Below are 56137 nucleotides of genomic sequence, written 5' to 3'. Positions count from 1 at the left end.
CCGGTCGCCGCCTGAACGGCAGCCACCGGGTCGCCGGCCGCGGCATCGACCACGGCTTCGGCACCAAGCCTGCGCGCATGGTCCAGCCGGGCGGGCGAGACATCGACCGCCACGGGGCGCAGCCCCATCGCCCGGGCATACTGGATCGCGACATGGCCGAGCCCGCCCGCGCCCACGATCGCCACATGCTCCCCCGCCCGCGCTTCCGATCGCCTGAGGCCGCGCCAGGTGGTGACGCCGGCGCAGAGGATCGGCGCGATCGCCACCAGATCGGCATCGGCGGGCAGGCGGGCGACGAAGGCGGCCTCGGCCAGCATATACTCGGCATAGCCGCCGTCGCGGCTGAAGCCGGTGGCGCCGCCGGCCTTGCAGATGGTTTCCATGCCGGCCAGGCACCAGGCGCAGCGTCCGCAGGCATGGGCCATCCAGGGCACGCCCACCGCCTCGCCGATGGCAAGGTCGGATACGCCCGCCCCAAGCGCCGCGACATGGCCGGTGACCTCGTGACCGGGGATCAGCGGCAGGTTCGGCGGCGTGCCCCAGTCGCCATCGACGATGTGCAGGTCGGAATGGCAGACACCGCAGGCCGCCACGCGGATCAGCACCTCACCCGGTCCGGGTTCCGGGCGTGCGACTTCCATCATCCGCAAGCCCTCGCCCGGCCGTTCGACCACTGCCGCCTGCATGCGCGCCATGTCTGCCATCTCCTCGTCGTCGTCCGTCAGTGCCGGCCGGACAGGGTTCCGGCCACCTGCCAGCAGAGCGCAGGCGCATGCGCCCTGTAAAACAGGAAACGCGCCGCATCTGATATCGGCAAAGCCGATGGCAGCCGGAACCGTCCGTCAGAGGCGAGGCCGGTGCGTTCGGCTTTTCCGATAGCGCAATCCGGGATTTTGAATTGGTCATGCCGCCCCCGCCGGCCGCAGGCTGATCGAGGGACGGGTCTGGGGAGGCCTGTCGGCCTGCGCGGGAGGCATTCGCAGAACCATGATCACCATCACGGCCATCATCACCGTCACACCCGGCGCCGAGGCGCTTGCCGAGGCAGAGCTGCTCAAGGTGGCGGCGCATGTCCGGGCCAACGAGCCCGAGACGGTCGACTTCTTCATCAGCCGGTCGCGGGACAATCCCTGCCGGTTCACGACCTATGAACGCTTCACCGATGTCGCGGCCATGGATCGCCATAACGGCTCGGACGCGGTGGCGGTGTTCTTTGCCGCGGTCTCGCCGCATTTCGACGGGCCGGTGATCCTGGAAACCTGCACAGAACTCTCGGCGAAGTGAGGCGGTCCGCATGCCCTTTGATCTGAAGACCGCCGGATACTGGACGGCGCTCGCCGGCCGGCTCAAACCCGATACCGGCCTGTTCATCGATGGCGAATTCGTCGAGGCCCGGGGCGGTGCCCGCTTCGCCACGATCAATCCGGCGACCGACGCGGTTCTGGCCGAAATCGCCCGTGGCGGTGCCGCCGATATCGACCGGGCGGTCGCCTCGGCCCGGCGGGCCTTCCGCACCGCGCCCTGGGCGCGTATCCCGCCGCGCGCCCGCATGGAGGTGCTCTATCGCTTCGCCGACCTGATCGAGGCGCATGCCGAGGCATTTGCAGTGCTGGATGCCCAGGATATGGGCAAACCGATTGCCGAGATGCTGACCATCGATGTGCCGGGCAGCCTCGCCTGCTTCCGCTTCATGGCCGAAGCCGCGGATAAGATCACCGGATCTACCACTTCAACGGGAGAACAGGCGCTCCATTACATCCTGCGGCAGCCGCTGGGGGTGGTGGGCTGCATCGTGCCCTGGAATTATCCGCTGATGATGGCGGCGTGGAAGATCGCGCCTGCCCTTGCCGCAGGCAATGCGGTGGTGCTGAAGCCTGCGGAACAGTCACCGCTGAGCGCCCTGCTGCTCGGCCGGCTGTTCGTCGAGGCCGGCGGCCCGGCCGGCATTCTGAACGTGGTGCCGGGCTTCGGCGAAGAGGCCGGCCAGGCGCTCGCCCGTCATATGGATGTCGACAAGATCGCCTTCACCGGCTCGGGCGAGGTCGGCGGGCTGATGATGGAATATGCCGGCCGGTCCAACCTCAAGCATGTCTCGACCGAATGCGGCGGCAAGTCGCCCCATGTGATCATGGCCGATGCGCCCGATCTTGAGACCGCGGTAAATACGGCGGTGGCGGGCATTTACGGCAATCAGGGGGAGGTGTGCAGCGCGGGCTCGCGGATCCTGGTCGAACGGGCGATCCTGCCCGATGTCCTGGATGCCTTCGCCGCCCGCACCTGGGCGACGGTCCGGGTCGGCGACCCGCTCGACCCCGCCACCACGCTGGGGCCGCTGGTCACCCGCAGCCATCAGCGCCGGGTGCTGGACTATATCGATGCCGGCCGGGCGGAAGGGGCGCGCCTTGCCTTCGGTGGCGTGGTGCCGCCGGGGGGCGAGGGCGGGGCTTACGTCGCACCGACCCTGTTCACGGACGTGGACAATGGCATGCGGATTGCATCTGAAGAGATCTTCGGTCCGGTGGGGGCGGTGATCCCCTTCGACGGGCTGGACGAGGCATTGCGCATCGCCAACGACACGGTCTATGGCCTCGCGGCGGGGCTCTGGACCCGGGATCTCACCAAGGCCCATCGCTTCGCGGCGGGGGTGGAGTGCGGCATGGTCTGGATCAACGGCTACATGAACGGCGACATGACCCAGCCCTGGGGCGGGTGGAAACAGACCGGCAACGGCCGCGACAAATGTTTCGAGGCGGTCCTTGCCCATACGCAGACCAAGAGCGTCTGGGTGACGCTCGGCTGACCCCTGCCACCCCGGGGAGAACCACCCTGGGAAACCGGGCCGGAAAGGCGACCATCGCGCCATGGACCTGTCCTTCCGTCATATCCGATATTTCGTCGCCGCCGCGGAAGCCGGTTCGGTGACGGGGGCGGCCGCCCTGGTCGGCGTGTCGCAGTCGGCGGTGACCGAGGCCATCAAGTCGATCGAACACCAGCTGGGGGTGCCGCTGCTGCAGCGGCACCCCCGCGGCGTTTCGCTGACCCATGAAGGGCACCAGTTCCTGCGCCATGCCCATGCGATGATCGAGGCGCTGACGGCGGCCGGGCGCACGCTTTCGGCGGCGGGGCGCAAGCTGACCGGCCGGCTGGGGCTGGGTGTGTCGCCCATGGTGGCGGGCTATTTCCTGGCCGATCTGCTGGCGCGCTTCCGGCGCACCTTTCCAGGGGTCGAGGTGATGCCCTCGGAAGACCGGCGGCCGTTCATCGAACAGCTGCTGATCAATGGCGAGCTGGACGTCGCCATCCTGATCGTCTCGGAAATCGAGGAGAAGGCCGCGCTGGCGCATGAGGTGCTGGCCCGGTCGCAGAACCGGCTGTGGCTGCCGCCCAATCACCGTTTCCTGAAGCGCGACCGGGTGACGCTGTTCGATGTCTGCCAGGAACCGCTGATCGTTCTGGGTGCCGATGATTACGGCGATGCGCTGACCAGGATCTTCCGCAAGGCCGGGCTCAGCCCCCGGGTGCTGTTCGAGACCGGATCGGTCGAGGCGGTGCGCAGCATGGTCGCCACCGGCGCCGGCATCGCCATCGCCCCCGATCTCGCCTATCGGCCCTGGTCGCTGGAGGGCGATCGGCTGGAGGTGCGCGCGATCGCCGATCCGCTGCCGGCGCTGGATGTGGGTGTGGTCTGGCGGCGCGGACTGGAACGGGTGCCGGCGGTGGAGCATTTCCTGCAATCCTGCCGCCAGGGCCAGAGGCCGGGCCATCGCGCCGGGGAGGTGACCGCATGACGCCGATCGAGAGCGATTGCAGCACCGCCTTGCTGATTGCAGGCCGCCTTGTCGCGGGCGAGGGCGCCGGGCGGGTGGTGATCGACCCGGCGACGGGTGCCGGCATCGCAACGCTTCGCGACGCCTCGCTGGTTCAGGTCGACGAGGCGGTGGCGGCGGCAGAGCGGGCCGCACCCGGCTGGGCGGCGCTGACCCCCGGCGAGCGGGCACGCGCCCTGCTGGCGCTGGCCGATGCCATCGACCGCCACACCCCCCGCCTTGCCGGGATCGAGGCGCGCAATTGCGGCAAGCCGCTTTCGGCGTCGCGCGATGGCGAGCTGCCGCGGGCGGCGGATGTCTTCCGCTTCTTCGCCGGGGCCGCCCGCACCCGCACCGACATGGCCGCCGATGCCTATCTGCCCGGCCGGACCAGCATCCTGCTGCGCGAGCCGCTGGGCGTGGTGGCGGCGATCATCCCCTGGAACTATCCGCTGATGATCGCGGCCTGGAAGCTGGCCCCGGCGCTGGCGGCGGGCAATACTGTCGTCCTGAAACCGGGGGAGGAGGCGCCGCTCTCGGTGCTGGCGCTGGCGGCGCTGGCGGCCGACCTGCTGCCGCCCGGCGTGCTCAACGTGGTGGCAGGCTCGGGCGAGGTGGTGGGCCAGGCCCTGGTTCGTCATCCGGGCGTGGCGCTGGTCACCGTCACCGGCGATCTGGTCACCGGCCGCAAGGTGCTGGACGGGGCGGCCTTCGGCGTGAAGCGCAGCCTGCTGGAACTGGGCGGCAACGCCCCGGTGATCGTGGCCGAGGATGCCGATCTCGACCGGCTGGTGGCCGGCATCCGCCGCGCGGGCTTCTACAATGCCGGCCAGGACTGCACTGCCGCGGCCCGCCTGTTCGTGGCACCCGGCATCCATGACCGGCTGGTGGCCCGGCTGGCCGAGGTGGTGGCGGCGATCCGCGTCGGATCACCCTTCGACCCGGCGACCGAGATGGGGCCGCTGATTTCCGCGCGTCAGCGCGACCGGGTGGCGAGCTATGTAGAACGCGCCCGTGCCGCCGGCACGGCCGAGGTCGTGGCCGGCGGCCGGGTGGTGCCGGGCAATGGCTGCTTTTACGAGCCGACCCTGATCGTCAACGCCAGCCCCCAGGACGAGATCGTGGCGCGCGAGGTGTTCGGGCCGGTGGTGACCGTCACCCGCTGCGCCGATGTCGAGGAGGCGATGCGCTTTGCCAACCGGTCGGAACACGGCCTGGCGGCGTCGGTCTGGACCCGCGATATCGGCCGGGCCATGCGGCTTGGCCGTGGGCTTGCCTATGGCTGCGTCTGGATCAACGACCACATGGTGTTCCCGGCCGAAATGCCCCATGGCGGGCGCCGCCGCTCGGGCTTCGGCTATGACATGTCGGTCCATGCGCTCGACCAGTATTCGGTGGCCAAGCACATTCTGCTGAACGAGGGCGGGACGGAATGATGCGGTCAGGTGCGGGTCAGATCGTCCAGCATGCGGCAGAGCCGGTTGAGTTCGGCCGTGCCCATCGCCGCCTCGATCCGCTGCTGCTGGCGGGCGACGGCCGGCGCGATCCGCTGCCACAGCTCCTCGCCGCGCGGGGCCATGAAGATCAGCACCCGTCGCCGGTCGTCCGGATCGGGGGCGCGAAAGACCAGGGATTGCGAGACCAGCCGGTCGATCATCTTGGTCATGGTCGGCGGGTCGACCAGCACCGCATCGGCCAGTTCCGACATCGGCCGGCCCTGGTCGTCGGCCAGCAGGCCCAGCACGCGCGCCGTCGAGACCGGGATCTTTTCGGGGCGCAACGCCTCTTCCAGATCGCGCTCCAGATGGCGGGCGACGCGGGCGGCGATGTAGGCCACGTTATGTTCGATGGACGTCGGCACGAAGAATCTGCACCCTCTTTCCGGCGCGTGTCGGGTGGGACCACGGGGGAACGCGCGCGATCATTTATCCGACGTCGACATGTCTGTGCAAGTGACCGCGGCGCTTTGCGCGTTTCGGACGAGAACGACAGGGGATAGGGGGGCGGTCCGGCGACCGGAAAACCGAACAAGAGTCGCCGCCGCTTCAGGGCCTGACTGCCAATCGAGGGAGACCCGCCGATGAACATCGGACTGCTGATTCAGCTCCAAGGTCCCGCCGGCATCTGGGGACCGTCCTGCGAGACCAGTGCCCGGCTGGCGGTGCACGAGATCAATTCGGCCGGTGGTATCGCCGGGCATGAGATCGCGCTCGAAGTGCTGGATGCCGGCCTGCCGCCGGACCAGGTGGCGGCAAGGGTATCGAAGGCGGTGGCCGAGCGGCGCATCGACGCGGTGGTGGCGATGCACCCCAGCGACCTGCGCGCGCGGATCGCCGCCTCCATCGCCGGCCGCGTGCCCTATGTCTACACCCCGCAATACGAGGGCGGTGAACGCCATCCCGGCGTCTACACCATCGGCGAGACCAGCCGTGAACTGCTGCCGCCGGCCATGGGCTGGGTGGCGGAGCATGAACGGGTGCAGCGCTGGTTCATTCTGGGCAACGACTATGTCTGGCCCAGGCGCTCGGCGGCGCTGGTCAAGGCGCTGGCGGCGCGGACGGGGGCACGGCTGGTGGGGGAGCGCTATGTCCCCTGGCTCTATTCCGAGCGGTCCGATTTCTCGGAAGAGCTGGCCGCGATCCGCGCAAGCGGCGCCGATGGCGTGCTGGTGATGCTGCTGGGCGAGGATGCGATCATGTTCCACCGCGCCTTCGGCGAGGCGGGCATGGCCGGCCGGGCGGCGCGGCTGTGCCTGGCCTTCGACGAGAACCTGCTCTATGCGGTGGGGGAAGAGAACACCGAACGGCTCTACAGCGTCTCGGCCTATTTCGCCAATCTCGACACCCGCGCCAACAACCGCTTCCTGGACCGCTATCTGGCGCTCTTCGGGACGCGATCCCCCGTGCCCAACATGCTGGGGCAGTCGTGTTACGAGGGCGTGCACTTCCTGAAGAGCCTGATCGATGCCGTGCCCCGCGGTCACGGCCCGTTCAAGCGGCGCGACCGGTTCCACCTGGCGCATCTGTCGGCACGCAGCGAGGACAGCCTTGAAATGCCGAGTCATGTCCATATCGCCACCGTGCAAGGTATTGACTTCAAACATGTCGCATCGTTCTGAGACCAGAGGCCGGCGCCGGACGCGAACCCGCAAGGGCTTCCCCGCCCGGCCGGCGCTGCCGGTCCTGGTCTGATCATCCACCATTTTTGCAGCGCGTCATATAGTTGACTTTTCAATAAGGGCGTTTTCAAATGCCTGTCAGGGAATCGTCGAGGAACCCGGGGAGCGCGTTCCGAAAGACGGCCATTGGCAGGGAGCAGCCGACACATGTCCAACGACCGGACAAACTTCACCCGCAGGAGCTTTCTCCGCAGCACCGCACTCGCCACCGGCGGCCTGATCGCGGCGCCGATGATCATGCGCCACGCCGCGCTCGGCTCGGAGGATCCGATCCTGATCGGCAGCCTGCACGATCAGTCGGGGCCGGTGGGCACCTCGGGCGTGCCGATGGTGCGGGCGCTGGAGCTGGGGATCGAAGAAGTGAACGCGGCCGGCGGCGTGCTCGGCCGGCCGCTCAAGCTGGTGCATTACGACACCCAGTCGAACATCCAGCTCTATACCCAGTATGCCCAGCAGATCGCGCTCAAAGACAAGGTGGCGGTGATCCATGGCGGCATCACCTCGGCCTCACGCGAAGCCATCCGGCCGATCTTCGATCGCTACAAGACGCTCTATTTCTACAACACGCTCTACGAGGGCGGCGTCTGCGACCGCAACATCTTCTGCACCGGCACCACCCCGGCCCAGACGGTGGAAAAGCTGGTGCCCTATTCGCTGGAGCGCTGGGGCAAGAAGGTCTACATCATTGCCGCCGACTACAATTACGGCCAGATCACGGCCAAGTGGATGGAAAAGTACACCCGCGACAATGGCGGCGAGGTGCTGGCCATCGACTTCTTCCCGCTCGACGTGACCAATTTCGGCTCGACGATCAGCAAGATCCAGCAGGCCAAACCGGATGTGGTGTTCTCGGCCCTGGTCGGCGGCAACCACACCGCCTTTTATCGCCAGTGGGCGGCGGCCGGCCTCAAGGGCTCGATCCCGATTTCGTCCACCACCTTCGGCCTGGTCAACGAACTGGCGGCGCTGGAGCCGTCGGAAAGCAACGGCATCGTCTCGGGCTATGGCTATTACGAAGAGCTGAAGACCGATGCGAGCGTGAAATTCGTCTCGGCGCTGAAAGAGAAGTTCCCGGGCATCCCCTATATCTCGGAACTGGCGGCCGGCACCTATGAAGGCTTCCATCTCTGGGTGAAGGCGGCGCAGCAGGCGAAGTCGATCGACCGCATGAAGGTGATCGAGGCGCTGGAAACCGGGCTCAGCTTCGACGGCCCCACCGGCAAGGTCACGCTGGACAAGGCGACCCATCATTCGGTGCGCAATGCCTTCCTCGCCGAAGCGAAGGACAAGCTCTGGGATGTGGTGGCGAGCTATCCCGACCAGAAGCCTTCGGATACCGCCGCGGTCTGCGACCTGGTCAAGAATCCGAACGACAACAAGCAGTATGTGATCTCGCTCTGACCCGGGGGACAGGCTCATGGATCTCGCAGCCGTCCTGACCCTGGATGTGCTGAACGGCGTGGCCTCGCTGATCCTGCTCTGCACCGGCCTCGCCGTCATCTTCGGGATGATGAAGATCATCAACCTCGCCCATGGCGAATTCCTGATGCTGGGCGCCTATGCGACCGTGGTCGCGGTGGAGGCCGGCATCAACATCTGGATCGCCATGCTCGTGATCTCGCCGGTCTTCGTCGGGCTGGTCGGGCTGGTGGTGGAACGGACCTTCATCCGCCTGCTCTATGGCCGGCTGGTGGATTCAATGCTCGCCACCTGGGGCCTGAGCCTGTTCCTCGTCGGCCTGATCACCACGATCTTCGGCAACACGATCAAAAGCGTGCCCTCGCCTTTGGGCGGCTTCACCATCGGCGCCTATCGCAGCAGCCTCTACACCGTCTTCCTGGTGGTGGTGGCGATCGCCCTGCTCGGCGGGCTCTGGGTGCTGATGCGCCGCACCCGCTTCGGTCTCATTGCGCGTGCCACGATGCAGAACCCCGACATGGCCGCAGCCATGGGGGTCAGTCCGCCCCGGGTCTATATGGCGACCTTCGGCCTCGGCGCCGCGATCACCGGCCTTGCCGGCGGGCTGCTGGCGCCGGTGGCGGGCGTACTGCCGACAATGGGCGCTGCCTATATCGCCAAGGCCTTCATCACCGTGGTCGCGGGCGGTACCTCGATCATCGCCGGCGGGGCCACCGCCTCGGGACTGTTCGGCTTCATCAACCAGACCGCGTCGTATCTCACCACCCCGGTGATCGGCGAAGTCTTTCTGTTCGTCGCCGCCATCATCCTGATCCGCCTGCTGCCCCAGGGCATCTCCGGGCGCTTCTTCAGGGGGAGCCTCTGATCCATGGGCCTCGACATCCGGACCCTCTCCAGAACCGGCCAGACCATCGGCGTGGTCATCGCCGCCCTGCTGATCGTGTTCATGCCGGCGATGGTCGAACTGTTCGATCTGATGCAGTACACGATCTTCGTGGTGATGGGTGTGCTGGCGCTCAGCCTCGGCTTCATCTGGGGCTTCGGCGGCATCCTCTCCTTCGGCCAGACCGCCTTTTTCGGCCTGGGCGCCTATACTTTCGCGGTGACCGCGATCAACACCGACGGCAGCTGGGCCGCGGTCGGGCTGGCGGTGCTGGTGCCGGCGGTGTTCGCCGCCGTGCTCGGCTATTTCATGTTCTACGGCCGGATCAGCGACGTCTATCTGGGCGTCATCACCCTGACCGTCACCCTGATCCTGTTCAACGTGGTCAACAGCACCGCCGGCGACGCCTATACCATCGGCACTGCGGCGCTCGGCGGCTTCAACGGCATCCCGGCGGTCCCCGGGCTGTCGATGCCCGGCGATCCCGATTTCTTCTTCGGACCGGAAGAGAACTGGTATCTCTCCGCCGGCTGCCTGCTGCTGGTCTATCTGGCGCTGAAGGGGCTGCTGCGCACCCATTTCGGCCGGGTGGTGGTGGCCGTGCGCGAGAACGAGACCCGGGCGGCGCTGCTCGGCTACGACCCGCGGATCTATAAGCTGATGGTCTTCGTGGTCGGCGGTGCGGTGGCGGGGCTGGCCGGCGGGCTGTTCACCAATTGGGGCGCCTTCGTCAGCCCCACCGTGTTCAGCCTCTCGACGGCGGCCCAGATCATCATCTGGGTGACCATCGGCGGCCTCGGCACCCTGGTCGGCCCGGTGCTCGGCTGCTTCATCATGCAGTATCTGGTGATGCAGATCGGCACCCAGCAGACCTTCAACGCCGATCTGGTGATGGGGGCCATCCTGCTCGGCTTCGTGATGGCGATCCCGATGGGGCTGGTGCCGCTGATGCGCCTGGGGCTGGTCGGGCTGGTGATGCGGCTGCTGCCCGGCAAGGCCCGTGCATCCGACGCCACCCACACCGAAACCACGGCTGTCGAGGGGGCGAAGTGACATGACCATCCAGGAAACCACCCCGTCCGACGGCATCCTGCTCCAGACCCGCGACCTCACCATGCGCTTCGGCGGCGTGGTCGCGGTGTCGGAGGTGGATTTCACCCTGCGCGAGCTGGAACTGCGCTGCCTGATCGGCCCCAACGGCGCCGGCAAGAGCACCTTCTTCAAGATGCTGACCGGCCAGCTCAAGCCCTCGACCGGCCAGATCGCCTTTCGCGGGGCGCCGATCGCCGGCGACGAGCCTCATGCCATCGCCCGGCGCGGCATCGGCATCAAGACCCAGGTGCCCAATGTCTTCGACGGGCTCTCGGTGCGTGAACATGTCTGGCTGGCTGCCCGCCGTCAGCATCTGGACCGCAAGGCCCGCGATGTGGCCGACGAGGTGCTGGCGCGGATCCGCATGACCGGTCTGGCCGATGCCCAGGTGGGCCGGCTCTCCCATGGTCAGCGGCAATGGGTGGAGATCGGTATGGTGATCGCGGGCGATCCCGAGCTGATCCTGCTCGACGAGCCCGCCGCCGGCATGACCCATGACGAGGTGCTGCGCACCGCCGAAATCATCCGCGACATCAACCGGACCAAGGCGCTGATCGTGGTGGAACACGATATGCAGTTCATCCGGATGATCGCCAAGACCGTCACCGTCTTCAATCAGGGCAAGGTGCTGGTCGAGGCGGGGGTCGATCAGGTTCTGGCGGATCAGCGGGTGCGTGACGTCTATCTCGGCAAGAAGGTGCACTGACATGACCGCATTGCTGGAGGTGCAGGGGCTGAAATCCGGCTATGGCCGGATCCCGATCCTGATGGGCGTCGATTTCGCCCTGGGCGCCGGGGAATTCCTCGGCATCCTTGGCCATAACGGCATGGGCAAGACCACGCTGATCCGCACGCTGATGGGCTATCTGCCGGCGACCGCCGGGAGGATCACCCTCGACGGCCGCGACGTCACCACCGCGAAGCCGGCGGCCAAGGCTGCGGCAGGTCTGGGCTATGTGCCGCAGGGCCGCCAGATCTTCCCGGATCTGTCGGTCTACGAAAACCTGCGCATGGGCCAGGCCGGCAAGCCGCGGGAAAGTTGCGAGGTCATCGACCGCGTGCTGGCCATGTTCCCGCGGCTGACCCGGCTGCTCGACCGGCGCGGTGGTGCCCTCTCTGGCGGCGAACAGCAGCTGCTGGCGCTGGCCCGCTGCCTGTGCACCGAACCGCGCATGATCCTGCTCGACGAACCGACCGAGGGCATCCAGCCCAACATCCTGGACGAGATCGTCGAGACCCTGCACGAGCTGCGTCGCCAGACCGGGATCGCGATGATCCTGGTCGAACAGAATCTCGAATTCCTGACCGCCCTCTCGGACCGGCTGCTGATCATCCAGAAAGGGGTGATCACCGACGAGGTCTCGCCGGAGCTGATGGCGGATCCGGAGCGCATCGCCGATTTCGTCGGCATGCACGCCTGACCGACAGGAGACCTCGGACCACCAGTCCCCTGACACTCACGGCCCCCGCCCGATTTTCCCCAAGAGACGACCGGGCCAGAACCCGGGGAGCACGCAGACCGCCGGCGCGAGAACAGGGACTCTGCGCCGGGCCGCTCCCCCTTTGTCTTTCGCTTCACGTTCAAGGACAACGGAGACCAAGATGTCCGTCACCCGCCCGAATACCGACCAGCTGATCGACCTCGCCGCCGATCTCGGCATGACGCTCTCCGCCGACGAGGCGGCCGAGTATCTCACCCTGATGGCCGGCAATTTCGCCGCATATGACGCGCTCGACGCGATGCCCGACAACATCCCGGTCGTGAAATACCCCCGCACCCCCGGCTATCGCCCGGAAGGTGCTGAGAACAAATACGGCGCCTGGTATGTGAAGTCCGAGGTGAAGGGCGCCGCCACCGGCAAGCTCGCCGGCAAGACCGTGGTGCTGAAGGACAATGTGGCGCTGGCCGGCGTGCCGATGATGAACGGCGCCTCGACGCTGGAAGGCTATATCCCGGCGCTGGATGCGACCATCGTCACCCGCATGCTGGACGAAGGCGCCACCATCGTCGGCAAGGCGACCTGCGAGTATTTCTGCCTGTCGGGCGGCAGCCACACCTCGTCGCCGGCGCCGGTGCACAACCCCTATAAGATGGGTCATATTGCCGGTGGCTCGTCTTCTGGTAGCGCTGCCCTGGTCGCCTGCGGCGAGGTCGACATGGCGATCGGCGGCGATCAGGGCGGCTCGATCCGCATGCCGTCCGCCCTGTGCGGCCTCTATGGCATGAAGCCGACCCATGGTCTGGTGCCCTATACCGGCGTGATGCCGATCGAGGCGACCATCGACCATACCGGCCCGATGACCTCGTCGGTGGCCGACAACGCCCTGATGCTGGAGGTGATCGCCGGCGCCGACGGGCTGGATCCGCGCCAGTATGCGCCGGTGACCGCGCCCTATACCGAGGCGCTGGGCAAGGGCGTCCAGGGCATGAAGATCGCCATCCTGAAGGAAGGCTTCGAGGTCGCGAACGGCGATCCGGCGGTCTACGAGAAGGTCCGCGCCGCCGCGAAGAAGCTGGAAGAGGCGGGCGCCGTGCTCACCGAAATCTCGATCCCCGAGCATCACACTGCGGCGGTGATCTGGGGGCCGATCGCGCTGGAAGGTCTGCAGTGGCAGATGATGGCCGGCAACGGCATGGGCATGAACTGGAAGGGGCTCTACAATGTCGGCCTGCTGGACGCCCATGCCGGCTGGCGCCAGCGTGCCGACGAGCTGTCGCCCTCGCTGAAGATCTCGATGTTCGTGGGCGAGTACTTCATCCAGAAGTATAATGGCCGCTTCTACGCCAAGGCGCAGAACATCGCCCGCAAGGTGAAGGCCGCCTATGACGCCGCCTTCGCCGAATACGACCTGCTGCTGATGCCGACCTGCCCGATCGTGGCACCGGCCATTCCGGGCCCCGATGCCTCGCTGACCGAGATCATCACCACCGCCTTCTCGGTGCTGGGCAACACCCAGCAGTTCGACGTGACCGGCCATCCGGCCATGACGGTGCCCTGCGGCCTGATCGACGGCCTGCCGGTCGGCATGATGCTGGTCGGTCAGGACTATGCCGAGAGCACCATCTACGCCGCCGCGGCCGCTTTCGAGGCTGCGGGCGACTGGAAGACCTTCTGATCAGACCAGGCCTGTGCATCTGCACCAGAACCCGGAACGGGCAGACGTGATCGGGCAGGGCAGGGGCCGGTCCTTCGGGGCCGGCCCCCGCCTTTTCAGGATCCGCCGCGCCGCGCCGCCGGCGGCGGCAGGTGGATCGCCTGCGGCACGGTATATTCCAGCAGCCCTTCCATGCCGTTCTCGACGCCGAAACCGCTCTGCTTATGGCCGGCAAAGGGCGTGTCGGGGCGGATGTTGAGGTTCTGGTTGATCCAGACGGTGCCGGTTTCAAGCCGTTCGGCGATGGCGATCGCCGCGGCCTCGTCGGCCGACCAGACCGCGCCGGCCAGGCCATAGGGGCTGTCATTGGCGCGCGCCACCACCTCGTCGACATCCGAGAAGCGCATCATCGGCAGCACCGGGCCGAAGGCCTCTTCCTGCACCACGCGCGATGTCTCGGGCGGGTTGTCGACGATGGTCACCGGGATGAAATACCCCGATGCGGGCACGTCTGCGCCCTGAAGCAGGGTCAGCCCGTTCCGCCGGGCGTCGTCCAGCAGCTCCATCACCCGGTCGAACTGGCGCCGGTTCTGGATCGGCCCCAGAACCGTGCCCTGTTCGGTGCCGTCACCCACCTTCACCGATCGGGCGATCGCAACCAGCCGCTCGCGCAGCGCGTCGTAGATGTCTTCATGGACATAGAGCCGCTTGGTCGCGACACAGATCTGGGCGGTGTTGAAGAAGGCGCCGAAAAAGATCTTCTGAGCGACCGCGTCGACATCGACATCGGGCATCACGATCGCGGCATCATTGCCGCCCAGTTCCAGGGTCACGCGCTTCAGATCGGCGGCGGCACTGGCCAGCACCGCCTTGCCGGTGGCGGTGGATCCCGTGAACGAGATCTTGGCGAAGCCCGGATGCGCAGTCATCCAGGGGCCCAGCCGGTCGCCGCCGCTGATCACGTTCAGCACGCCGGCCGGCAACACGTCGCGCAGCAACTCGCCGATCCTGAGCGTGCAGAGCGGGGTGAAGGGCGACGGCTTCAGCACCATGGTGTTGCCGGCCACCAGCGCGGGGCCAAGCTTCCACATCGCCAGGCTGACCGGAAAATTCCAGGGTGCGATCGCGCAGATCACGCCCAGCGGCACATGGCGGGTATGGATGCGCTGGCCGTCCGGCCTTTCGGTCAGATGCTCGGGCGGGCTCATGCCGGCCACTACGTCCAGCCAGTCGGCGGCACCGGTGATTTCCTGCCGGGCGGCCTTCAGGGGCCGGCCCTGTTCGGCCGTGAACAGCCGTGCCAGCGCGTCGGCATGGTCGCGCAGCACCCCCGCCACGCGCCGCACGGCCGCCTGACGCTCGCCGAGGGGCGTGCGGCGCCAGCCTTCCCAGGCGCGCCGGGCCGTCCCCACCGCGTCGTCCAGCTGTTCGCGGGTGCAGTCAGGGGCGGTCGCAAACGCCTCGCCGGTTGCCGGGTTGATCACCTCGATCACCTGGGGCGAGGTCACGCCGCGACCGTTGATGGTCATGGTCGGGCTCGGCTGATGGTCCGACATCTCTGGGCCGTCCTTCCTGTCCGGTCTGTGTGGCTCTGGTCTCCTCGATAACGTCGTAGTATACGAACGTATACAAAGCAATATGCGATCTTTTGCCGCCGCATTTTGCGGAATTTGGCCATATGTCGGGCACTCGGCCGGATGAAAATCCGCATTGATCAGCTGTGATCGTATGTTAGTTTACGTACGTAAACAAAAATCGGGAGGATGCATGTATACGCAAGGGCGGCCCTACAGGCGCAAGGACGGCATTCCCCATGGCTTCGACGCCATCGTTATCGGGTCCGGTATGGGCGGGCTGGGTGTCGCCTCGGTCCTGGCGCAGCAGGGAATGCGCATGCTGGTGCTGGAGCAGAACGCCGTCATCGGCGGCCTGACCCAGAGCTATGACCGGGCCGGCTATCGCTGGACGGTGGGCATGCACTATATCGGCGACGTCGCATCGCCCCGGACGCTGACCTGGAAGATGTTCGACTATGCGGCCCGGGGCGGAATCCGCTGGGCGCATCTGCCCCCGATCTACAACCGGATGAACATTGCCGGGCGCGAATACCGCATCCCGGCCGGTGTCGAGGCCTATCGCGCGGCCCTCCACGGCTGGTTTCCGCAGGAACGCGCCGCGATCGACCGCTATCTGGAACTTCTGGCCGCGGCCTCGAAATCCTCAGGCCCCTTCTTCGCCCTCAAGGCGTTTCCGGCCGACCGGCCCATGCCGGCACTGGAGGCGATGACCGCACCCTTCCGCGATTTCGCCCGCCGCACCACCCGCGAGGTGATCGCCGATCTGACCTCCGATCCGGAACTGACCGCGGTGCTCACGGCCAATTGGGGCGATTACGGGATAGAGCCGGCGCGGAGTTCCTTCGCCATGCATGCCATGCTGGCCAGGCACTATATGAACGGCGCCAGCTATCCCCATGGCGGCGGCCGGGCCTTTGCGGATGCGATCGTGCCGGTGATCGAGGCGGCGGGCGGGCTGGTCCTGCACGGTGCCGAGGTGGCGCGGATCCTGGTCGAGGACGGCCGGGCGACCGGTGTCGTGATGGCATCGGGCGAAGAGGTGCGCGCCGGGGTCGTGATCAGCGGCGCCGGCCTGCGCAACACCTTCGGCCGGCTGATGGCGCCCGAGGCGCGTGCGTCGGCCGGGCTGGACCGGATGCGCGAGAGCGTGACCTATACCAATACCGTGGTCGGGCTGCATATCGGGCTGGAGGGGGATGCGGCGACGCTGGGCCTGGAGCCTGCGAATATCTGGGCACATCCGGGGACCGATTTCGACGCCAACCTGGCGGCGCATCGTGCCGATTTCGACGCGCCGTTTCCGTTTCACTTCATCACCTTCGCCTCGGCGAAGGACCCGACCTGGAACGAGACGTTCCCGAACCGGTCGACGATCGAGATGCACGCCCTGACCGACTACCGGCATTTCGCCCGCTGGCAGGGCACGCGGTGGATGAAGCGCGGGGCCGATTACGAGACGATGAAGGCCAGGGTGCAGGAACGCCTGCTGGCCGATCTCTATCGTCTGGTACCGGCGACCCGCGGAGCCGTGCGCTATGTGGAGGTCTCGACCCCGCTGACTTACGAGACCTTCGTGCGGCAGCAATATGGCGATTTCCTCGGGGTGGAAAGCTCACCGCAGCGTTATGAGCAGGACTGGCTGCGCGCGCACACTCCTGTGCCCGGCCTGTATCTGACTGGACAGGACGTCACCAGCGACGGCATCATCGGCGCATTGTTCGGCGGGGTGCTGTGTGCCTCTGCCGTCACTGGCAGGGACATGGTCGATGAGATCAGGAAGGCGCCGGCTTTCGCAGCGCATGTTTCATGACTGAGGGCGGGGTTCCGTCGGACACGCGCAGCCGGATCCTCGCCATTGCCGTCGATGCCTTCCTGGAGATGGGCGCCGCATCGATTTCCCTGCGGGACATCGCCAAACGTGCCGGCCTGTCGCCCATGGCGATCTACCGCCATTTCGCCGACAAGGAAGCCCTGATGCGTGCCCTGATCGAAGAGGGCTTCCGGATCTATGAAGGGTATCTTGCGATCGAGCGGCAGGAGACGGACCCGGTCCGCCATCTGGAAGCGTTGGCGGCCCGGGTCTTCGACTTCGCGATCGAAAAGCGTGCCTGTTTCGAATTGATGTTCCTGTCCTCCGGCACGCTGAGCGGGCTGAAGGACCGGCGCCCGATCGAGGGGATCCATCTGCCCACCTACGACGTGGCCCGAGATGCCGTCCGGGAATGCGTCGATGCCGGCCGGTTTGCCGCCGGCAATCTGCGGCACATGACCACCGACCTGCTGGCCTACTGCATCGGGTTCGGCGCGTTCTACGTGTCGGGCGCGATCACCTCTGATCCGGTGGTTGCCCGCCGGCAGTTCGCAGACGGGTTCAGGCGGATGGTCACCTTGATGTCAAAACCAGACCAGACCCATGGAGGAGATGCCCCGTGACCGCCTATGTCGTGATGATCCGCGAGAAGATGCGCGACGAAGACGCCTTCAAGGACTATGCCGCCGGCGCCCGCGCCGCGCGCGGCGACCACCCCATCACCCCGCTTGCCTTCTACGGCCCGCATCAGGTGTTGGAAGGGGCGGCGGCGGAAGGCGTGGTGATCCTGTCCTTCCCCGACATGGATGCCGCCCGCGCCTGGTATGACAGCCCGGCCTATGCCGAGGCGCGCGCCCATCGCTATCGGGCGGCGGATTATCGCGTGCTGCTGGTCGAAGGTGTCTGACCGGGCGCTGGCTGCACCCGCACACGACATGCAGATCGGGGGCGCCGGAGGGGAAATTCTCCGGCGTCTTCCATTTGTACCTGGCGCTATGTCTTGTTCCCGGCGCTATGTCTGGGGTGCGCTGCGCTTGCAGAAATGCTCCAGAAGTTCCGCGAAATTCCGTGGGGTGGGATCTTCCATCAGAACGTCGAAGGTGCGCCGAAGCTCTTCCTCCTGCCGGTCGAGCATCGGGCGCAGCGTCTTCAGAAGGGCGCTTCCCTTCTGTGTCAGCAGCACACGGACCCGGCGGCGATCGGCCGGGTCGGCCGCCCGGTAGACGAGGCTGTCCGAGATCATGCGATCGATGACCTTGGTCAGGGTGGATGCATCGATCAGGATCGTCCTCGCGATCTCCGACATGGTGAGGCCTTCGGCGGCGCCGTCGGAGGCCAGTGTCTGGAGCACCCGGAGCTGGTCGACCGGAAGCTTCAACGGACGCAGGTTTTCTTCGAGCTCGCGTTCGAGCTGCCGGTTCAGGTTGGCGACCAGAAAGCCGATGGTCGTTTGGAGACTTTCGCCAGGCATCACGATTTCCTTGTCGTTTCCCGGGCGGGGCCGGAAGACGGTGTATTCATATCAGACTCCTCAGAACCGGGCGACGACATCGAAGGACAACCCGTCTGCCGCCGCGATATAGACCGGCAGGCGCTGCGAGAGCATGCCGGTGGCGGTGTCGAACCGGGCGGATCGATATTCGACCCCCTGCGGCGGCAGGCTCAGCAGGCGGCGGGGGTCGGCGGACCGGCACCGGCCGATGAGGCCGAGCGCGAAGCTGACGCCTTCATAGCAGGATTGCCCATAGGCGTTGGGGATCGGCGCCAGGCTTCCGAAGGACGACCAGTAGCGTTCCATGAACGCGGTATTGGGCGCGGTCCGGGCCGCGGCGAAATAGCAGGCCCCGGCGAACAGCCCTTCCATGGCTGCGGGTGAGAGGCTGGTGAGGATGGTTTCGTCGGTGGCGATGGCGCATCTCGGGATCCTGCCGGCAAGACCGGACTCGCCATAGATCCGGTAGAAGGGGATGCCCTGATCCCCGACCAGAAAGCAGAGAACGACGTCGGGATCCGCCTTGCGGATGTCTTCAACCGCGCGCCGGTCCCAGTCTTCCGGCGCATCCAGCGGCCGGGACAGCATGCCGACCACGGTGCCGCCCGCCGCCGCGATCATCCGGCCGGTCATCGGCATGGTCCGTTGCGGCCAGCGATAATCGCTGCCGATCATCAGGAACCGACGCGCGTGAAAGCGCTGTTCGATCCAGGCAAGCATGGGCGGGATCAGGCGGTCGTCGGTGGCGCTGAGCGCAATGGTCGGCTCCGGCGCGTCCATTTCATAGTTCGGCGTGTAGATGAAGGGGACGCGGCCGGCGATGGCGAACGAGATCCGCCGCCTGGCATTGGACGCCACCATGGCCACGATCACCGAGACACGGTCGACCTCGATCAGGTCGCGGGCGATCCGCGCCGCCATGACCGGGTCCCAGCCGGCGTCCCGCACCACCAGGTTGACTTCCTGACCATTGACGCCACCGGCAGCGTTTGTCTCGGCAGCACTCAGGATGGCGCCGTTCAGGCAGGATGGCGCCCAGATGCCGGTCGGGCCGCTTTGCGAGATCAGCAATCCGATATTGACTTTGGACATGGTCACCGGCCCCCGCTGATTTGTTTTCAGCATAGAAACCACCTGAATCATCTTCAAGGCTCCCGGTCAGTGATTGGTCTGTCGGCTCGCCTGTACGGGGTGCTGCGGGCGGGGAACGATTCCTCTGCGGCCCACCCCACATGTTCAGGGGTGATCCACCGACATACAGATATATTTCCTTTGCAATAATGTCATCTGACAATTATGAATAAGACAGCATCCGGCGCGGCAGCCGGGGCCATGATCCCGGGAAGGCGCGCGGGGGAAGAGCGCGTCCTGAGTGGATGACATGCGCGCGGATGCTCTCCATAAAAAACAGGAGGCGGACGATGCACATCGAACCGGGCATCGTGGATGGCGCAAAGGCCATCCTGGGGTACGCGACGGCGGCCGGGGCAGGGCTGGCGACGCTCAAATTCGGCTATGACGAGGCCCGTCGCCGGGGCGGCGCCTCGCTCCTCGCCCGCAGCGGCATCGCGGCGGCCGTCGTGCTTGGTCTTTTCCAGTTGCTGCCGCATCCGGCGGTCGGCGTGTCGGAGGTTCATCTGATCCTCGGCTCCACGCTGTTTCTGATGTTCGGCCTCGCCCCCGCGGCCATCGGCCTGGCATCGGGGCTGCTGCTGCAGGGGCTGATCTTCGCGCCATTCGATCTGCCGCAATACGGCATGAACGTGACGACGCTTCTGGTGCCGCTCTTTGCGCTGTCCTGGACCGCGCGGCGCCTGATCGCCCCGGGCACGCCCTATGTCGACCTCTCCTATCGTCAGGTGCTGGCGCTTTCGGCCACCTACCAGGCCGGCATCGTCTCGTGGGTGGCGTTCTGGGTGTTTTACGGCCAGGGCGTCGAGCTTTCGGTTCTCCAGTCGGTTTCGGCATTCGGGGCGGCCTATCTGGCGGTCATCCTGGCCGAACCCCTGATCGATCTGGGTGTCCTTGCACTCGCGAAGTCGCTCCGCAACGGCATGCTGCTGGAGCGCCGCCTCCACGCGCCGGCCTGATGGTTCCGGGACCGGTCCCGCAGCAGGGAGATAAGCCATGAACGGTATTCACGACCTCGGCGGCATCGACGGGATGGGGCCGGTCGGCCCCACCGCCTGGGAGCCGCCCTATCATGCCGACTGGGAGAAGGCGGCCTGGGCGCTGTTCCCCTTCGCGGCCCGGGCCGGGATGTTCGGCCTGGACGAATTCCGCAAGCATCTGGAGGGGATGCACCCGCTCCACTACCTGACCGCCTTCTACTACGAGCATTGGGTGGATGCGGTGGAGCGGATCGGCTGCGAGAAGGGCCGCTGGACCCGCGAGGAGCTGGACAAGCGGACGGCCTATTATCTTCAGTATCCGGATGCGCCATTGCCGCCGAATGATGATCTGGCCCTCGTCGACTTCGCCGACCAGGCCGTGAAGAACGGCTTCCCGGCCGCCCGGCCGATCGACGCGGCGCCGAAATTCCGGATCGGTGACAAAGTCGTCGTCGATGCCTCGGTGCCGCGCCATCACCATCGCCGGCCCCGCTATGCCATGGGGCGTGTCGGCGAGATCGTGATGCATCACGGCGCCCATGTCTTTCCCGACACCACCGCTGCCGGCATGGGGGAGACGGCCGAACATCTCTACACCGTCCGCTTCGCCCAGTCTGAGCTCTATGGGGCGGCGCATGCAGATCCCAATGCATGCCAGCATGTCGACATGTGGGAGCCCTATATCACTCTGGCGCCGTCCTGAAGGGAGACTGACAGATGACCCGAGTCAATCTCGTCTACACGCCCCGCACCGAAGAAGAGATCGCGGCCCGCGTCAAGGCGATCGAGGCCATTCTGATCGAGGGCGGTCTGATGTCCGAGGCGGGTGTGGACCGCTTCGCCGCCGTTTATGAGAACGAGGTCGGCCCCCGGCTCGGCGCCGGGGTGGTGGCCAGGGCCTGGACCGATCCCGATTTCAAGGCCCGCCTGCTGGCGGATGCGAGTGCCGCCTGTCGTGAACTGGGGATCGGCGGCCTGCAGGGCGAACACATGATCGTCGTCGAGAACACCGACACGGTTCACAACGTCGTCGTCTGCTCGCTCTGCTCCTGCTATCCCTGGCCCGTGCTCGGCCTGCCGCCGAACTGGTTCAAGTCGATGCCCTATCGGGCCCGCATCATCCGCGAGCCGCGCCTCTGTCTGAAAGAGGATTTCCGGATCGACATCCCACAGGAGACCGAGATCCGGGTGTGGGATTCGAATTCCGAAATCCGCTACTGGGTGCTGCCGCAGCGCCCGGCCGGCACCGAAGGGATGGAGGCCGATGCGCTTGCCGCCCTGGTCACCCGGGATTCGATGATCGGCACCGGCTTCCCCCGGGCGGCCTGACAGACCGGCAAGGATATCGCAGATGATGCCTGTATCGACAAGTTGCAGCACCGATCTGGCCGTTCTGCTTGAACGGCGCGAGGGGCAGGTGCCCTTCGACAAGCCCTGGGAATTGCGGGCCTTCGCCATCGCCGTTGCCGCCTGCGAGGCGGGCGAATTCGCCTGGGGCGAATTTCAGGAAGCGCTGACCGATGCCATCCGCAATTGGGAGGCGGCCAATCCGGGGTTCGGGCCGGACCAGTGGAACTATTACGAGCACTTCGTGACGGCGCTGGAAGTGGTCCTCGCGCAGCATCGGCGGCTTGCCGCCGATGGGCTGGATGACCGGGCGCGGCACATTCTCGCGACGCCACCGCACAAGCACCATGTCGCCCGCTACGATCCGATCACCATCGATCGGGCCGGTATCTGACGCCAGGTACAAGAGTTGAGATGACGCGCCGGGGACCGGATGCCGTTCCGCCCCCGGCGCTTCACCTTGCCCTGGCGGTACTCTATTCTCGGGAGAGTACGTCTCGCAGAGAGGTGCACCTGCCGCGAGGAGATGCCGCTCCATGACCGCCCCTGTCGAGGCTCCCATCCATCTCGACCCGGCGCCGATGCGCCCGCTCGACCCCGCCGATATCCCGTCGCTGGCCCGGCTCTGGCACCAGGGCTGGCGCGACGGGCATCTGGCGGCGGTATCGGCGGGGCTCGCCCGGGCGCGGCGCCTGGAGAGCTTTGTGGCCCGGCTTGAGGCGGCGCCCGCAGGCGAGGTGCAGGTGACCGGGCCGGAGGGATCCCCTTCAGGCTTCTTCTGGCTGAAGGGGGCCTGTCTCGACCAGTTCTATGTCGATCCCGCCCTGCGTGGCCGGGGGCTGGCGGCGCCGCTGATGGCCGCTGCCGAAGCCCGGCTTGCCGCTGCCGGCGTCGGGATCGCCTGGCTCGTCTGCGTGGTCGGCAATGACCGGGCTGCGCGCTTCTACGAGAAGGCGGGATGGCAGCGCACCGCCACCACGCCCGTGCAGCTTCAGACCGCCGACGGCCCGTTCGAGATCGTGGTCTGGCGCTACGAGAAGCGGTTGCTGCCTCAGACGGCCGGCGGGTCGAGCCGCGCGAAGGCTTCCTGGCGCTGATAGGGGAAGTGCGGATAGGGCGCATCCCGGGTGCCGGCGGCGTCGAGCCGGGCGATCTGATCCGCCGTCAGCCGCCAGCCCACGGCGCCCAGATTGTCGCGCAGCTGCGCCTCGTTGCGCGCACCGATGATCACCGAGGTGACGGTCGGGCGGCCGAGCAGCCAGTTGATCGCAATCTGCGGCACCGTCCGCCCGGTCTCGGCCGCGATGTCGTCCAGAACATCGGTGACGCGGTAGAGCAGGGCCTCGTCGACCGGCGGTGCGAAAGCGGCGGTGTCGTGCAGCCGGCTGCCGGCGGGGATCGGCCGGTTGCGGCCGATGCGGCCGGTCAGCCGGCCCCAGCCCAGCGGGCTCCAGACCAGGGCGCCGACCTTCTGGTCCAGCCCCAGCTTCATCAGCTCCCATTCGTAATCGCGGCCGATCAGGGAATAGTAGACCTGATGGGCGACGAAGCGGTTGCGGCCGGTGCGGTCGGCGGCCGCCAGCGCCTTCATCAGGGCCCAGCCGGGATAGTTCGAGACGCCGGCATGGCGCAGCTTGCCCATGCGGATCAGATCATCGAGCGTTGCCACGACCTCTTCCACCGGGGTCGCCGCATCATGGGCGTGGAGCTGCAGGATATCGATCCGGTCGGTCCCGAGCCGGCGGAGCGCCGCGTCCACGCCCCGGATCAGCCGGTCACGGCCGACACCGGCATCGTTGCCGCCGGGCCCCGTGGGCAGGCCCATCTTGGTCGACAGGATCACCTGGTCGCGCCGGCCGCGAATCGCCTGGCCCAGCACCTCTTCCGAAGCGCCGTCGGAATAGATGTCGGCACTGTCGAACAGGGTGACGCCGGCTTCCAGGCAGATATCGATCATGCGCCGGGCCTCTGCGGCATCGGTGTTGCCCCAGGCGCCGAACAGCGGCCCCGCGCCGCCGAAGGTGCCGGTGCCGAGCCCCAGAACCGGCAGTTTCAGGCCCGAGGCACCGAGCTGACGATGCTCCATTGATCCGTCCTTTCATCAGGGTGGCTGTTCCACCCCGCCAGATGGGCCTGGAACCGGAGAGCCGGTACCGCCTGCCCGGGCACATCATCTGTTCCTCCGGTTCCAGACCCAGTCACTTCCGGAATCGGCCGCGCCGGCATGGCCGCCATGCCTTGACCGTGGTCGGGTGCTGTGCCATCTTCAATTCAAACGAACGTATGAATTATATCAGTCCAGGTCCGGCAGACAGAAAGAACAACAATATGCAGTTCGACCATCCGCCCCATGTCGAGGCGTTGCGCCAGCGGCTGACGGATTTCATGGACCACTACATCCTGCCGGCCCATGGGGCTGTGACGCGCACCTTTCTGGAGGGAGGCCACCCGACGGAGGTGATCGAGCGGCTGAAGGCGCGGGCCTGGGAGGCCGGGTTGTGGAACCTGTTCCTGCCGTCGCTTGCCGACGACCAGCCGGGGGTCAGGCTGTCGAACGCCGAATACGCGCCGCTGGCCGAGATCATGGGCCGGGTGCCCTGGGCGTCGGAGGTGTTCAACTGCGCCGCCCCCGACAGCGGCAACATGGAACTGCTCCAGCTGTTCGGCACGGCGGCGCAGAAGGCGCGCTGGCTGGATCCGCTGCTCCTGGGAGAGATCCGGTCGGTGTTCTGCATGTCGGAGCCGGATGCGCCGTCCTCCGACCCCACCTCGCTGGCGACCACCATCCGCCGGGATGGTGACGACTATGTGGTCGAGGGGCGGAAATGGTTCATCACCGGCACCCGCCATCCGCATCTGACGTTTGCCATCGTTTTCGGTGTCTCGGATCCCGAGGGGCTGGTGGAGCGCCACCGGCGGCATTCCTTCGTGATCGTGCCGATCGACGCGCCGGGCGTGAAGATCGTGCGCGACATCACGCTGATGGGCGCGCATGCGGCCGACGGCCATGGCGAGATCGTGTTCCGCAATGTCCGGGTGCCGGCCGACAACCTGATCGGGGCCGAAGGGGAGGCGTTCGCCATCGCCCAGGCCCGGCTGGGGCCGGGACGGGTGCACCATGCCATGCGGTCCATCGGGCAGTGTGAACTGGCCCTGGAACTGATGACCGAGCGGGCGCTGGAACGGCGGATCGGCGGCGCGCCGCTGGCCGATCGCGCCAATATCCGCGAATGGATCGCCGAAAGCCGGATCGAGATCGATCAGTGCCGGCTGCTGGTGATGCAGGCGGCCTGGCTGATGGACGTGAAGGGCAATGCCGCGGCGCGCACGGCGGTCTCTGCGATCAAGGTCGCAAGCGCGCGGCTGCAGACCCGGGTGCTGGACCGGGCGATGCAGGTCTTCGGGGCCGCGGGCCTGTCGCCCGACACCCCGCTCGCGGGGCTCTGGACCTGGGGCCGGGCACTCAGGGTGCTGGACGGGCCCGACGAGGTGCATCTGCAGACGGTGGCGAAGGCTGAGCTGAAGGCGGCGCGGGCGGCGATCGGGCGGAACACCCGCCACTTCACCGGACCGGTCGGAATCTGATCCGGGCGGGGCCTCGCCTGATCACATCAGCCAGCCAAGGGCGGGCGGGCCGTCTTCAGCCATCAGCGGCGGCCGGCCGGAGGTGACCGGCCCGTCGCGTTCGACGCGTACCCTGAGCAGCAGCCGCCGCAGCAGGCGGCGCAGCACCGGCCGGTCGTCGTCGCCGCCAAGCTCCACCCGTTCCGCGCACCAGCAGAGCGCCAGCCGTTTCAGCCGGGCCGCATCCATCCAGGGATCCCCCGGCCGGGCGGCGATGATGGTGGGGAAGGGCAGCGGGCCGCGGGGCAGGGGGCCGTGATCTTCAAGCCCGGGGCGCTGCTCGACATCGGCCGGGGCCAGCAGCAGCAGGCCACCCACGGCTTCCGCGACCGGACGGTCTGCCAGATGCAGCGCCAGGGCCGCGCCCAGATTATGGCCGCAGACGACCACACCCGGGGTGGTGGTTACGGCCCGGCAGACCCTTGAGAGCATGTCTTCATGCGTGCCGCTGAGGCGGAGTACCCGGGCATCGCCCTCTTCCGCAGCCAGATGGCGGATCAGGCGCCCCGAGCTGCTGGCATGGGGGCCGGCATCCAGGATCAATGTCCGGACGCCGCGCAGTCCGGCATCATCGGTCATCGCGCGATCCTCCCCCCGGGGCCGGTCGGCCCGATCCGGTCTGCCGCATCATCAGGGGTGCGGCAAGACGGAAGAGGATAGCCTAGCGCGACCCGCGGCCGCTGACAAACAATCAGTCGATAAGGCTGTTGGATCAATCCAGAAGGGCGGTCAGAAAACCCGTCAGATCCGCGGCCACGCGGCTGACGGGCTCCCCCGTGGCGGGAATGCGGACCACGGCCAGCCCGTCCCGCCGGTCGAAGGCGTAGCAGGCGCCGCTGCCGTCGGTGGCGAAGATCGCATGGCGGCGGCCATCCTCGCGCCCGTAGACCTCGTCGAAGTCGAGCGTGCCGCAGAATATTGTCAGCCCGTCGACCGGTAGCGGCCCCGCCCCCGCCTCGCTCAGGAAGCGCAGATAATCGGCCGGCAGGTCGTCGCGGCAAAGGGTGAGGAGTTCTTCGGCCGTCAGGCGCAGCAGCCCGTCCAGGCGGCCGTCATCGCGCCAGCGGGCGATGTGCTCCTCGATCGCGGGCAGCAGCGGCGGGACGATGGCGGGCGGCACGAAACCGGCCCGGAAGGTGGTGTCGACTTCCTGCATCCTGGACATCCATGATCTGGGAGGCCCCGCGAAGATCGCAGGGCTGCGACAGATGGATGCTAGTCTGCCTGCGCATCATCGACCGATGTTCTTCCGGTGTCATAGATGCGACGAAGGACGTATCCAATGATACGTCCTTCGTGTTCCCGAATGACGGGTGGTCACCGGCGGGTCGACTTGGGGGGATGCGAAACCGGTCAGTAACCGGCCTTTTCTTCCACGTCGTAACCTTTTTTCGCGATCAGCATGGTGCGGTCGAATTCGCAGACCACCTTGCCGTGCTGGTTCATGCCCCGCGTGCGCACGGTGACGATGCCGGCATTGGGGCGCGACTTGCTCTCGCGCTTGTCCAGCACCTCGGATTCCGCCTCCAGCGTGTCGCCGGCGAAGACCGGATGGGTCAGCTTGATCTCTTTCCAGCCCAGATTGGCGATCGCCTTCTGGCTGACATCGGTGACGCTCATGCCGACCAGCAGGGCGACGGTGAAGGGCGAGCACACGATGCACTGGCCGAATTCGGAGTGTTTGGCGAACTCCTCGTCGAAATGCATCGGATGGGTGTTCATGGTCAGCAGGGTGAACCAGATGTTGTCGTTCTGGGTGATGGTCCGCTTCGGGCGGTGCTCGTAGATGTCACCGACGCTGAAATCCTCGAAATAGCGGCCGAAGCTCTCGCGATAGCGGTTCTCGCCGACGGCCACGTGGGTCTGCACCATGGGGGAGGTCTCCCGTTCTTGTCTCTGGGGGTCAGGCTGGTCTGGTAGGAAAGGCGGATCAGGCGGCGAGCAGGCCGGCGGCCCGGGCGCGCGACAGCACCCGGCGCTGGGCCGCGACCACCGGCTTTTCGATCAGCTTGCCGTCGAGCACCGCGACGCCGCCGGCCGAGGCGTCGAAGGCCTCGATCACCCGGCACGCCCAGGCGATCTCGGCTTCGGCCGGGGTGAAGGCGGCATTGACCACCGCAACATTGGCGGGGTGCAGCGCGGCCTTGCCGGTGAAGCCCAGCGCGCGGGCGCGGGCTGCGTCTTCGGCCACGGCATCCGGGTTGCGGAAATCCAGCGCCGGCACGTCGATCAGATCGATGCCGGCGCCGCGTGCGGCCTGAACCAGCCGAGCGCGGGCATAAGCCATCGGCTCGGCCGCCACCTGGGTGCCGAGTTCGGCTGCAAGATCGGCGCCGCCGAACATCATCAGGTCGAGCCGCGGCGTGGCGCCGGCGATGGCATGTGCCGCCTCGATCCCGCGCACGCTTTCGACCAGGGCCGCAAGCTTCAGCGCGCTGCCGGCTTCGGTCAGCACCGCATCGGCGATGCGCAGCTCGTCCGCGCTTTCCACCTTCGGCAGCATCACCATGCCGGCGGCGATGCCGGCATCGGCCAGGGCCGACAGGTCACGCAGCCCGGCGATGGTCTTCAGCCCGTTGATGCGCAGGATCCGTTCGGGCCCGCCGGTGCCGTCACCTGCGGCGGCGCGCAGGAAGTCGAAGCCGGCCGGGCGGGCGGCCTGTTTCAGCTCGGGTGCGACCGCGTCTTCCAGGTCGACACAGACCAGGTCGGCGCCCGAGGCCAGGGCCTTGGCGAAAATTTCCGGGCGCGTCGCGGGGGCGAACAGCAGGCTGCGGCGTGCGGATTGGGACAAGGACGGTCTCCGGCGGCAGGGGTGATCGGCTGAATGGTCGTCGCAGATCACATATTTGTCCAGACAAACTTTCCGTGTAGCATAGCCGGGACGACGTGCCGCGCAAGGGGCGTCATGAGGTGTCCCGATCGGGCACCGTCGGGGAGAGAGGAGCGGAGATGTTCGAGCAGGAGGGACGCCGGCTGAAATTCGGCGTGATGGTGCCGTCGACCAACACGGTGGTTCAGACGGAATTCGCGCGCATGCGGCCGGGCGGGGTGAGCAACCATGTGTCGCGCATCCACATCCCCGACCGGCCGCTGACCACCGAGGCCGATTTCGCCGCGCTGATGGACCAGGTGCAGGCGGAGCTGATGGCAGCGGTCGACCGGGTGATGACCTGCCGGCCCCATGCGCTGATCATGGGCATGTCGGCCGAAACCTTCTGGGACGGCCCCGAGGCCTCGGCGCGGCTGGCGGCAGAGCTGGCGGCCAGGTCGGGAGGGATCGATGTGACGCTCGCCTCGGACGCCTTCGGCCCTGCCATCCGCGCCCATGGCGACATCCGCCGTCTGGCGGTGCTGACCCCCTATCAGAAGGCCGGGGAGGACAAGGTCATCCGCTTCTTCGAAGGGCTGGGCTTCGAGGTCGTCGCCGTGGGCGGCGTGCAGGCACCGGGGCCGGTCGAAATGGCCGATCTGTCACCGCGGGTCATCCGCGACGCGCTGATCCGCCTGAACGATCCCGCCGTGGAGGCGATCGTCCAGCTGGGCACCAATCTGCCGATGGCGCGGCTGGCGGCCGTGGCCGAATTCTGGCTCGACAAGCCGGTGATCGCGGTCAACACCGCGCTCTACTGGCATGCGCTGCGCCGGGCCGGGATCATGGACCGGGTGGAGGGTTTCGGCACGCTGCTGGCGGCGCATTGAGCTGCCGGGAGAGAGCATTGAGCGGGCAGGCTGGAAGCGGATGGCCGGGACCTTCCGCTTCCATGGCGGCGATCAGGGCTGGCGCGGATCGATCGGCGTCAGCCGGCCCAGTGCCGCGGCACGCTCGAAGGCGGCGGCCGCCTGCAGCAGCGCATGTTCGCCGCGGGGGCGGCCGACGATCTGCACGCCGACCGGCAGGCCTTCGGCGGTGAAGCCGCAGGGCACCGATATGGCCGGGCAGCCGGTCAAGGTGATGGCGAAGGTGATCGCGATCCAGTCGATATAGCGTTCGAAGACATGGCCCTCGTGCTCGCGGACCGTGGTCCATTCGACCGGGAACGGCGGCACCACGGTCGAGGGGCAGATCAGCAGGTCATAGGTTTCGAAAAAGGCGGCGACCCGGGCATAGAGGGCCGAGCGCTCACGTTCCGCGGTGGCGATCGCATCGGCGTCGTGCTTGCGGGCGGTTTCGACACTCCACAGGATTTCGGGTGTCAGCAGTTCGCGGTGGCTTTCGATCAACTTGCCCATGCCGGCGATATGGCCGGTGCCGCGGATGGTGTGGAAAATCTCGATCGCGCCGGCAAAATCCGGGCAGCCTTCGTCGACATCGGCGCCCATGCCTTCGAAGATCCGACCTGCATTGCGAATCAGCCCGGCAATCTCGCCGTCGCAGCGGGTGATGCCGAGATCGGTGGACACGCCCACCCGCAGCCGTGCCGGATCCTGGTCGAGACCGGTCTGATAGCTTGGCACCGCCGGGGGGAAGGATAGCGGATCGCCCGGCTGATGGCCGACCATGGCATCCAGCATCAGGGCCACATCGGCGACGCTGCGCGCCATGGGGCCGTTCACCGGCAGAAGCGTGGAGGAATAGGTGGCGGGGCCGCGCGGCACCAGGCCGGGGCCGGGTCGCAGCCCCACCACTCCGCAGAAGGCGGCAGGCGCGCGGATGCTGGCGCCGAGATCCGAACCGGTGGCAAGCCAGACCTCGCCGGTCGCGAGTGCCGCCGCCGAGCCGCCCGAGGAGCCTGCGGTGGAAAGCGCCGTGTTCCAGGGATTGCGGGTATAGCCGAAAAGCTGGCTGTAGGTGGTGGCATTGAAGCCGAATTCGGGCGAGGTCGCCTTGGCCACCGGCAGGGCGCCGTTGGCCAGCAGGTTGCGAACCTCGTAGCTGGAACTGGTCGCGATCCTGTCCTTGAAGATCGGCGAGCCGCCCATGGTGGTGCGAACGCCTTCGACATCGCTCAGATCCTTGACCGCGATTGGCAGGCCGGCCAGCCAGCCGGCCTCGCGCCGGGCGGTCAGAGGGTTGAGTGACGCGGCCGCGTCCCGCGCCTGATCGAAACAGCGGATCGGCAGGGCGTTGATCGCGCCGTCGACGGCCCGGGTCCGGGCCTCGGCGGCGTCGATCAGGTCGAGGGGGGTGATTTCGCCCCGGCGCAGCAGGCGGACCGCTTCAACCGCGGAGAGGGCGACGAGATCCTGGGACAAGGGGATATCTCCATCCAGGGACATGCAAGAGGCAGGGATAGGGGAACGGGCGGCTCGGGTGCGGGCCGTCAGCGGCCGGCGCTGCGGCGATAGTCGGGCCAGAACTCCGTGCCCTCGCGGGCGAGGCCGCCGCCAATGGCGATCGGCGTGCCGTCGGCCCGCCAGCAGGCAGCACCGGTCATCCTGCCGTCCGCCTCGAAACTGATCGCGCACATGCCGCCGGCCACATGCCCGACCGGACGGACGTCGTGGCCCATGGCGGCCAACCGGTTGCGCACGGTTTCGGGGATGGCGGTCTCGATCTCGGCGTCCTGGCCCTGAGTCCAGACCCGCGGCGCTTCAACCGCTTCCTGAAGCGTCATGCCATGGTCGATCAGGTTGACCACCGCCTGCATGGCCGAACCGTAGAGCCTGGGGCCGCCGGGCAGGCCCAGCGCATGCACCGGCCGGCCGTCGCGACACAGGATCAGCGGCGCCTGGGTGCTGGTGATCCGCTTGCCCGGCTCCAGCGACAGGGCGTGGCCCGGATGCGGATCGAACAGATACATATAGTTGTTGGGGATGATGCCGGTGCCGGGGATGATCAGCCGGGCACCGAACAGGCTGTTGATGGTCTGGGTGGAGGTGACGATGTTGCCGTCGCCATCGGCAATGGTGACATGGGTGGTGTTGGCGCTTTCGGTCGAAATCACCCGGGGCGGGAAGACATTGGCCCGGTCGGCCAGGATTTCGGGCCGGCGCAGATCAGCATAGGCCTTGGATATCAGCCGCTCGACCGGCACGTCGACATAGGCCGGATCGGCGGTGGAGGCGCGGCGGTCGGAGGCCGCGATCTTCAGCACCTCCAGCAGAAGATGAATTCCGTCCGCCGTGCCGAAGCCGGTGCCGGCGACGTCGAAGCCTTCCAGAAGGTTCAGCATCTGCACGATGTGTACGCCACCCGAACAGGGCGGCGGGGTGCCGACGATTTCCCAGCCGCGATAACTGCCCCTCACCGGTACCCGCTCCACCGTCCGGTAATCGATCAGATCGGTTGTGCGCAGGAACGAGCCGGCGCGGGTCAGTTCTTCGCCGACATGCGCACCCAGCCCGCCGCCATGCAAGGCCATGGCGCCTTCCCGCGCGATCAGCCGCAGCGTATCGGCATAGGCGCCCTGGCGGACCAGATCGCCCGGCTTCAACGGCCGGCCGCCGGGAGCGAAGATCGCGGAGATTTCCGGATCCCGGACCAGATCCGCGGCCGTGCCCTCGATGCAGTTGCAGAGATAGGGCGTGGCGCGGAAGCCGCGATCGGCGTGGCGGATCGCCGCCTCGGTGACGGTTGCAAGATCCAGCCTGCCGAAGCGTTCAAGCGCCTCGCACCAGGCCTTCAGATTGCCGGGCACCGCCACCGCGCTCGCCCCCACGGCATTGGCGCGGCCTTCGGTTTCCATATAGTCGGGCCAGCTGTCGGAAACGGGGGTGTAGCTGTCGGGCGCGGCGCCGGCCGGTGCACGCGCCAGGCCGTCGATCACCGCCTCGCGGCCGTCGGCCAGCCGGATCAGCGCCGTGCCGCCACCGAAGATGCCCACCATCATCGGTTCGACCACCGACAGGGTGAACAGGGCGGCAATGGTCGCATCGACCGCATTGCCGCCGCCGGCCAGAATCTCCACCGCCGCGGCCGATGCCAGCGGGTGGTTGGTGACCACCATACCCCGGTGCCCGTGGGCGGGGGTCTTCTCGCAGGTGAACCGGGTACCGGCGGTCTGTTGCCAGCCGCCGTCCTGACGGGTCCTGTCCATCGCTCTGCCTCCTTGCCGGCGCCCTCTGGTTTCTGCACAGCATCAGGCTGCGGTGGGCGTCTGCGGCCGGACATCACGATAGCATGCCGGATTCTGACCGGGTCATTTGGACTTGAACATCATTCCCCCAGGAAACGTTATGAATGTCCGGCTTATGAAAGGCCGCCGGGAAGCAGACTGCCCGACTGTTCCCGGCAGATGCGTTCCAGGGCGTCCAGGGCGGCGAGCGTTGCCGGACTCTTCACCCGGCCGGCCCGGGTGATGGTGCCGATGCTGCGCACGGCCGGCGGGTCGATCACCGGGCGGATGATCACCCCATCGAGGTTCAGGCTGCCCAATGCCAGCTCGGGCAGGATGGTGAAGCCGATGCCGGCCTGCACCAGGCTGACCGCCGTAGTCATGTAGGTCACCTCGCTGACCACGTTCAGCGCCAGCCCGCTTTCCCGCGCGGCGCGGTCGACATGATGGTGCAGGCTGGTGTTGTCGACGAAGCAGACATAGGGGCGGGTGATCAGCTGCCGCCAGCCGAGTGCGGCTGCGCCCTCCGCCAACGCGTCGCCGGCCGGGAACAGCCCCACCAGCCGGTCCTGGACCATGGGCGTGAACCGCAGCTCCTCGTCGGCACCCAGGCTGATGCCGAAGCCGAAATCGGCCTCGCCGGTCGTAACGCTCTGGATCAGGGGGGCGGCCAGGCGCTCAAGGATCGAGACCGACAGCCCCGGATGATCGCGCGCCAGCATCTGCACCACTTTGGGCACGAAGGTCGATGCGGTGGAGGGCAGCACCGCGATCGTGACCTTACCGCGCCGCCGCAGACGCAGATCCTCCAGATCGCGGCATGCATTGTCGAGATCGGCCAGGATCTTGTCGACCCTGAGGGCGAATTCCTGCCCCGCCGGGGTCAGCGCCAGCCGCCGGGTGGTGCGATCGAACAGCTTCATGCCGACCTCCTCCTCCAGCTGGCGGATGATCAGCGAATAGCCCGGCTGGGTGAGGTTGATGGTCCGCGCCGCTTCCGAGAAGGAACCGGCCCGGGCCCCGGCGGCGAAGGCGCGCAGCTGTCGCAGATTCAAATTCATACCGATATCCGTATGAATGATGTCATTTTCCAAATTTAGCGCTCAAGAAACGCCATGGTACAAGGATTTATTGCCCCGGACCGGTGGAGGAGGCCGGCCGAAGACGGCAATGACGAGGCGGCCAATAATATCGCCCGACAAAAAACATCCCCCGGGTGGCTCATCGACGGAATGCACAGGGAGTCCGTATCATGAAAATCAACGCCGGATTGACCGGAGTCCTGGCAGGACTTGGCCTGCTGGGGTCTCTCGGTGCGCCGCTTCAGGTATCGGCGCAGGAGACGACCACACTGAAGGTGGTGGGCCATGCGGCCCTGAAGATGCTGGACCCGATCACCACCACCGCCTACATCACCCGCAATCACGGCTATTTCATCTACGATACGCTGTTTGCCGTGGATGCGAATTTCGAGCCGCAGCCGCAGATGGTGAAAGAGTGGTCGGTCAGCGATGACGGCATGACCTATACCTTCACCCTGCGCGACGGGCTGGCCTTTCACGATGGCGCGCCGGTCACCGCCGAGGATGCCGTCGCCTCCGTCCGCCGCTGGGCCGCCCGCGACCTGACCGGCATCCGGATGATGAAGGCGGCGAAGGAATTCGTGGCGGTGGACGACCGGACCTTCCGTCTGGTTCTGGCCGAACCTTTCGGCGCCGTCATCGACGCACTCGCCAAGCCGAGTTCACTGGTGCCGTTCATCATGCCGAAGCGCATCGCGGAAACCTCGCCCACCGAGCAGATCCGCGATTACATCGGCTCCGGCCCGTTCCGTTTCGTCGTCGACGAATTCCAGCCGGGGGTCAAGGCGGTCTATGTGCGGAACGAGGCCTATGTTCCGCGAGACGAGCCGGCATCGGGCCTGGCCGGCGGCAAGATCGCCAGGGTCGATCGGGTCGAGTATCTGAGCTTCCCCGATCAGCAGACCGCAGCCAATGCCCTGACCAAGGGCGAGGTCGACATCCTTGAGAACATCTATGCCGATACCGTCGGGCAGCTGACCGGTGTCGATGGTGTCGAGGTGCAGAAGCTGAAGTCGAGCAATGTGCCGACCATGCGGCTGAACTGGCTGCAGCCGCCCTTCGACAATGTGAAGGTGCGCCAGGCCGTGCTTCATGCGGTCTCGCAGACCGATTTCATGGATGCGCAGATCGGCGATCCCGACCTCTACACCATCTGCGGCGCCATGTTCGGTTGCGGCACACCCCTCGCCACCGAAGACGGCGCCATACAGACCGCCGTCACGCCGGATTACGCAGGCGCGAAGGCGTTGCTGAAGGAAGCCGGCTACAAGGGCGAGAAGGTCGTCGTTCTGCACCCGACCGACCTCGCCTCGCTGTCGGCGGTGGCACCGATGACGGTGCAGGCCCTGCGCCAGATCGGCATGACCGTCGAGATGCAGTCGATGGACTGGGCGACCTTCCTGCAGCGCCGCAACAAGAAGGATCCGGTGGATCAGGGCGGCTGGAGCGTCGCCTATGGCAGCTGGAACATGCTCGACCTGACCTCGCCGCTGTCCAACCTGAATCTCGACACCCGCGGGCCCGACGGCTATGTCGGCTGGTCGGCGGACGAGACGCTGGCCGGGCTCAAGGACGCGTTCGCGGCCGCATCGGATCCGGCCGAGAAGAAGCGCCTTGCCGCCGCCATCCAGGCGCGGGCCTACGAGCTGGTCTTCTACATCCCGCTCGGCACCTATGCCAATGTCTCGGCACACCGGACAGGCGTCGATCCGCTGATCGACTCGCCCGTTCAGGTGTACTGGGGCATCGCCAAGCACTGAGCGGAGAGCATCGATGCTGCGCCTGATCGCACTCCGGCTCGCCATGTCGGTGCCGGTGGTTCTGGTGGTGGTGACACTGGTCTTCCTCCTGGTGAGGCTGACCGGCGACCCCGCCACCGTGCTCGCCGGCGACCTGGCGAGCCCCGAGGTCATCGCCGCGATCACGGCGCAGCTCGGCCTCGACAAATCCCTGCCACACCAGTACGGCATCTGGATTTTCGACCTGCTGCGCGGCGATTTCGGGGTCTCGATCGCCTCGCATCAGAGCGTGATCGGCGAGATCGTCGGCCGGCTGGAGCCGACCCTGGTTCTGGCGACCGCCTCGATCATCGTCACGGTCGCGCTCGCGGTCCCCATGGGCGTGATCGCCGCCCGCCGTCACAATTCGTGGGCCGACCGCCTGCTGATGCTGTTCTCGGTGCTGGGCTTCTCGATCCCGGGCTTCGTGCTCGCCTATATCTTCATCCTGTGCTTCTCGCTCTGGCTCGACCTGCTGCCGGTGCAGGGCTATGTCAGCCCCTTCGACGACCCTTGGGGCAGCCTGCGCCATCTGGTGCTGCCGACCCTGACGCTGTCGGTGTTCTTCATGTCGCTGATCGCCCGGGTCGCCCGCGCCAGCATTCTTGAAATCCTGAGCGAGGATTTCGTCCGCACCGCCCGCGCCAAGGGTGTACCCGAGCGGGTGATCCTGTGGAAGCATGCCCTGCGCAATGCGGCGATCCCGATCGTCACCGTGATCGGCATCGGCATCGGCATGCTGATCAGCGGCGTGGTGGTGACCGAAAGCGTGTTCAACCTGCCGGGTGTCGGCCGGCTGACCATCGATGCGATCCTGGCCCGCGACTACCCCGTCGTGCAGGGGGTGATCATCTTCTTCTCGCTGGCCTATGTCTCGATCAACCTGTTGATCGACATCGCCTATATCCTGATCGATCCCCGGATCCGCTACTGACCGGATGGCCGCCATGTCCCTTGCCCTGTCTCCGACCGCCCGGCGCGTGCTCGCCAGCCGGCCGGTTCTTCTGGGCCTTGCCATCGTCGCCCTGATGGTCCTGGCCGCGATCCTCGCCCCGCATCTCACCGGTTTCGATCCCACGATCATGAAACCGCGTTTCCGGCTGAAGGCGCCGGATGCGACCTACTGGTTCGGCACCGATGCGCTTGGCCGCGATCTCTTTTCCCGTGTGCTTCATGGTGGCCGGGTGTCGCTGTTCCTGGGGCTGGTGGTCTGCGTCGTCGCCGTCGGTATCGGCACCGTGCTGGGCCTGCTGGCCGGCGCCACCCGTCTGCTCGATGCGGTGCTGATGCGGATCATGGACGGCATCATGGCCATCCCCTCCATCCTGCTTGCGGTGGCGATGGTCTCGCTGTTCGGCGCCAGCTTCGTGTCGGTGGTGATCGCGATCGCCTTTCCCGACATTCCGCGGGTGGTGCGTCTGGTGCGCAGCGTGGTGCTGAGCGTGCGCGAGGAACCCTATGTCGAGGCCGCGCTCGGCCTCGGCGTGCCGCGCTGGCTGGTTCTGCTGCGCCATGTGCTGCCCAATTGCGTGGCGCCGCTGACCGTGCAGGCAACCTACATCTTCGCCTCCGCCATTCTGGTCGAAGCCGTGCTGGGCTTCCTGGGTGTCGGCTATCCGCCCGACGTGCCGACCTGGGGCAACATCCTGGCCGAAGGGCGCAACCACTTCCAGCAGGCGCCCTGGACCATCTTCTTCGCCGGCGGGTTTCTGGCGGTGACGGTGCTGTCGGTCAACATCCTGGGCGATGGTCTGCGTGACCAGCTCGACCCCAAGCTCGCCGGCCGGAGGAGCTGATCCCATGACCATCGCCAAAGCCGCCGGTACGGCCTCTCCGGTGCTGTCGATCCGCAATCTTGCCGTCGCCCTGCCCAGGGGAGGCGACAGAACCCATGCCGTCCGGGGGCTCGACCTCGATATCGGACCGCAGGAAATCGTCTGCATCGTTGGCGAAAGCGGGTCGGGCAAGTCGGTCACCGCCTCGGCGGTGATGGGGCTGCTGCCGCCGGGGACGCTGACCGTCGAAAGCGGCGCGATCGAACTGGAGGGCGAGGATCTGATCGCGGCCACCCCGGCCCGGATGCGCGAATTGCGCGGCGACCGGATGGCGATGATCTTCCAGGAACCGATGACCGCCCTCAACCCGCTGATGACCGTCGGCGCCCAGATCGGTGAAGTGATCCGTGTTCACCGGCCGGCCATGCCGGCTGCCGCGGTGCGCGACCGGGTGCTGGAGCTTGTCCGGGACGTCCGCCTGCCGGATCCGGAACGGATGGTCGGCGCCTATCCGCACCAGATGTCGGGGGGCCAGCGCCAGCGGGTGATGATCGCCATGGCGCTGGCGCTGGAGCCGGCCCTGATCATCGCCGACGAGCCGACCACCGCGCTCGACATCACCACTCAGGCGCAGATCCTGCGCCTGCTGCGTGAGCTGCAGGACAGGCATCACAGCGCGGTGCTGTTCATCACCCATGATTTCGGCGTCGTCCACGACATCGCCGACCGGGTTCTGGTGATGCGGCACGGAGAGGTGGTGGAGCAGGGGCCTGCCGCCGAGGTGCTGGCGGCGCCACGGCATCCCTATACCCGGATGCTGCTGGACGCCGTGCCCCAGGGCGCGGTCAAGGCGGAGCCGCTGGCCCGCAGCGCTCCGCTGATCGAGGTGGAGGCGCTGGAACTGGTCTATGGCGGCCGCAGCCTGTTCGGCGGCGGCCGTGCGGTCAGGGCGGTGGACGATGTCTCTTTCGTCCTGGGTGAGGGCGAGACGCTGGGCGTGGTGGGGGAAAGTGGCTCCGGGAAGTCGACCGTCGGCCGCTGCCTCACCGGGTTCAACACGCCGACCGGCGGCCGCATCCTCTATCGCGGCCGCGACATCGCCGGCTTTCGCGGGCGTGAGCTTCAGGCCTATCGCCGCGGCGTACAGATGATCTTTCAGGATCCGTACCGCTCGCTGAACCCGCGCCGGCGGATCCGCGACACGCTGATCGAGGGGCCGTTGCAGCACGGCACCCCGAAGGCCGAGGCCATGAGCCGCGCGGCCGGTCTGGTGGAGATGGTCGGGCTCAAACCCGATGCGCTCGACCGCTATCCACATGAATTCTCGGGCGGGCAGCGCCAGCGCATCTGCATCGCCCGGGCACTGGCGATGGAGCCCGAGGTGATCGTGGCCGACGAGGCGGTATCCGCGCTCGACGTCTCGGTGCAGGCGCAGGTGCTGGAGCTGATCGACGATCTGCAGAAGCGACTGGGCTTCGCCATGGTCTTCATTACCCACGACCTGCGCATCGCGGCGGCGATCTCGGACCGGATCGCGGTGATGCAGCGGGGCCGGCTGGTGGAACACGGGGCGGTGGACGAGGTCTTCCTCCGCCCGCGGGAGAATTACACGCGCGAACTGCTTGCCGCCATTCCCGGCGGCAGCTTCGCCCGCGCGCAGGCGGCTGCGGGTTGATCGCGGCCCCGGCCGGCGGCGGCCCGATCTGCCCCGGCCGGACAGAAGTGACGGAGGACCATCCTTTGAAGCGGGTGAGACTGGGCGCCGGTGCCGGATATGCCGGCGACCGCATAGAACCTGCCGTCGAAATCGCCGCGCATGGCGACGTGCAGTACCTGATGTTCGAATGCCTGGCCGAGCGGACCATCGCGCTTGCCCAGCAGGCCCGCCGCCACGATCCGGCGCAGGGCTATGATCCGCTGCTCGATGCGCGCATGCGGGCCGTGCTGCCGGTGGCCCGGGCCAATGGCGTGCGCATCCTGTCCAATATGGGGGCGGCCAACCCGGTCGCCGCGGCGGAAGCGGTGGTGCGCATCGCCCGCGATCTGGGCCTTCGCGGCCTGAAGGTGGTGGCGGTGGAAGGCGACGACGTCCTGCATCTGCTGGATCCGTCCCGAACCCGGTTGGAAGAGACCGGTGTCTCGCTTCAGGATCTGGGCACCCGGGTGATCTCGGCCAATGCCTATCTCGGCGCCGAACCGATGATCGAAGCCCTCGCGGCCGGTGCCGATGTGGTGATCACCGGCCGGGTCGCCGACCCTTCGCTGTTCGTGGCGCCGCTCGTCCATGAATTCGGCTGGGCGCCCGACGACTGGACGCATCTTGGCCGGGCGACGGCGGTGGGGCATCTGCTGGAATGCGCCGGCCAGATCACCGGCGGCTATTTCGCCGATCCCGGACGTCGCGACGTGCCGGGGCTGGAGCGTCTGGGCTTTCCCATCGCCGAGGTGGCCGGGGACGGCACCGCCCTGATCACCAAGGTCGCAGGGTCGGGCGGGCGCATCGATCCTGCGACCTGCACCGAGCAGCTGCTCTATGAAGTCTTCGATCCGGCGCGATATGTCACCCCCGATGTGGTGGCCGATTTCTCGGGCGTCACCTTCACCCAGGACGGCCCCGACCGGGTGCTGGTGGCAGGGGCCGCCGGCTGGCCGCGGCCCGCGGCGCTGAAGGTGTCGGTCGGCTATGCCGACGGCCATTTCGGCGAGGGCCAGATCTCCTATGCCGGCCCCGGCGCGGTCGCCCGCGGGCGGCTGGCGCTCGACATCGTGGCCGGGCGGCTGCGTCTCACCGGCCTTGAGGCAGATGAATTGCGCTTCGACCTGATCGGCGTCGACGCCCTGCACGGGGCGGCGGCGGCCGGGGGGCGGGCCGACCCTGCCGAGGTTCGCGCCCGGGTGATCGGCCGCACGGCCACCGCGGCTGCGGCGAAACGGATCGGCGACGAGGTCGAAACCCTGTACACCAACGGCCCGGCCGGCGGCGGCGGGGTGATGAAGTCCTGCCGCGAGATCATCGGCGTCGGCTCCACCTATCTGCCGCGCAGCTGCGTCCGCGCGACGCTGCGCCATTTCGAGGCCTGAGGAACGTGGCCATGAAACTTTACGACATCGCCCATTCCCGCACGGGCGACAAGGGCGACACCTCGACCGTCTCGGTGATCGTCTACGACCCGGCCGACTTCCCGCGCCTCGATGCCTGGCTGACGGCCGACCGTGTGGCCGCCCATTTCGCCGGCATCATCGACGGCCCGGTGGACCGCTACCGCCTGCCGGCTCTGGGGGCTCTCAACTTCGTCCTCCACCATGCCCTCGGGGGCGGGGTGACCCGCTCACTCCGTCTCGACCAGCATGGCAAGAGCCTGAGTTCATGGCTGCTGGACCTGGACCTGCCGGAGAGCGGTTAGATAATCGGTAGAAGATCAGTACGGGATCTGATGCCGATCGAATGAGAACGCGGCGCGCCTTCAGCTGAAGGCGCGCCGCGTTTCCGTCGGAACGGTCAGGCTTCCGCCATCTCCGCCCGCCGGGCCTGTTCGTCCCAGAAGCTGCCGGCGATGTCGGTCAGGTCGGTGACCGGGCCGGCATCCAGGAAGTCGTGGGTGTGGACGATGGTCTGGTCGGCGGAGAGCAGCACCACCGCATAGGCCGGGGGTTCGTGGCTGACCCGGATCTCGGGCGCCGCCAGATCCATCCAGACCTGGTGGTTGGTGGCGCGCAGCGTCGAGAAGGGGATGCCGCGCCACGAGCCCGAGACCGGCCGGTGGACATGGCCGAAGAAGATGTGGCGGATCCGCGCCCGGTACGGGGCGATGCAGGCCTCGAAATCATCCGGGCGGATCAGGCCGATCCGATCCATGGAGGCGATGCCGAGCGCGAAGGGCGGGTGGTGCATGAACAGATAGACCGGCCCCTCGGGCGCCTCGGCGAGGCGGGCGGCCAGCCAGTCCAGGCGGGGCCGGTCGTACCAGCCGGCATGGGTGCCGGCCATGTTGGTGTCGAGGAAGATCAGCCGGCCGGCCTCGGTATCCTCCACGCCCTGAACCCGGCCTTCGGCATCCACAGGCACCTCGGGGAAGACCTCGCGGAAGGTCTCGACCGTGTCGTGATTGCCGAGCAGCAGCCGCACCGGCACGGTCAGCGCCGCCAGCGCGTCGCGCAGGCCGGTGAAGGCCGCCCGGTCGCCGTAATGGGTGAGGTCGCCGGTGATCACCGCCAGGCTTGCATCGCCGTGGTTGCGGTTGATGTCGGCGATGCAGGCATCCAGCCGGGCCCTGGGGTCGAGGCCGTAAAGCCTCTCCCCCGGGCGGACGAAATGGGTGTCGGTCAGATGGATGAGCTTCATCGGCATCACTTCTTCGGCAGCAGGCGCTGCACGTCGCGGGCCATGTCGACCAGCACCGCATCGGGTTCGGCCGCGCGGGCGCCGGTGACGACCGAGTTCAGGTGATCCTTGATCACATCGGTGATCTTCAGGCCGTTCTCACCCGGGAAGGCGTACCATTTGGTCAGGATCGGCAGCTGGCTGACGGCGGTATAGTGGTTGGGGTTCTGGACGTAGAAATCCTTCAGATGGACCTCGTTGGCCTTCTTGTTGGGCGGCATGTAGCCGGTGGTGCGGGCCATGATCGCGGCACCTTCGGGGCCGGTGACGAACTTCACGTACTGCCAGGCCGCGTCCAGCTTCGCGTCGTCTTTGGAGACGATCATCACCACATTGCCGCCGGCGGGCAGGCGGCCGGTGCCGGGCGTCACGTCGGGGAAGACATGGGTCTTCAGCTCGAACTTGCCGGCGATCATGTTGGTGGTTTTGGTCAGGTCCGAGGTCGAGGTGACGTAGATGCCGGTTTTGCCGGCGGCGAAGGTCGCGCGGGCATCGGCCTGGGCCAGGTTCGGCATATGCGCCTCGGTCACCATCCGGGCGATGGTGTGCATGGCGAATTTGCCTTCCGCGCCGTCGAAGGCGACTTTGGTTTCGTCGGCGGTCAGCATGGTGCCGCCATGGGCGAAGACCGGGGCCTGCCACAGCCAGTTGCCGGTGATGTCCCAGACATAGCTGATGCCGTTCACATCGGGGCCGAGGGCGTCGATCTTTTTCGCCATGTCGATCACGCCGTCCCAGCTGGTCGGCAGGCTGGCGGGGTCGCCGCCGGCCTTGCGCACCAGATCCAGGTTCCAGTAGGTGATCGGCAGCGAAATCGCGAAGGGCAGGGCGTAGACATGGCCGTTCTGGGTGCCGATGTCGTACATCGCCTGATGGAAGCCTTCGGCCTCGAAATCCTTCTCCGCGGCGATGTAGCCGTCGAGCGGCCGGGCGATGCCGCGATCGACCATGATCCGCACCCGGTTCAGACCCTGATAGGTCACGTCGGGCAGCTGGTTGGTCACCGCCTCGCGCAGGATCTTCTGGGTGCCTTCCTCGTACTCCGCATAAGGGGTGCGGTAGGTGAGGGTGATTTCGGGATGGATCTTCGCGAAGGCCTCGCGGATCCGGGTGTGGGTCTCGTTGAACAGCTCGCCATAGGGGTACTGGATGACCAGTTCCACCGGCTGGGCGGCGGCGGCGGGCAGTGCGGCAGCGGTCGCGACGGCGATCGCCGACGCGGTGAGCAGCGTCCGGAACATGGGGTGCGTCCTCTCTGGACAGGTGGAAGGTCGTAAGGGGGAAGGCCGTGAGGGGGGGACGGCCGTGAGGGGGAAGGCCGTAAGGGCAGGGCTACTTCATGCCGGTCAGGGTGATGCCCTCGATGAACCGGCGCTGGGCGAAGAGGAAGGCGATCACCAGCGGCGCGATGATCAGCGTGGCCGCGGCCATCAGCGGGCCGAAATCACTGCCGGCTTCCTGGTTGCGGAAGGCGACCACCCCGAGCGGCGGGGTCAGCAGGTGCTGATCGTTGACCACGATCAGCGGCCAGAAATAATCGTTCCAGTGCGCGACGATCGAGAAGATGCCGAAGGCGGTGATCGCGGGGATGGCGGTGGGCAGCATCACCCGCCAGACGATGGCGAATTCGCCATAGCCGTCCATGCGGGCGGCATCGATCAGATCGTCGGGGACGGTCAGGAAGAACTGGCGCATCAGGAAGATGCCGAAGACCGAGATGGTGAAGGGCACCACCATGGCGGCATAGCTGTTCAGGATGCCCAGCTGGTGGAAGAGCAGGAAGACCGGCACCGCGATCGCATGCGGGGGGATGAGCAGGCAGAACAGGATCGCCCCGAAGATCAGCCCGCGGCCCCGAAAGCGCAGCTTGGCCAGCGCATAGGCGGCGGGCAGGGCGACCGCGACCTGGATCACGAAGATCGTCACCGTGACGATCAGCCCGTTCAGCATGAAGCGCAGCAGCGGCACCCTGGTGACGGCGGTGGTGTAGTTTTCTGCCGCCGCCAGCTGGTGCGGCCAGAGCCGGATATGATCCAGGAAGATCTCGGCGGCGGGCTTGAGCGAGGTGGAGACCATCCACACGAAGGGGGCGAGCATGATCACCGCCCCCAGGCCCAGGACCAGATGGCGCAGAGCGGCAGGAAGCAGATGACGAGCGGCGGGGCGGCGGGTCATGAATAGTGCACCTTCCGGTCCAGGACGCCGATCTTGACCAGCGTCAGTGCCAGCACGAAGCCCAGGAAAACCACGGTGACCGCGGCGGCATAGCCCGAGCGGAAGAATTCGAACCCCTCGGCATACATGGTGTAGAGCAGCACCTCGGTCGCCTTGTTGGGCCCGCCCTTGGTCAGCACATGCACCGTGTCGAACACCTGGAAAGACCGGATCGAGGTGATGACCACCACGAAAAGGGTGACCGGCCCCAGCATCGGCCAGGTGACCAGGCGGAAGCGCGCCCAGGCGCCGGGCACCCCGTCCATCTCGGCCGCGTCGTAGAGAAAGCGCGGGATCGAGACCAGCCCCGCCATGAACAGCACCATGTTGAAGCCGACCGCCTGCCAGATGCCGATGGCGGCCAGCACCCACAGCGCCAGATCCCCGTCGGTCAACCAGTTCTGCGCCGGGATGCCGATCCGGCCGAGGGCCAGGTTGATCAGCCCGAATTGCGGGTGGAGCATGAATTCCCACACGATCGCCATGGCGATCAGCGTCGCCATCACCGGCAGGAAATAGATCGCGCGATAGAGCGCCCGGCCGCTGGTGCCGGATTCGATCAGCAGCGCGATGCCGAGCCCCAGGAAGACCGAGCCCGGCACCACCACCGCGACATAAAGCAGCGTGTTGATCAGCGCGGTGTGAAAGACCCGGTCGCCGAACATCTCGGCATAGTTGTCGAGGCCGATATAGGACAGGGTGGCGGCGCCCAGCTGATAATCGGTGAGCGACAGCGCCACCACCCCGATCACCGGGCCGATCAGCAGCAGGGCCATCAGGATCACGGCGGGGGCCGAGAGCGCCCAGGCGGTCATGGCGCGCAGCCGGTCGGCGCGGGCGGCGGCCCGGCTTCGCGGGGCCGGGCCGGCGGCGGAAAGATGCAGGGCCTGATCAGACATGGGCCATCTCCGCCGCCGATGCCGCGGCAAGCGGCAGCCGGGCGCCGTCGGTGCCGAAGGCCAGCGGCTTCGGCCCCATGGCGATGCCGCAGATCTCGCCCTCCGCCGGGCGGCCGCGGGCGGGATCCAGCCGCACCACCGCCATGCCGCCGCCGGCCGCATCGTCCAGCTCCAGATGCACCAGCAGGTCCGAGCCCAGGTTTTCGAGCAGGGAAACCCGGCCGCGCAGGGCCGCCCGTGCCGGGTCGGTGAGGTCGGCATGTTCGGGGCGAAAGCCCAGCCGGATTTCGGTGCCGGGCGTGACGCCGGGGGTGGAGGGGCGGAGCGCCAGCAGCTTCTCGCCCAGCATCAGCCGGCCGCTGGGGGCAAGGCGGGTGGTGACGATGTTGATCCGCGGGCTGCCGATGAATTCCGCCACGCGGATGTCGGCCGGGTCGTCATAGACCGCATCGGGGGTGTCGAGCTGGAGGATGCGGCCGTCCATCATCACCGCCAGCCGGTCCGACATGGTCATCGCCTCGGCCTGATCATGGGTGACATAGATGAAGGTGGCGCCCAGCCGGCGATGCAGCCGGGCGATTTCCGCCCGCATATGCACCCGCATCTTGGCATCCAGATTGGAGAGCGGCTCGTCCATCAGGAAGGCGCGGGGATGGCGGACCATCGCCCGGCCCAGCGCGACCCGCTGGCGCTGCCCGCCCGAGAGCTGGCCGGGCCGGCGGGCCAGCAGATGGCCGATGCCGAGCATGGCGGCGGTCGCCATCACCTCGGCCTTGATCTCTGCCGTGATGCGGCGGGTTCCCGGCAGCAGTGGGCCCAGCAGCGGCAGGCGCCGCGCGGCGTTCAGCCGGCGCATGCTGAGCGGCACGGCGATGTTTTCCGCCACCGTCAGATGCGGATAGAGCGCATAGGATTGAAAGACCATGGCGAGGTCGCGATCGCGGGCACGCAGATGGTCGACGGCCGCACCTGCGATGCGGATCTCGCCGGCGGTCTGGCTATCCAGCCCGGCGATGATCCTGAGCAGGGTGGATTTGCCGCAGCCCGACGGCCCGACCAGGGTCAGAAACTCACCGTCGCGTATGTCCAGATCGACCCGTTTCAGAACCTCGGTGCGTCCGAAATTCTTGGTGATCCCGCAGATGTCGATCGTCGCCATGTGGTCCGCATCCTCTGGTGCCGGTGGATGACGGTCGCGACCTTAGACCCGGAATGTGTCGGTTCTGTTGTCGCAGGCTTGACCATACGGCAACGCCACGTACCGCATGCCTGCATGCATGAGCCTGCATCGACCGGCCGGGAAGGGCCGGAGGCTGCGGATCGGCATGACAGCCGAACCGTCATCGATGCCCGGTACATTGGTACCGTACCGTTCATGATCGGGAGCCGGAGGCCATGTCCGTCACACGGGCGATGATCGTCGATGACCACGCGTTGATCCGCTCGGGTCTGCGCGAAATGCTGGAAATCTGCGCCCCCGGCACCGCGGTGGTCGAGGTGGCGACCCTGACCGAGGCCGCAGACGCGCTGACCCGCGACCCCGGGATCGGGTTGGTGCTGCTCGACCTCAACATCCCCGGTGCCAGGGGGCTGGAGGCGCTGGACGTGCTGCGCCGCCACTTCCCCTCGGTCGCCGTGGCGGTGGTCTCGGCCGACGAACAGCCGGCGATCATGCGCAAGGCGCTGGCCAGCGGCGCGGCGGGCTATCTGCCCAAATCGCTGAGATCCGAGGTGCTGGAAAGCGCGCTCCGCCTGGTGCTGGCCGGCGGTGTCTATGTGCCGCCGGCAGCGCTGGATGCCGAAGAGCCGGAGCCGGCCGATCCGGTGCGGCTGGATAGCGGCGCCCTGGGCCTGACCCGCCGCCAGGGAGAGATCCTGAAACTTCTGGCCCATGACCTGCCCAACCGCGCGATCGCCGAACGGCTGGGCCTGGCCGAACAGACGGTCAAGAACCAGGTGTCGCAGATGCTGCGGCGCCTGGATCTGGGCTCGCGCGCCGAGGCGGCGGCGCTGGCGCGGCGCTACCGGGGCTGAGAGGGCGCGACCTGGGGAGGGGCGGAGGGGAGCAGCGCCCTGAGTGTCGCCCCCAGCCGCATCGGGTTCAGCGGCTTGTGCAGCACCGGAAAGCCCAGCCCCTGCACCTCGCGCAGCCGTTCGGGCGAGGTGTCGCCGGTCACCATCACCATCGGCAGCGCATCGCCGAACCGGGCCCTGAGGCAGGGGGCGAGCCGCGCCCCCGTCCAGCCGTCGCCCAGGAAATAGTCGACGATCACCGCCTCCGGCGGGCCGTCCATGGCGTCCAGAACCCCGGCCAGATCATGGGCACCGGCGGCAAAGGCGGCGGTGCAGCCCCAGGCGTCGAAGAGCTGGGCGGCCGCGCGGCGGATGTCGGGGTCGTCGTCGATCAGCAGCAGACGGCGGCCGGCCAGCCCCGCCGGCACGGCAGGTGCGGCGGCGACCGGTTCCGGGGCCGGGACATGGGCCGCCCGGGGCAGGATCAGCGAGAAACGGCTGCCATGGCCCGGCCGGCTCATCACCTCGATCCGATGGCCGAGCAGCCGGGCCAGACGGTCGGCGATGGCGAGGCCGAGGCCGATGCCCTGTTCGGCCATGGCGCCGTCCAGCCGGTGGAATTCGCGGAACACCGCCTGAGCCTCTGCGGCATCGAAACCCGGACCGGTGTCGATGACGTCGATCCGCAGATCCGCCCCGCGCGGGCGCACGCCGACCAGCACCCGGCCGCGGCCGGTATATTTGACGGCGTTGGAGACGAAATTGCGCAGGATCCGCCCCAGCATGGCGGCATCGCTCCGCACCGCCGCCGCTCCCGCCTCCGGTCGCACGGTCAACCCCAGCCCCTTGGCCCGGGCCGCCGGCTCGAATTCGCGGGCGAGCGCCCGGAGCAGGGGGCCGAGCGGCAGGTCGACCGGCTGCGGCGCCACCACCCCGGCATCCAGCCTGGAGATGTCGAGCAGGGCATCGAACAGCCCGGTCACGGTCTGAAGGCAGTCGTTGATCTGGCCGGCGATGGCGTGCTGACGATCGGTGGTCAGCCGGGCCGAGAGCGCCGACATCAGGATGCCGACCGCATGCAGGGGCTGGCGCAGATCATGAGAGGCGGCGGCCAGGAAGCGCGACTTGGCCAGATTGGCATCCTCCGCCGCCTGTTTTGCGGCCGAGAGGGCGAGTTCGGTGCGCATCCGCTCGGTGATGTCGGAATAGATGCCGACGATGCCGCCCGACCGGGTCCGCCGCTCGCGCGATTGCAGCCAGCGGCCATCGCGCAGCTGAATGAACGTGTCGCTGGCGGTGCGGTGCGCGGCGATGCGGCGCTCGCGATAGCGGTCGGGGTCCCAGCCCTGGGGCAGGAAGCTGATCTCGGAAATGCTGGTGTAGACGATGTTCATCTCCACCAGCTCGTCGAAGCGCACCCCCGGCCGCACCTTGTCGGGCTCTCCGAAGAAGCGGCGGTAGTGGTCGTTGCAGAACACCAGACGATCGTCTGCATCCCACAGCACGACCGCCTCGGCCGCGCTGTCGATGGCGTCGATCAGGTCGTCGAGCTGGGGGAGGGCGGTCAGCCCGGGGCCGGCGTCCATGGATCCTCCATGCCAGGGGACATGCAACCCTTCATCATAACATCGCTTATGTCCGGTTCTGCGCCGGCCATCTTTCGCAAGGCATTTCTACCGTCATCCCGGCGCAGGCCGGGATCCAGGTTCGTTTCCGCGTGATGGACACCGGCGGATCCGTATCCGCAATGGCTGACAGTGTCGGTCTCGCGAATGATCATCGTTCTTCGTTGTGGACGCCTACCTGGATCCCGGCCTTCGCCGGGATGACGGTACTGAGGTTATGTTGATATTGGCGGGGATAGCGCCGGACATGTTCGGTTCAGGTGAGTCTCCACGCCCGTATCCCGCACTCAATGCCGGGGATCCTCCATGCCGAGGGACATGCAACCCTTCATCATAACATCGCTTATGTCCGGTTCTGCGCCGGCCATCTTTCGCAAGACATCTCTACCGTCATCCCGGCGCAGGCCGGGATCCAGGTTCGTTTCCGCGTGATGGACACCGACGGATCTGTATCCGCAATGGCTGACAGTGTCGGTCTCGCGAATGATCATCGTTCTTCGTTGTGGACGCCTACCTGGATCCCGGCCTTCGCCGGGATGACGGTACTGAGGTTATGTTGATATTGGCGGGGATAGCGCCGGACATGTTCGGTTCAGGTGAGTCTCCACGCCCGTATCCCGCACTCAATGCCGGGGATCCTCCATGCCGAGGGACATGCAACCCTTCATCATAACATCGCTTATGTCCGGTTCTGCGCCGGCCATCTTTCGCAAGACATCTCTACCGTCATCCCGGCGCAGGCCGGGATCCAGGTTCGTTTCCGCGTGATGGGCGCCGACGGATCTGTATCCGCAATGGCTGACAGTGTCGGTCTCGCGAATGATCATCGTTCTTCGTTGTGGACGCCTACCTGGATCCCGGCCTTCGCCGGGATGACGGTACTGAGGTTATGTTGATATTGGCGGGGATAGCGCCGGACATGTTCGGTTCAGGTGAGTCTCCACGCCCGTATCCCGCACTCAATGCCGGGGATCCTCCATGCCGAGGGACATGCAACCCTTCATCATAACATCGCTTATGTCCGGTTCTGCGCCGGCCATCTTTCGCAAGACATCTCTACCGTCATCCCGGCGCAGGCCGGGATCCAGGTTCGTTTCCGCGTGATGGACACCGACGGATCCGTATCCGCAATGGCTGACAGTGTCGGTCTCGCGAATGATCATCGTTCTTCGTTGTGGACGCCTACCTGGATCCCGGCCTTCGCCGGGATGACGGTACTGAGGTTATGTTGATATTGGCGGGGATAGCGCCGGACATGTTCGGTTCGGGTGAGTCTCCACGCCCGTATCCCGCACTCAATGCCGAGGATCCTCCATGCCGGGGGACATGCAACCCTTCATCATAACATCGCTTATGTCCGGTTCTGCCCCGGCCGTCTTTCGCAAGACATCTCTACCGTCATCCCGGCGCAGGCCGGGATCCAGGTTCGTTTCCGCGTGATGGGCGCCGACGGATCCGTATCCGCAATGGCTGACAGTGTCGGTCTCGCGAATGATCATCGTTCTTCGTTGTGGACGCCTACCTGGATCCCGGCCTTCGCCGGGATGACGGTACTGAGGTTATGTTGATATTGGCGGGGATAGCGCCGGACATGTTCGGTTCGGGTGAGTCTCCACGCCCGTATCCCGCACTCAATGCCGAGGATCCTCCATGCCGGGGGACATGCAACCCTTCATCATAACATCGCTTATGTCCGGTTCTGCGCCGGCCATCTTTCGCAAGGCATTTCTACCGTCATCCCGGCGCAGGCCGGGATCCAGGTTCGTTTCCGCGTGATGGGCGCCGACGGATCCGTATCCGCAATGGCTGACAGTGTCGGTCTCGCGAATGATCATCGTTCTTCGTTGTGGACGCCTACCTGGATCCCGGCCTTCGCCGGGATGACGGTACTGAGGTTATGTTGATATTGGCGGGGATAGCGCCGGACATGTTCGGTTCGGGTGAGTCTCCACGCCCGTATCCCGCACTCAATGCCGAGGATCCTCCATGCCGGGGGACATGCAACCCTTCATCATAACATCGCTTATGTCCGGTTCTGCCCCGGCCGTCTTTCGCAAGACATCTCTACCGTCATCCCGGCGCAGGCCGGGATCCAGGTTCGTTTCCGCGTGATGGGCGCCGACGGATCTGTATCCGCAATGGCTGACAGTGTCGGTCTCGCGAATGATCATCGTTCTTCGTTGTGGACGCCTACCTGGATCCCGGCCTTCGCCGGGATGACGGTACTGAGGTTGTGTTGATATTGGCGGGGATAGCGCCGGACATGTTCGGTTCGGGTGAGTCTCCACGCCCGTATCCCGTACTCAATGCCGGGGATCCTCCATGCCAGGGGACATGCAACCCTTCATCACAACATCGCTTATGTCCGGTTCTGCCCCGGCCATCTTTCGCAAGGCATTTCTACCGTCATCCCGGCGCAGGCCGGGATCCAGGTTCGTTTCCGCGTGATGGACACCGACGGATCTGTATCCGCAATGGCTGACAGTGTCGGTCTCGCGAATGATCATCGTTCTTCGTTGTGGACGCCTACCTGGATCCCGGCCTTCGCCGGGATGACGGTACTGAGGTTGTGTTGATATTGGCGGGGATAGCGCCGGACATGTTCGGTTCGGGTGAGTCTCCACGCCCGTATCCCGTACTCAATGCCGGGGATCCTCCATGCCAGGGGACATGCAACCCTTCATCATAACATCGCTTATGTCCGGTTCTGCCCCGGCCATCTTTCGCAAGGCATTTCTACCGTCATCCCGGCGCAGGCCGGGATCCAGGTTCGTTTCCGCGTGATGGACACCGGCGGATCCGTATCCGCAATGGCTGACAGTGTCGGTCCCGCTCGCCGGGATGACGGTACTGAGGTTGTGTTGATATTGGCGGGGATAGCGCCGGACATGTTCGGTTCAGGTGATCGTCGATGCCCGTATCCCGCACTCAATGCCGGTCCTTGGGCCGGGTCGGGTCGGGGATGACCGGGACGGCGGGGGTCTGTTCCACCCGTTCCATCACGAACATGTCGCCGCGATAGAGCGCGTTGTTGGCCATCAGGATATCGCCGTCGGTGCTGAAGATGTTCGAAATGATCTTCACCATCACGCCGCCCAATGAATAATCGAGCGCCCGCGCGACATCCTGATCCGCGTGGGATATGGTGATGAGCTGGCGCGACGAGCCCATCTTTTCGTGGCCGTGATTGGTCAACATCCGCAGCATCTTGGAATTATGCTCGGCGTTTGGCGGGAATCGCCGATAGGATGCTTCGTCGACATAAACATCCATCAGGGCGAAGGGTGTTTCGTTGAAAAGGTGAATCTTGGTGATCTTGACATAAGAGGGCTTGGGCTGGCCGCCTTCCATCTGCAGTTCCGGGGGAAGTGCGATGCCGGTCTCGCGCTTCAGCACGCGGATGCCCTGGCCCGGGGTCAGGTCCAGGCGGTCGTTGATCGCCCGGCGGAGTTCCGGATCGTCGACCGCCGAATGCTGGCCTTCGGTCACGAAGGTGCCCTTGCCGCGGATCGCGACCAGCAGCCCCTTGTCGGCGAGCATGCGCAGCGCCTGGCGCACGGTGATCGGCGCCACCGCGAAATCCCGGCACAGATCCGGCACCGGCGGCAGTTTTTCGCCCGGGGACCATTCGCCTGAGCGGATGCGGTCGCGGAAGATCCGGGCCAGACGGACATAGAGCGCCACGCGGTCGTTGTCGTCCAGATCATCGGCCGGGCGGGCGGCACCAGGTCTTTGCATGCGGAACCCCGTGTCGTCGATCACGCGCGGAACTCCTGTCTGCGGTGGATCTGGTGATGGCGGGCACCCGAACATTTCGCATATGCGATGGAAATCCGGGCGTTTTGGCTGCGTTGCAACATAACACCGCTGCTGCACCTGCGCGAGCCTCCGTATCATGGCCGCGAAGCTTTGGCACGTCGTGCGGAGACTTTACAAGCGCGCCGTTCAATGCCTATTGTTAGATATAAGGGTATATAAGGCAAGCGAGCCCTTCCCCTCACCGCTCATATCCCCTCCCTTCACCCCCCAAAGATGCATTTCCGCGCGGTTCCCCCGCGCCAGGATGCCCGCAAGGAGCCCGAGGCAGATGCTTTACACGGAGCAGCATCACGAACTGATGCGTTCGGTGACGAAGTTCGTTGAAGCCGAGATCAACCCGCATGTCCAGGAATGGGACGATGCCGGTATTTTCCCGGCCCATGAGCTGTTCAAGAAGATGGGCGATCAGGGCTTCCTTGGCATCAACAAACCGGAAGCCTATGGCGGGCTTGGCCTGGACTATACCTATCAGCTGGCCTTCTGCGAGGCGATCAGCGCCGCACGCTCGCCCTCGGTGGTGATGGCGATCGGCGTGCAGACCGACATGGCGACCCCGGCGCTGGCCAAGCACGGATCGGACGAACTGCGCCGGGAATTCCTGGCACCGGCGATCAGCGGCGACCGCGTCGCCTGCATCGGCGTGTCGGAACCGGGCGCCGGATCGGATGTGGCCAGCATCAAGACCCGCGCCCGCAAGGATGGCGACGATTATGTCATCGACGGCGGCAAGATGTGGATCACCAACGGCACCCAGGCCGACTGGATCTGCCTGCTGGCCAATACCGGCGAAGGCCCGGTCCATCGCAACAAATCGCTGATCTGCGTGCCGATGAAGACCAAGGGCGTCACCATTGCCCGCAAGCTGGACAAGATGGGCATGCGCGCCTCGGATACCGCCCAGATCCATTTCGACGGCGTGCGCGTGCCCCAGCGCTACCGCATCGGCGACGAGGGCATGGGCTTCGTCTACCAGATGCAGCAGTTCCAGGAAGAGCGCATCTGGGGCTCGGCCTGTTCGCTGCGCCTGCTGGAGAGCACGATCACCGACACGATTGAATACACCCGCAACCGGATGATCTTCGGCAGGCCGGTGCTGGACAATCAGGTGGTGCATTTCAAGCTCGCCGAATTGCAGACCAAGGTGGAGCTGCTGCGCTCGATCATCTATCGCGCGGTCGAAGGCTATGTCGCCGGCCAGGACATGACCCATCTGGCCTCGATGGCCAAGCTCTGCGCCGGCCGCTTCACGCGGGAGATCGCCGATGGCTGCCTGCAGTACTGGGGCGGCATGGGCTTCATGAACGAGACCGAGGTCACCCGGCTCTATCGCGACGGCCGCCTGACCTCGATCGGCGGCGGCGCCGACGAGGTGATGCTGTCGATCATCGCCAAGGGCATGGGCATCCTGCCCGGCCGCAAGACCGATTGAGGGCCCCCCGCCAATGCCCATTGCGAAGCTTCCGATCTGCCCCGATCTGCTGCTGGACCGCGACGGCCCGGTGCTGCGCCTGACGCTGAACCGGCCCGATGTGCGCAATGCCATGACCGGCGAGATGGTCCGCCAGCTGACCGAGGTGGTCGCCTGGGCCGAGGACCATCCCGAGGTCGGCACGCTGGTGATCAGCGGTGCCGGCGGCACCTTCTGCGCCGGCGGCGACATCAAGGGCTTCATGGCGTCGTTCCGGGCGCCGAAGCCCGAAGCCGGCCAGCCCGACCCGATCCAGGCCGACAACCGCCGTTTCGGCCATTTCCTGACCCGGATCGAGGCTCTGCCCCAGACAGTTGTGGTGGCTGTTGAAGGTGCAGCTTTTGGTGGTGGTCTGGGTCTCGCCTGCATCGGCGATGTGGTGGTCGCGACCCGGGACGCCCGCTTCGCCCTGTCGGAAACCGGGCTCGGCATCCCGCCGGCCCAGATCGCGCCCTTCGTGGCGGCACGCATCGGCGTGTCCCAGGCCCGCCGCCTGGCCCTGACCGGCATGCGCTTCGACGGCGCCGAGGCCGGCCGGATCGGCCTGGTGCACGAGGTGGTGGAAAACAGCGCCGCGCTGGAAGAGCGGGTGGCCAGGCTGGTGGCCGATATCCGCCGCTGCGCCCCCGGGGCCAATGCCACCACCAAACGGCTGCTGATGGCCCAGCGCAGCACGGCATTGCCCGAACTGCTCGACCTCTCTTCGGCCGAATTCGCCCGCTGCCTGCGTGGCGCCGAAGGCCAGGAGGGGGTTGCCGCCTTCCTTGAAAAACGCCAGCCGGCCTGGGCCGCCGGCGGCTGACCCGCCCTGCGGCCGCCCCGCCGCACACCCGCCGGTCACAAGGCGGGAGCGGCGGGCCAGGGCCGCCGGAGACGGACCCGCCCGATTGCACGACCAGAGCTTCCCCGCACAGAACGGAAGCCGCCAGGGAGGATTGACCGCCATGACCACCAGCTCGGAGCGCATGATCGAAGGCGTGCCGGGGCCGGGGCAGATCGGCCGCGTCGCCATCGGCGATGTGTTGCGCCGCACCGCACGCCGGCACCCCGACCGGGTCGCCATCGTCGAAGGCGACCGCCGCTCCACCTATCGCATGCTGGACGACGCCGCCAACCGCTTCGCCAACTACCTGCTGGCGCAGGGGCTGAAGCCGGGGGACAAGGTCGGCTGCATCTGCGCCAATTCCACCGATTTCATTCCGGTGATCTTCGGCATCCACAAGGCCGGGCTGGTCTGGGTGCCGGCCAATGCGATGCTGGGCGTGGACGATATCGACTACATCATGCGCCATGCCGAGGTGGGGCATGTGGTGGCCGACGACGTGCTGGCCGCCCAGCCCGCCATGGCGGAGATGCTGGCGAAACTGCACCGGCCGGTGACGGTGATCGAGGTGCCGGGCAGCCCGGTGCCGAAGGGGTCGCTGCCCCATACCACCTTCGATGCCGCGATCGAGGGCCGGTCCGCGGTCGAGCCCGAGGTGGCGATCGACGAGCGCGACCTCGCCCTGATCATGTATACCAGCGGCACCACCTCGCGCCCCAAGGGCGTGATGCATTGCCATCTGGCGGTGGTGATGGCGGCGATGAGCAATTCGATCGAATGGCAGATCGGCCGCGAGGATGGCGTGACGGGCGTGCTGCCGCTGTTCCACTGCGCCCAGCACACCGTGCTGCTGACCACCATGATGGGCGGCGCCAAGATGCATCTGATGCGCGGCTTCGATCCGACGGTGATGCTGGACGGGCTGGCCGCCGAGGGGCTGACCATCATGGTCGGCCTGCCGCTGATGTACCGGGCCCTGCTGGAGCATCCGCTGCGCAAGGAGCGGCGCCTTCATCTGCGCATGTGCGTCTATGCCATGGCGCCGATGCCCGAGCCGCTGATGCGGCGGCTGCTCGACGAATTCTGCCCGGATTTCCGCCTCTCCAGCGGCCAGACCGAGATGTATCCCGGTACCGTGATGTCGCGGCCCGAACGCGCCCGCCTGCGGTTCGGCAATTATTGGGGCGAGTCCTGCATCGTCAACGACACCGCGATCATGGACGACGACGGCAATCTGCTGCCCCCGGGCAAGCCGGGAGAGATCGTGCATCGCGGCCCCAACGCCATGCTCGGCTATTACAAGCAACCCGAGGCGACGGCGGCGGCCCGGCTGCATGGCTGGCACCACACCGGCGATATCGGCGTGATCGACGAGCATGGCGAGCTTCTGTTCCTGGACCGCAAGAAGGACATGATCAAGTCCGGCGGCGAGAACGTGCCCTCGATCAAGATCGAGGAGGTGCTGCTGGGCCATCCGGATGTGCAGAATGCAGTGGTGGTGGGCATCCCCCATGCGCGCTGGGGCGAGGCGGTGACCGCCTTCCTGGTGCCTAAGCCCGGCACCGAGCCCACGGAAGAGAGCATCGTGGAGCATTGCCGCAGGCAGCTGGGCGGCTTCGAGGTGCCCAAGCTGGTGGTGTTCCTGGAAGAAATGCCGATGACCGCCACCGGCAAGGTGCGCAAGACCGAACTCCGCAGCCGCTATGCGGGGCATTTCGAGACGGCGTGAGCCGGTTTCGAGCCGGCGTGAGCCGGTGGCGTTTCCACCGGGGGTGTCCGACACAGGCTTCGTTCATTTTCATATGCCCGCCCTACCGTGATCCCGGC

The 56137-nt window shown here is 66.8% G+C and carries 51 protein-coding genes (1 of these 51 running past the window's edge); 31 read left to right on the top strand and 20 right to left on the bottom strand.

Annotated elements, in window-relative coordinates; translation table 11 throughout:
- A protein-coding gene (locus P7L68_RS02255; protein WP_371998809.1) for an alcohol dehydrogenase catalytic domain-containing protein crosses the window boundary here: on the bottom strand, window positions 1-695 show its 5' portion. 343 nt of this gene lie to the left of the window's left edge; only the first 695 of its 1038 coding nucleotides appear in the window; the start codon lies at window positions 693-695; the stop codon falls past the left edge of the window.
- A 292-nt stretch (window positions 696-987) separates the two neighbouring features.
- On the opposite strand from P7L68_RS02255, the gene P7L68_RS02250 reads away from it, so the two are divergent.
- The 4 genes from P7L68_RS02250 to P7L68_RS02235 all read left to right on the top strand — a co-directional run bounded on the left by P7L68_RS02250 (window position 988) and on the right by P7L68_RS02235 (window position 5242).
- Window positions 988-1284 carry a putative quinol monooxygenase gene (locus P7L68_RS02250; RefSeq protein ID WP_298650180.1) on the top strand — a complete coding sequence of 99 codons (297 nt, stop codon included), beginning with the start codon at window positions 988-990 and terminating at the stop codon, window positions 1282-1284.
- A gap of 10 nt (window positions 1285-1294) precedes the next feature.
- Window positions 1295-2800 (top strand): aldehyde dehydrogenase family protein, encoded by a 1506-nt coding sequence (locus P7L68_RS02245; RefSeq protein WP_371998808.1) that lies wholly within the window; start codon window positions 1295-1297, stop codon window positions 2798-2800.
- Between the two features lie 61 nt (window positions 2801-2861).
- The gene (locus P7L68_RS02240; RefSeq protein ID WP_371998807.1) at window positions 2862-3788 is read left to right on the top strand and encodes a LysR family transcriptional regulator; all 927 of its coding nucleotides are present in this window, start codon (window positions 2862-2864) and stop codon (window positions 3786-3788) included.
- Window positions 3785-5242 (top strand): aminobutyraldehyde dehydrogenase, encoded by a 1458-nt coding sequence (locus P7L68_RS02235; RefSeq protein WP_371998806.1) that lies wholly within the window; start codon window positions 3785-3787, stop codon window positions 5240-5242. The genes P7L68_RS02240 and P7L68_RS02235 overlap by 4 nt, the downstream gene beginning before the upstream one ends.
- 5 nt (window positions 5243-5247) lie before the next feature.
- On the opposite strand, the gene P7L68_RS02230 is transcribed toward P7L68_RS02235, so the two are convergent.
- Window positions 5248-5667, bottom strand: coding sequence for a MarR family winged helix-turn-helix transcriptional regulator (locus P7L68_RS02230; RefSeq protein ID WP_371998805.1), 420 nt, complete (start codon window positions 5665-5667; stop codon window positions 5248-5250).
- A gap of 219 nt (window positions 5668-5886) precedes the next feature.
- Between P7L68_RS02230 and P7L68_RS02225 the strand changes: the two genes are divergently transcribed.
- The 7 genes from P7L68_RS02225 (at window position 5887) to P7L68_RS02195 (ending at window position 13495) form a co-directional block, all read left to right on the top strand.
- Window positions 5887-6924: a substrate-binding domain-containing protein gene (locus tag P7L68_RS02225; RefSeq protein WP_371998804.1), complete on the top strand. Its 1038-nt coding sequence runs from the start codon at window positions 5887-5889 to the stop codon at window positions 6922-6924.
- 207 nt (window positions 6925-7131) lie between these two features.
- On the top strand, window positions 7132-8385 hold the full coding sequence (locus P7L68_RS02220) for an ABC transporter substrate-binding protein (RefSeq protein WP_371998803.1): 1254 nt from the start codon (window positions 7132-7134) through the stop codon (window positions 8383-8385).
- A gap of 16 nt (window positions 8386-8401) precedes the next feature.
- Window positions 8402-9268 (top strand): branched-chain amino acid ABC transporter permease, encoded by an 867-nt coding sequence (locus tag P7L68_RS02215; protein ID WP_371998802.1) that lies wholly within the window; start codon window positions 8402-8404, stop codon window positions 9266-9268.
- A gap of 3 nt (window positions 9269-9271) precedes the next feature.
- Entirely contained in the window at window positions 9272-10339 is a 1068-nt protein-coding gene (locus tag P7L68_RS02210) for a branched-chain amino acid ABC transporter permease (RefSeq protein ID WP_371998801.1), read from the top strand.
- 1 nt (window position 10340) lies between these two features.
- Window positions 10341-11084, top strand: coding sequence for an ATP-binding cassette domain-containing protein (locus tag P7L68_RS02205; protein ID WP_371998800.1), 744 nt, complete (start codon window positions 10341-10343; stop codon window positions 11082-11084).
- A gap of 1 nt (window position 11085) precedes the next feature.
- On the top strand, window positions 11086-11799 hold the full coding sequence (locus P7L68_RS02200) for an ABC transporter ATP-binding protein (RefSeq protein WP_371998799.1): 714 nt from the start codon (window positions 11086-11088) through the stop codon (window positions 11797-11799).
- Between the two features lie 181 nt (window positions 11800-11980).
- On the top strand, window positions 11981-13495 hold the full coding sequence (locus P7L68_RS02195) for an amidase (protein WP_371998798.1): 1515 nt from the start codon (window positions 11981-11983) through the stop codon (window positions 13493-13495).
- Between the two features lie 95 nt (window positions 13496-13590).
- Here the strand turns inward: P7L68_RS02195 and P7L68_RS02190 are convergent, their stop codons facing one another.
- Window positions 13591-15030, bottom strand: coding sequence for an aldehyde dehydrogenase family protein (locus P7L68_RS02190; RefSeq protein ID WP_371998797.1), 1440 nt, complete (start codon window positions 15028-15030; stop codon window positions 13591-13593).
- Window positions 15031-15241: 211 nt separating this feature from the next.
- On the opposite strand from P7L68_RS02190, the gene P7L68_RS02185 reads away from it, so the two are divergent.
- From P7L68_RS02185 to P7L68_RS02175, 3 genes are read left to right on the top strand one after another with little or no spacing between them, the layout of a single operon-like run.
- Complete coding sequence (locus P7L68_RS02185; RefSeq protein ID WP_371998796.1) at window positions 15242-16861, top strand: phytoene desaturase family protein; 1620 nt, start codon at window positions 15242-15244, stop codon at window positions 16859-16861.
- Complete coding sequence (locus P7L68_RS02180) at window positions 16858-17484, top strand: TetR/AcrR family transcriptional regulator (protein WP_371998795.1); 627 nt, start codon at window positions 16858-16860, stop codon at window positions 17482-17484. Before P7L68_RS02185 ends, P7L68_RS02180 begins: the two co-directional genes overlap by 4 nt.
- Window positions 17481-17768, top strand: coding sequence for a DUF1330 domain-containing protein (locus P7L68_RS02175; RefSeq protein ID WP_298641686.1), 288 nt, complete (start codon window positions 17481-17483; stop codon window positions 17766-17768). Before P7L68_RS02180 ends, P7L68_RS02175 begins: the two co-directional genes overlap by 4 nt.
- Before the next feature lie 105 nt (window positions 17769-17873).
- Here P7L68_RS02175 and P7L68_RS02170 read toward each other — a convergent pair whose 3' ends face one another.
- Together P7L68_RS02170 and P7L68_RS02165 are read right to left on the bottom strand one after the other, a co-directional pair.
- Complete coding sequence (locus P7L68_RS02170) at window positions 17874-18332, bottom strand: MarR family winged helix-turn-helix transcriptional regulator (protein WP_371998794.1); 459 nt, start codon at window positions 18330-18332, stop codon at window positions 17874-17876.
- 60 nt (window positions 18333-18392) lie between these two features.
- Window positions 18393-19445 carry a substrate-binding domain-containing protein gene (locus tag P7L68_RS02165; protein WP_371998793.1) on the bottom strand — a complete coding sequence of 351 codons (1053 nt, stop codon included), beginning with the start codon at window positions 19443-19445 and terminating at the stop codon, window positions 18393-18395.
- Between the two features lie 329 nt (window positions 19446-19774).
- Here P7L68_RS02165 and P7L68_RS02160 point away from each other — a divergent pair, with 329 nt between their 5' ends.
- The 5 genes from P7L68_RS02160 to P7L68_RS02140 all read left to right on the top strand — a co-directional run bounded on the left by P7L68_RS02160 (window position 19775) and on the right by P7L68_RS02140 (window position 22908).
- Window positions 19775-20443, top strand: a complete 669-nt coding sequence (locus P7L68_RS02160; RefSeq protein WP_371998792.1) for an energy-coupling factor ABC transporter permease — start codon at window positions 19775-19777, stop codon at window positions 20441-20443.
- Between the two features lie 37 nt (window positions 20444-20480).
- Window positions 20481-21167 carry a nitrile hydratase subunit beta gene (gene nthB, locus P7L68_RS02155; RefSeq protein ID WP_371998791.1) on the top strand — a complete coding sequence of 229 codons (687 nt, stop codon included), beginning with the start codon at window positions 20481-20483 and terminating at the stop codon, window positions 21165-21167.
- A gap of 14 nt (window positions 21168-21181) precedes the next feature.
- Window positions 21182-21793, top strand: a complete 612-nt coding sequence (gene nthA, locus P7L68_RS02150; RefSeq protein ID WP_371998790.1) for a nitrile hydratase subunit alpha — start codon at window positions 21182-21184, stop codon at window positions 21791-21793.
- 22 nt (window positions 21794-21815) lie between these two features.
- Window positions 21816-22205 (top strand): nitrile hydratase accessory protein, encoded by a 390-nt coding sequence (locus P7L68_RS02145; RefSeq protein WP_371998789.1) that lies wholly within the window; start codon window positions 21816-21818, stop codon window positions 22203-22205.
- A 142-nt stretch (window positions 22206-22347) separates the two neighbouring features.
- Window positions 22348-22908, top strand: coding sequence for a GNAT family N-acetyltransferase (locus P7L68_RS02140; RefSeq protein ID WP_371998788.1), 561 nt, complete (start codon window positions 22348-22350; stop codon window positions 22906-22908).
- On the opposite strand, the gene P7L68_RS02135 is transcribed toward P7L68_RS02140, so the two are convergent.
- Window positions 22863-23897, bottom strand: a complete 1035-nt coding sequence (locus P7L68_RS02135; protein ID WP_371998787.1) for an aldo/keto reductase — start codon at window positions 23895-23897, stop codon at window positions 22863-22865. The genes P7L68_RS02140 and P7L68_RS02135 overlap by 46 nt on opposite strands.
- Window positions 23898-24139: 242 nt before the next feature.
- Here P7L68_RS02135 and P7L68_RS02130 point away from each other — a divergent pair, with 242 nt between their 5' ends.
- Window positions 24140-25396 (top strand): acyl-CoA dehydrogenase family protein, encoded by a 1257-nt coding sequence (locus tag P7L68_RS02130; RefSeq protein ID WP_371998786.1) that lies wholly within the window; start codon window positions 24140-24142, stop codon window positions 25394-25396.
- 21 nt (window positions 25397-25417) lie between these two features.
- Here the strand turns inward: P7L68_RS02130 and P7L68_RS02125 are convergent, their stop codons facing one another.
- From P7L68_RS02125 to P7L68_RS02110, 4 genes are all read right to left on the bottom strand, one after another.
- Window positions 25418-26014 carry an alpha/beta hydrolase gene (locus P7L68_RS02125; RefSeq protein WP_371998785.1) on the bottom strand — a complete coding sequence of 199 codons (597 nt, stop codon included), beginning with the start codon at window positions 26012-26014 and terminating at the stop codon, window positions 25418-25420.
- A 133-nt stretch (window positions 26015-26147) separates the two neighbouring features.
- The gene (locus P7L68_RS02120; RefSeq protein WP_371998784.1) at window positions 26148-26591 is read right to left on the bottom strand and encodes a hypothetical protein; all 444 of its coding nucleotides are present in this window, start codon (window positions 26589-26591) and stop codon (window positions 26148-26150) included.
- Between the two features lie 197 nt (window positions 26592-26788).
- Window positions 26789-27307: a MaoC family dehydratase gene (locus P7L68_RS02115; RefSeq protein WP_014753148.1), complete on the bottom strand. Its 519-nt coding sequence runs from the start codon at window positions 27305-27307 to the stop codon at window positions 26789-26791.
- Between the two features lie 58 nt (window positions 27308-27365).
- Window positions 27366-28229, bottom strand: coding sequence for a CoA ester lyase (locus P7L68_RS02110; RefSeq protein ID WP_371998783.1), 864 nt, complete (start codon window positions 28227-28229; stop codon window positions 27366-27368).
- 158 nt (window positions 28230-28387) lie between these two features.
- Here P7L68_RS02110 and P7L68_RS02105 point away from each other — a divergent pair, with 158 nt between their 5' ends.
- Window positions 28388-29137, top strand: coding sequence for an arylmalonate decarboxylase (locus tag P7L68_RS02105; RefSeq protein ID WP_371998782.1), 750 nt, complete (start codon window positions 28388-28390; stop codon window positions 29135-29137).
- Between the two features lie 72 nt (window positions 29138-29209).
- Here the strand turns inward: P7L68_RS02105 and P7L68_RS02100 are convergent, their stop codons facing one another.
- The 3 genes from P7L68_RS02100 to P7L68_RS02090 all read right to left on the bottom strand — a co-directional run bounded on the left by P7L68_RS02100 (window position 29210) and on the right by P7L68_RS02090 (window position 33494).
- Window positions 29210-30631, bottom strand: a complete 1422-nt coding sequence (locus P7L68_RS02100; protein WP_371998781.1) for an amidase — start codon at window positions 30629-30631, stop codon at window positions 29210-29212.
- Window positions 30632-30699: 68 nt separating this feature from the next.
- The gene (ggt, locus tag P7L68_RS02095; protein WP_371998780.1) at window positions 30700-32415 is read right to left on the bottom strand and encodes a gamma-glutamyltransferase; all 1716 of its coding nucleotides are present in this window, start codon (window positions 32413-32415) and stop codon (window positions 30700-30702) included.
- 152 nt (window positions 32416-32567) lie between these two features.
- Window positions 32568-33494, bottom strand: a complete 927-nt coding sequence (locus P7L68_RS02090; protein ID WP_371998779.1) for a LysR substrate-binding domain-containing protein — start codon at window positions 33492-33494, stop codon at window positions 32568-32570.
- Between the two features lie 191 nt (window positions 33495-33685).
- Here P7L68_RS02090 and P7L68_RS02085 point away from each other — a divergent pair, with 191 nt between their 5' ends.
- The 6 genes from P7L68_RS02085 to P7L68_RS02060 all read left to right on the top strand — a co-directional run bounded on the left by P7L68_RS02085 (window position 33686) and on the right by P7L68_RS02060 (window position 40472).
- Window positions 33686-35275 (top strand): ABC transporter substrate-binding protein, encoded by a 1590-nt coding sequence (locus P7L68_RS02085; protein ID WP_371998778.1) that lies wholly within the window; start codon window positions 33686-33688, stop codon window positions 35273-35275.
- A gap of 13 nt (window positions 35276-35288) precedes the next feature.
- Window positions 35289-36227, top strand: a complete 939-nt coding sequence (locus P7L68_RS02080; RefSeq protein WP_371998777.1) for an ABC transporter permease — start codon at window positions 35289-35291, stop codon at window positions 36225-36227.
- A 4-nt stretch (window positions 36228-36231) separates the two neighbouring features.
- The gene (locus P7L68_RS02075) at window positions 36232-37089 is read left to right on the top strand and encodes an ABC transporter permease (RefSeq protein ID WP_371998776.1); all 858 of its coding nucleotides are present in this window, start codon (window positions 36232-36234) and stop codon (window positions 37087-37089) included.
- 4 nt (window positions 37090-37093) lie between these two features.
- Window positions 37094-38743, top strand: a complete 1650-nt coding sequence (locus P7L68_RS02070) for an ABC transporter ATP-binding protein (protein WP_371998775.1) — start codon at window positions 37094-37096, stop codon at window positions 38741-38743.
- Window positions 38744-38808: 65 nt separating this feature from the next.
- Complete coding sequence (locus tag P7L68_RS02065; RefSeq protein ID WP_371998774.1) at window positions 38809-40149, top strand: acyclic terpene utilization AtuA family protein; 1341 nt, start codon at window positions 38809-38811, stop codon at window positions 40147-40149.
- Between the two features lie 11 nt (window positions 40150-40160).
- Window positions 40161-40472 carry a hypothetical protein gene (locus P7L68_RS02060; RefSeq protein ID WP_371998773.1) on the top strand — a complete coding sequence of 104 codons (312 nt, stop codon included), beginning with the start codon at window positions 40161-40163 and terminating at the stop codon, window positions 40470-40472.
- 95 nt (window positions 40473-40567) lie between these two features.
- Here P7L68_RS02060 and P7L68_RS02055 read toward each other — a convergent pair whose 3' ends face one another.
- The 5 genes from P7L68_RS02055 to P7L68_RS02035 all read right to left on the bottom strand — a co-directional run bounded on the left by P7L68_RS02055 (window position 40568) and on the right by P7L68_RS02035 (window position 45721).
- Window positions 40568-41410 carry a phosphodiesterase gene (locus P7L68_RS02055; RefSeq protein ID WP_371998772.1) on the bottom strand — a complete coding sequence of 281 codons (843 nt, stop codon included), beginning with the start codon at window positions 41408-41410 and terminating at the stop codon, window positions 40568-40570.
- A gap of 5 nt (window positions 41411-41415) precedes the next feature.
- Window positions 41416-42690 (bottom strand): ABC transporter substrate-binding protein, encoded by a 1275-nt coding sequence (locus P7L68_RS02050; protein WP_371998771.1) that lies wholly within the window; start codon window positions 42688-42690, stop codon window positions 41416-41418.
- Between the two features lie 91 nt (window positions 42691-42781).
- Window positions 42782-43624, bottom strand: coding sequence for a carbohydrate ABC transporter permease (locus tag P7L68_RS02045; RefSeq protein WP_371998770.1), 843 nt, complete (start codon window positions 43622-43624; stop codon window positions 42782-42784).
- The gene (locus P7L68_RS02040; protein ID WP_371998769.1) at window positions 43621-44562 is read right to left on the bottom strand and encodes a carbohydrate ABC transporter permease; all 942 of its coding nucleotides are present in this window, start codon (window positions 44560-44562) and stop codon (window positions 43621-43623) included. Before P7L68_RS02040 ends, P7L68_RS02045 begins: the two co-directional genes overlap by 4 nt.
- Window positions 44555-45721 carry an ABC transporter ATP-binding protein gene (locus tag P7L68_RS02035; protein ID WP_371998768.1) on the bottom strand — a complete coding sequence of 389 codons (1167 nt, stop codon included), beginning with the start codon at window positions 45719-45721 and terminating at the stop codon, window positions 44555-44557. The genes P7L68_RS02040 and P7L68_RS02035 overlap by 8 nt, the downstream gene beginning before the upstream one ends.
- Before the next feature lie 236 nt (window positions 45722-45957).
- Between P7L68_RS02035 and P7L68_RS02030 the strand changes: the two genes are divergently transcribed.
- A complete protein-coding gene (locus tag P7L68_RS02030; protein ID WP_371998767.1) occupies window positions 45958-46596 on the top strand; it encodes a response regulator in 639 nt (212 codons plus the stop codon).
- Here the strand turns inward: P7L68_RS02030 and P7L68_RS02025 are convergent.
- Both P7L68_RS02025 and P7L68_RS02020 read right to left on the bottom strand, forming a co-directional pair.
- On the bottom strand, window positions 46584-48161 hold the full coding sequence (locus P7L68_RS02025) for an ATP-binding protein (protein ID WP_371998766.1): 1578 nt from the start codon (window positions 48159-48161) through the stop codon (window positions 46584-46586). The genes P7L68_RS02030 and P7L68_RS02025 overlap by 13 nt on opposite strands.
- A 2967-nt stretch (window positions 48162-51128) precedes the next feature.
- Window positions 51129-51962 (bottom strand): GntR family transcriptional regulator, encoded by an 834-nt coding sequence (locus P7L68_RS02020; RefSeq protein WP_371998765.1) that lies wholly within the window; start codon window positions 51960-51962, stop codon window positions 51129-51131.
- A gap of 325 nt (window positions 51963-52287) precedes the next feature.
- Between P7L68_RS02020 and P7L68_RS02015 the strand changes: the two genes are divergently transcribed.
- From P7L68_RS02015 to P7L68_RS02005, 3 genes are all read left to right on the top strand, one after another.
- On the top strand, window positions 52288-53448 hold the full coding sequence (locus P7L68_RS02015; RefSeq protein ID WP_371998764.1) for an acyl-CoA dehydrogenase family protein: 1161 nt from the start codon (window positions 52288-52290) through the stop codon (window positions 53446-53448).
- Window positions 53449-53461: 13 nt separating this feature from the next.
- Window positions 53462-54289 (top strand): enoyl-CoA hydratase/isomerase family protein, encoded by an 828-nt coding sequence (locus P7L68_RS02010; protein WP_371998763.1) that lies wholly within the window; start codon window positions 53462-53464, stop codon window positions 54287-54289.
- A 142-nt stretch (window positions 54290-54431) separates the two neighbouring features.
- Window positions 54432-56039 carry an AMP-binding protein gene (locus tag P7L68_RS02005; RefSeq protein WP_371998762.1) on the top strand — a complete coding sequence of 536 codons (1608 nt, stop codon included), beginning with the start codon at window positions 54432-54434 and terminating at the stop codon, window positions 56037-56039.
- Window positions 56040-56137 lie beyond the last annotated feature (98 nt).

Source organism: Tistrella mobilis (assembly GCF_041468085.1).
In the GTDB taxonomy this organism is placed as follows: domain Bacteria; phylum Pseudomonadota; class Alphaproteobacteria; order Tistrellales; family Tistrellaceae; genus Tistrella; species Tistrella mobilis_A.
The sequence above is the reverse complement of the archived record's forward strand: the minus strand, read 5'-3'. Positions and strand labels throughout refer to the sequence as shown.

Excerpts from the sequence above, each read along its gene's own strand:
- P7L68_RS02250 (WP_298650180.1), top strand. The coding sequence starts at position 988 with ATGATCACCATCACGGCCATCATCACCGTCACACCCGGCGCCGAGGCG.
- P7L68_RS02245 (WP_371998808.1), top strand. The coding sequence starts at position 1,295 with ATGCCCTTTGATCTGAAGACCGCCGGATACTGGACGGCGCTCGCCGGC.
- P7L68_RS02240 (WP_371998807.1), top strand. The coding sequence starts at position 2,862 with ATGGACCTGTCCTTCCGTCATATCCGATATTTCGTCGCCGCCGCGGAA.
- P7L68_RS02235 (WP_371998806.1), top strand. The coding sequence starts at position 3,785 with ATGACGCCGATCGAGAGCGATTGCAGCACCGCCTTGCTGATTGCAGGC.
- P7L68_RS02225 (WP_371998804.1), top strand. The coding sequence starts at position 5,887 with ATGAACATCGGACTGCTGATTCAGCTCCAAGGTCCCGCCGGCATCTGG.
- P7L68_RS02220 (WP_371998803.1), top strand. The coding sequence starts at position 7,132 with ATGTCCAACGACCGGACAAACTTCACCCGCAGGAGCTTTCTCCGCAGC.
- P7L68_RS02215 (WP_371998802.1), top strand. The coding sequence starts at position 8,402 with ATGGATCTCGCAGCCGTCCTGACCCTGGATGTGCTGAACGGCGTGGCC.
- P7L68_RS02210 (WP_371998801.1), top strand. The coding sequence starts at position 9,272 with ATGGGCCTCGACATCCGGACCCTCTCCAGAACCGGCCAGACCATCGGC.
- P7L68_RS02205 (WP_371998800.1), top strand. The coding sequence starts at position 10,341 with ATGACCATCCAGGAAACCACCCCGTCCGACGGCATCCTGCTCCAGACC.
- P7L68_RS02200 (WP_371998799.1), top strand. The coding sequence starts at position 11,086 with ATGACCGCATTGCTGGAGGTGCAGGGGCTGAAATCCGGCTATGGCCGG.
- P7L68_RS02195 (WP_371998798.1), top strand. The coding sequence starts at position 11,981 with ATGTCCGTCACCCGCCCGAATACCGACCAGCTGATCGACCTCGCCGCC.
- P7L68_RS02190 (WP_371998797.1), bottom strand. The coding sequence starts at position 15,030 with ATGTCGGACCATCAGCCGAGCCCGACCATGACCATCAACGGTCGCGGC.
- P7L68_RS02185 (WP_371998796.1), top strand. The coding sequence starts at position 15,242 with ATGTATACGCAAGGGCGGCCCTACAGGCGCAAGGACGGCATTCCCCAT.
- P7L68_RS02180 (WP_371998795.1), top strand. The coding sequence starts at position 16,858 with ATGACTGAGGGCGGGGTTCCGTCGGACACGCGCAGCCGGATCCTCGCC.
- P7L68_RS02170 (WP_371998794.1), bottom strand. The coding sequence starts at position 18,332 with ATGCCTGGCGAAAGTCTCCAAACGACCATCGGCTTTCTGGTCGCCAAC.
- P7L68_RS02165 (WP_371998793.1), bottom strand. The coding sequence starts at position 19,445 with ATGTCCAAAGTCAATATCGGATTGCTGATCTCGCAAAGCGGCCCGACC.
- P7L68_RS02160 (WP_371998792.1), top strand. The coding sequence starts at position 19,775 with ATGCACATCGAACCGGGCATCGTGGATGGCGCAAAGGCCATCCTGGGG.
- nthB (WP_371998791.1), top strand. The coding sequence starts at position 20,481 with ATGAACGGTATTCACGACCTCGGCGGCATCGACGGGATGGGGCCGGTC.
- nthA (WP_371998790.1), top strand. The coding sequence starts at position 21,182 with ATGACCCGAGTCAATCTCGTCTACACGCCCCGCACCGAAGAAGAGATC.
- P7L68_RS02145 (WP_371998789.1), top strand. The coding sequence starts at position 21,816 with ATGATGCCTGTATCGACAAGTTGCAGCACCGATCTGGCCGTTCTGCTT.
- P7L68_RS02140 (WP_371998788.1), top strand. The coding sequence starts at position 22,348 with ATGACCGCCCCTGTCGAGGCTCCCATCCATCTCGACCCGGCGCCGATG.
- P7L68_RS02135 (WP_371998787.1), bottom strand. The coding sequence starts at position 23,897 with ATGGAGCATCGTCAGCTCGGTGCCTCGGGCCTGAAACTGCCGGTTCTG.
- P7L68_RS02130 (WP_371998786.1), top strand. The coding sequence starts at position 24,140 with ATGCAGTTCGACCATCCGCCCCATGTCGAGGCGTTGCGCCAGCGGCTG.
- P7L68_RS02125 (WP_371998785.1), bottom strand. The coding sequence starts at position 26,014 with ATGACCGATGATGCCGGACTGCGCGGCGTCCGGACATTGATCCTGGAT.
- P7L68_RS02120 (WP_371998784.1), bottom strand. The coding sequence starts at position 26,591 with ATGCAGGAAGTCGACACCACCTTCCGGGCCGGTTTCGTGCCGCCCGCC.
- P7L68_RS02115 (WP_014753148.1), bottom strand. The coding sequence starts at position 27,307 with ATGGTGCAGACCCACGTGGCCGTCGGCGAGAACCGCTATCGCGAGAGC.
- P7L68_RS02105 (WP_371998782.1), top strand. The coding sequence starts at position 28,388 with ATGTTCGAGCAGGAGGGACGCCGGCTGAAATTCGGCGTGATGGTGCCG.
- ggt (WP_371998780.1), bottom strand. The coding sequence starts at position 32,415 with ATGGACAGGACCCGTCAGGACGGCGGCTGGCAACAGACCGCCGGTACC.
- P7L68_RS02090 (WP_371998779.1), bottom strand. The coding sequence starts at position 33,494 with ATGAATTTGAATCTGCGACAGCTGCGCGCCTTCGCCGCCGGGGCCCGG.
- P7L68_RS02085 (WP_371998778.1), top strand. The coding sequence starts at position 33,686 with ATGAAAATCAACGCCGGATTGACCGGAGTCCTGGCAGGACTTGGCCTG.
- P7L68_RS02080 (WP_371998777.1), top strand. The coding sequence starts at position 35,289 with ATGCTGCGCCTGATCGCACTCCGGCTCGCCATGTCGGTGCCGGTGGTT.
- P7L68_RS02075 (WP_371998776.1), top strand. The coding sequence starts at position 36,232 with ATGGCCGCCATGTCCCTTGCCCTGTCTCCGACCGCCCGGCGCGTGCTC.
- P7L68_RS02070 (WP_371998775.1), top strand. The coding sequence starts at position 37,094 with ATGACCATCGCCAAAGCCGCCGGTACGGCCTCTCCGGTGCTGTCGATC.
- P7L68_RS02060 (WP_371998773.1), top strand. The coding sequence starts at position 40,161 with ATGAAACTTTACGACATCGCCCATTCCCGCACGGGCGACAAGGGCGAC.
- P7L68_RS02055 (WP_371998772.1), bottom strand. The coding sequence starts at position 41,410 with ATGAAGCTCATCCATCTGACCGACACCCATTTCGTCCGCCCGGGGGAG.
- P7L68_RS02050 (WP_371998771.1), bottom strand. The coding sequence starts at position 42,690 with ATGTTCCGGACGCTGCTCACCGCGTCGGCGATCGCCGTCGCGACCGCT.
- P7L68_RS02045 (WP_371998770.1), bottom strand. The coding sequence starts at position 43,624 with ATGACCCGCCGCCCCGCCGCTCGTCATCTGCTTCCTGCCGCTCTGCGC.
- P7L68_RS02040 (WP_371998769.1), bottom strand. The coding sequence starts at position 44,562 with ATGTCTGATCAGGCCCTGCATCTTTCCGCCGCCGGCCCGGCCCCGCGA.
- P7L68_RS02035 (WP_371998768.1), bottom strand. The coding sequence starts at position 45,721 with ATGGCGACGATCGACATCTGCGGGATCACCAAGAATTTCGGACGCACC.
- P7L68_RS02030 (WP_371998767.1), top strand. The coding sequence starts at position 45,958 with ATGTCCGTCACACGGGCGATGATCGTCGATGACCACGCGTTGATCCGC.
- P7L68_RS02025 (WP_371998766.1), bottom strand. The coding sequence starts at position 48,161 with ATGGACGCCGGCCCCGGGCTGACCGCCCTCCCCCAGCTCGACGACCTG.
- P7L68_RS02015 (WP_371998764.1), top strand. The coding sequence starts at position 52,288 with ATGCTTTACACGGAGCAGCATCACGAACTGATGCGTTCGGTGACGAAG.
- P7L68_RS02010 (WP_371998763.1), top strand. The coding sequence starts at position 53,462 with ATGCCCATTGCGAAGCTTCCGATCTGCCCCGATCTGCTGCTGGACCGC.
- P7L68_RS02005 (WP_371998762.1), top strand. The coding sequence starts at position 54,432 with ATGACCACCAGCTCGGAGCGCATGATCGAAGGCGTGCCGGGGCCGGGG.